At 45.0% G+C, this 45,290-nt stretch carries 39 protein-coding genes (1 of these 39 only partly in view); 17 read left to right on the forward strand and 22 right to left on the reverse strand.

The annotated features are described in order from the left end of the window. The 3 genes in view from CVU62_04135 to CVU62_04145 are tightly spaced (at most 20 nt apart) and all read left to right on the forward strand, a layout consistent with a single transcriptional unit that may run on beyond the window. Positions 1-1,201: the 3' portion of a thymidylate synthase (FAD) gene (locus tag CVU62_04135; protein PKN39389.1), read on the forward strand. 263 nt of this gene lie to the left of the window's left edge; 1,201 of the gene's 1,464 nt are visible here — the last part of the coding sequence; the start codon falls outside the window, past its left edge; the stop codon is at positions 1,199-1,201. A gap of 20 nt (positions 1,202-1,221) precedes the next feature. Then, on the forward strand, positions 1,222-2,616 hold the full coding sequence (locus tag CVU62_04140; GenBank protein ID PKN39390.1) for an MFS transporter: 1,395 nt from the start codon (positions 1,222-1,224) through the stop codon (positions 2,614-2,616). Then, positions 2,597-3,355 (forward strand): permease, encoded by a 759-nt coding sequence (locus CVU62_04145; GenBank protein ID PKN39391.1) that lies wholly within the window; start codon positions 2,597-2,599, stop codon positions 3,353-3,355. Before CVU62_04140 ends, CVU62_04145 begins: the two co-directional genes overlap by 20 nt. Before the next feature lie 26 nt (positions 3,356-3,381). On the opposite strand, the gene CVU62_04150 is transcribed toward CVU62_04145, so the two are convergent. From CVU62_04150 to CVU62_04165, 4 genes are all read right to left on the reverse strand, one after another. Beyond that, entirely contained in the window at positions 3,382-4,386 is a 1,005-nt protein-coding gene (locus tag CVU62_04150; GenBank protein PKN39392.1) for an electron transfer flavoprotein subunit alpha/FixB family protein, read from the reverse strand. Then, complete coding sequence (locus CVU62_04155) at positions 4,370-5,209, reverse strand: hypothetical protein (protein ID PKN39393.1); 840 nt, start codon at positions 5,207-5,209, stop codon at positions 4,370-4,372. The genes CVU62_04150 and CVU62_04155 overlap by 17 nt, the downstream gene beginning before the upstream one ends. Before the next feature lie 4 nt (positions 5,210-5,213). Beyond that, entirely contained in the window at positions 5,214-6,365 is a 1,152-nt protein-coding gene (locus CVU62_04160) for an acyl-CoA dehydrogenase (protein PKN39394.1), read from the reverse strand. A gap of 272 nt (positions 6,366-6,637) precedes the next feature. Then, entirely contained in the window at positions 6,638-7,186 is a 549-nt protein-coding gene (locus CVU62_04165) for a hypothetical protein (GenBank protein PKN39395.1), read from the reverse strand. A 215-nt stretch (positions 7,187-7,401) separates the two neighbouring features. Here CVU62_04165 and CVU62_04170 point away from each other — a divergent pair, with 215 nt between their 5' ends. The 6 genes from CVU62_04170 to CVU62_04195 all read left to right on the forward strand — a co-directional run bounded on the left by CVU62_04170 (position 7,402) and on the right by CVU62_04195 (position 12,445). Beyond that, on the forward strand, positions 7,402-7,884 hold the full coding sequence (locus CVU62_04170) for a Cys-tRNA(Pro) deacylase (protein ID PKN39469.1): 483 nt from the start codon (positions 7,402-7,404) through the stop codon (positions 7,882-7,884). A gap of 50 nt (positions 7,885-7,934) precedes the next feature. After that, complete coding sequence (locus CVU62_04175; GenBank protein PKN39396.1) at positions 7,935-8,492, forward strand: thiol reductase thioredoxin; 558 nt, start codon at positions 7,935-7,937, stop codon at positions 8,490-8,492. Positions 8,493-8,508: 16 nt separating this feature from the next. Then, positions 8,509-9,045: an ADP-ribose pyrophosphatase gene (locus CVU62_04180; protein PKN39397.1), complete on the forward strand. Its 537-nt coding sequence runs from the start codon at positions 8,509-8,511 to the stop codon at positions 9,043-9,045. A 223-nt stretch (positions 9,046-9,268) separates the two neighbouring features. Further along, positions 9,269-10,567: a phenylacetate--CoA ligase gene (locus CVU62_04185; GenBank protein ID PKN39398.1), complete on the forward strand. Its 1,299-nt coding sequence runs from the start codon at positions 9,269-9,271 to the stop codon at positions 10,565-10,567. Between the two features lie 107 nt (positions 10,568-10,674). Beyond that, positions 10,675-11,106, forward strand: a complete 432-nt coding sequence (locus CVU62_04190) for an amino acid-binding protein (GenBank protein ID PKN39399.1) — start codon at positions 10,675-10,677, stop codon at positions 11,104-11,106. A 283-nt stretch (positions 11,107-11,389) separates the two neighbouring features. Further along, positions 11,390-12,445 (forward strand): hypothetical protein, encoded by a 1,056-nt coding sequence (locus tag CVU62_04195; GenBank protein PKN39400.1) that lies wholly within the window; start codon positions 11,390-11,392, stop codon positions 12,443-12,445. A gap of 183 nt (positions 12,446-12,628) precedes the next feature. On the opposite strand, the gene CVU62_04200 is transcribed toward CVU62_04195, so the two are convergent. From CVU62_04200 to rsmG, 13 genes are all read right to left on the reverse strand, one after another. Further along, a complete protein-coding gene (locus CVU62_04200; protein ID PKN39401.1) occupies positions 12,629-13,975 on the reverse strand; it encodes a hypothetical protein in 1,347 nt (448 codons plus the stop codon). Positions 13,976-14,007: 32 nt separating this feature from the next. Next, complete coding sequence (locus CVU62_04205; GenBank protein PKN39402.1) at positions 14,008-14,892, reverse strand: hypothetical protein; 885 nt, start codon at positions 14,890-14,892, stop codon at positions 14,008-14,010. Positions 14,893-14,905: 13 nt separating this feature from the next. Beyond that, entirely contained in the window at positions 14,906-15,211 is a 306-nt protein-coding gene (locus tag CVU62_04210) for a hypothetical protein (GenBank protein ID PKN39403.1), read from the reverse strand. Positions 15,212-15,557: 346 nt separating this feature from the next. Beyond that, positions 15,558-17,000 (reverse strand): RNA-splicing ligase RtcB, encoded by a 1,443-nt coding sequence (locus CVU62_04215; GenBank protein PKN39404.1) that lies wholly within the window; start codon positions 16,998-17,000, stop codon positions 15,558-15,560. A 225-nt stretch (positions 17,001-17,225) separates the two neighbouring features. After that, positions 17,226-17,648, reverse strand: coding sequence for a hypothetical protein (locus CVU62_04220; GenBank protein PKN39405.1), 423 nt, complete (start codon positions 17,646-17,648; stop codon positions 17,226-17,228). 151 nt (positions 17,649-17,799) lie between these two features. After that, positions 17,800-20,505 carry a carbonate dehydratase gene (locus tag CVU62_04225; protein PKN39406.1) on the reverse strand — a complete coding sequence of 902 codons (2,706 nt, stop codon included), beginning with the start codon at positions 20,503-20,505 and terminating at the stop codon, positions 17,800-17,802. A 241-nt stretch (positions 20,506-20,746) separates the two neighbouring features. Then, positions 20,747-23,260: a DNA gyrase subunit A gene (locus CVU62_04230; GenBank protein PKN39407.1), complete on the reverse strand. Its 2,514-nt coding sequence runs from the start codon at positions 23,258-23,260 to the stop codon at positions 20,747-20,749. Between the two features lie 146 nt (positions 23,261-23,406). Beyond that, positions 23,407-25,812: a DNA topoisomerase (ATP-hydrolyzing) subunit B gene (gene gyrB, locus CVU62_04235; protein ID PKN39408.1), complete on the reverse strand. Its 2,406-nt coding sequence runs from the start codon at positions 25,810-25,812 to the stop codon at positions 23,407-23,409. A gap of 25 nt (positions 25,813-25,837) precedes the next feature. Beyond that, on the reverse strand, positions 25,838-26,947 hold the full coding sequence (gene dnaN / locus CVU62_04240) for a DNA polymerase III subunit beta (protein PKN39409.1): 1,110 nt from the start codon (positions 26,945-26,947) through the stop codon (positions 25,838-25,840). Positions 26,948-27,106: 159 nt separating this feature from the next. After that, positions 27,107-28,519, reverse strand: a complete 1,413-nt coding sequence (locus CVU62_04245; protein PKN39410.1) for a chromosomal replication initiator protein DnaA — start codon at positions 28,517-28,519, stop codon at positions 27,107-27,109. Then, positions 28,519-29,376 (reverse strand): chromosome partitioning protein ParB, encoded by an 858-nt coding sequence (locus CVU62_04250; GenBank protein PKN39411.1) that lies wholly within the window; start codon positions 29,374-29,376, stop codon positions 28,519-28,521. Before CVU62_04250 ends, CVU62_04245 begins: the two co-directional genes overlap by 1 nt. After that, positions 29,377-30,144: a chromosome partitioning protein ParA gene (locus CVU62_04255; GenBank protein ID PKN39412.1), complete on the reverse strand. Its 768-nt coding sequence runs from the start codon at positions 30,142-30,144 to the stop codon at positions 29,377-29,379. A gap of 72 nt (positions 30,145-30,216) precedes the next feature. Continuing rightward, a complete protein-coding gene (rsmG, locus tag CVU62_04260; protein ID PKN39413.1) occupies positions 30,217-30,990 on the reverse strand; it encodes a 16S rRNA (guanine(527)-N(7))-methyltransferase RsmG in 774 nt (257 codons plus the stop codon). A 110-nt stretch (positions 30,991-31,100) separates the two neighbouring features. Between rsmG and CVU62_04265 the strand changes: the two genes are divergently transcribed. The 7 genes from CVU62_04265 (at position 31,101) to CVU62_04295 (ending at position 39,533) form a co-directional block, all read left to right on the forward strand. Further along, positions 31,101-31,544: a hypothetical protein gene (locus CVU62_04265; protein ID PKN39414.1), complete on the forward strand. Its 444-nt coding sequence runs from the start codon at positions 31,101-31,103 to the stop codon at positions 31,542-31,544. Between the two features lie 118 nt (positions 31,545-31,662). Then, entirely contained in the window at positions 31,663-32,460 is a 798-nt protein-coding gene (locus tag CVU62_04270) for a hypothetical protein (GenBank protein PKN39415.1), read from the forward strand. Between the two features lie 146 nt (positions 32,461-32,606). Then, positions 32,607-33,884, forward strand: coding sequence for an MFS transporter (locus CVU62_04275; protein PKN39470.1), 1,278 nt, complete (start codon positions 32,607-32,609; stop codon positions 33,882-33,884). Between the two features lie 39 nt (positions 33,885-33,923). Further along, positions 33,924-35,399, forward strand: a complete 1,476-nt coding sequence (locus CVU62_04280; protein ID PKN39416.1) for an FAD-binding oxidoreductase — start codon at positions 33,924-33,926, stop codon at positions 35,397-35,399. Between the two features lie 194 nt (positions 35,400-35,593). Further along, positions 35,594-36,043, forward strand: a complete 450-nt coding sequence (locus tag CVU62_04285) for a hypothetical protein (GenBank protein ID PKN39417.1) — start codon at positions 35,594-35,596, stop codon at positions 36,041-36,043. Between the two features lie 61 nt (positions 36,044-36,104). Then, positions 36,105-37,853, forward strand: a complete 1,749-nt coding sequence (locus CVU62_04290) for a hypothetical protein (GenBank protein ID PKN39418.1) — start codon at positions 36,105-36,107, stop codon at positions 37,851-37,853. A 264-nt stretch (positions 37,854-38,117) separates the two neighbouring features. Further along, complete coding sequence (locus CVU62_04295; protein ID PKN39471.1) at positions 38,118-39,533, forward strand: amidase; 1,416 nt, start codon at positions 38,118-38,120, stop codon at positions 39,531-39,533. A 607-nt stretch (positions 39,534-40,140) separates the two neighbouring features. Here CVU62_04295 and CVU62_04300 read toward each other — a convergent pair. From CVU62_04300 to CVU62_04310, 3 genes are all read right to left on the reverse strand, one after another. Then, on the reverse strand, positions 40,141-41,052 hold the full coding sequence (locus CVU62_04300) for a hypothetical protein (protein ID PKN39419.1): 912 nt from the start codon (positions 41,050-41,052) through the stop codon (positions 40,141-40,143). A 31-nt stretch (positions 41,053-41,083) separates the two neighbouring features. Further along, positions 41,084-41,992: a D-alanyl-D-alanine endopeptidase gene (locus tag CVU62_04305; GenBank protein ID PKN39420.1), complete on the reverse strand. Its 909-nt coding sequence runs from the start codon at positions 41,990-41,992 to the stop codon at positions 41,084-41,086. A gap of 132 nt (positions 41,993-42,124) precedes the next feature. After that, positions 42,125-42,844 carry a glycosyltransferase gene (locus CVU62_04310; GenBank protein ID PKN39421.1) on the reverse strand — a complete coding sequence of 240 codons (720 nt, stop codon included), beginning with the start codon at positions 42,842-42,844 and terminating at the stop codon, positions 42,125-42,127. Here CVU62_04310 and CVU62_04315 point away from each other — a divergent pair. Beyond that, positions 42,839-43,303 carry a hypothetical protein gene (locus tag CVU62_04315; protein PKN39422.1) on the forward strand — a complete coding sequence of 155 codons (465 nt, stop codon included), beginning with the start codon at positions 42,839-42,841 and terminating at the stop codon, positions 43,301-43,303. The two genes, CVU62_04310 and CVU62_04315, sit on opposite strands and share 6 nt — an antisense overlap. Positions 43,304-43,443: 140 nt before the next feature. Here the strand turns inward: CVU62_04315 and CVU62_04320 are convergent, their stop codons facing one another. Both CVU62_04320 and CVU62_04325 read right to left on the reverse strand, forming a co-directional pair. Further along, positions 43,444-44,619 (reverse strand): 4Fe-4S ferredoxin, encoded by a 1,176-nt coding sequence (locus tag CVU62_04320; protein ID PKN39423.1) that lies wholly within the window; start codon positions 44,617-44,619, stop codon positions 43,444-43,446. A gap of 454 nt (positions 44,620-45,073) precedes the next feature. Continuing rightward, positions 45,074-45,289, reverse strand: coding sequence for a hypothetical protein (locus CVU62_04325; protein PKN39424.1), 216 nt, complete (start codon positions 45,287-45,289; stop codon positions 45,074-45,076). Between the last annotated feature and the right edge of the window lies 1 nt (position 45,290).

A 45,290-nucleotide genomic window follows, 5' to 3' on the forward strand; every position in this document is an offset into this window, starting at 1 on the left:
CGGCGTATCCCGCCTGCTTGTCGAAGAAATTGAAAAGTTTCGTTTGTGTTCTTTTACGGAAAAATCACAACGTTACGTTCTTTTTAACAAAGATTTTGTCATCCCCGAGGAAATCAAACAGGCCAACCTGACCGACTTGTTCACCGATACCGTCCAGACGCAAAACGATTATTATCACTCTCTTTATGAAAAATTGAGACCGTACATCTTTGACAAACATAAACCACTGGCGGAGGACCCGGCCAATAAATCGCTGCTGGAGGGCTGGGCCAAGGAAGACGCCCGCTATGCAATATCAATGGCCACTCAAACTCAACTGGGAATGACCATCAACGCGCGCAATCTGGAGCTGATGCTCAGACGTCTGGCTGCTCACCCACTCGCCGAAGCAAAAGAATACAGCGAAAAACTGTATATAGCTACAAAAGAAATCGCGCCGTCTCTTATCCGCTACACGAAAGCCACGGATTACGACAAATTTACCAGACAAAATCTGCGCAGCCAATCTTCTAATTTATTACAAAAATACTCTTCCGACTCTAAAAAATTATCTGAAGTGCAATTGATATCTTTTTCTCCCGCTGCCGATAACCGGCTTGCCGCTGCATTACTTTTTTCTTCATCTGACATAAATTATTCAAAATGCCTGAAAATTGCAGGAAAAATGACTCCTCGAGAAAAAAGAGGTTTTTTCAAAACGGCTTTCGCTAATTTACAGTCGCATGATGCTGTACTTCGGGAATTAGAAAATGTTGATCTGCAATTTGAACTCATCTTGAGCTCCAGTTGTTTTGCTCAGCTAAAGCGACACCGTATGTCCACGATTATCGCGCAGGATTACAATCCGCAATTGGGCGTAACGATGCCTCCTTCCATTAAAGCCATCGGCCAGCAAAAAGCTTTTATGGACATTATGCGCTATACGCAAAACGCTTATGAGCAAATCCGGAATAAAGCGCCTCTGGCTGCCGCTTATGTGTTAACCAACGCTCACCGCAAAAGGGTTTTGATGAAATTCAGCGCTCGTGAAATGTACCATCTGGCACGTCTGCGCGCCGACGCACATGCTCAGTGGGATATCCGCGATCTGACGAAAAAAATGCTTACACAAGCCAAAAAGATCATGCCTTTGACCCTCATGATGGCCTGCGGCAAAGATAACTTTTCAGAACTGTTTAAGAAAACTTTTCGCCGTACATAATTGGTTGTCAATAAATTTCAATGAAGATAACTCACAATAAACAACAAACATACATTCTTCTGGTTACAACTCTCAGTTCCTTTCTGACACCGTTTATGGGTTCTGCAGTCAATGTCGCCCTGCCCGCTATAGCCCAAGAACTTTCCATGACAGCCCTATCGCTAAGTTGGGTGGCAACATCTTTTATTCTGGCCGCCACCATGACTCTTATTCCTTTAGGCCGGCTGGCCGACATTTATGGCCGAAGACGATTTTATGTTTATGGAGCATTGATTTTTACTGTAGCCTCTTCTTTTTGCATATGGTCTCCTTCGCAATTTTTCCTGATAGCGGCTCGCACCGTTCAGGGAGTCGGTGGAGCAATGATCTTCAGCACCGGCACGGCTATGCTGGTATCGGCTTATCCCCTCGAAGAACGTGGTAAAATAATAGGCATCAACGTAGCGGCTGTTTATATCGGACTAACCATCGGCCCATTTGTCGGCGGATTGCTGACGGAGCATTTTGGATGGAGATTCATTTTTCTTTTTACGGCAGCATTAGGTTTAATCATTACCTTAATTGCCACGGCAACAATCAAAGAAGAATGGTCCGGAATCAATGGTAAACGTTTTGACTTTGCCGGTTCTCTGCTTTATGCAATTGCTCTTTTTTCCATCATATATGGACTTTCTCAGTTACCATCGTTAAATGCAGTATTTTTAATTGGCACAGGTCTTCTTTGTCTGGCCTTATTTATATTTCATCAGCTGCAACATCCGTTCCCTTTGTTGGATGTACACTTATTTTTGAACAATAAGGTTTTCGCTTTTTCCAATTTAGCCGCCCTGATTAATTATTGCGCAACATTTGCAGTTACATTTTTACTCAGCCTTTATTTGCAACACATTAAAATGCTGTCTCCATCGCAAACAGGTTCTATTCTTGTTGCTGCACCTGTTGTGCAGGCGCTTCTTTCGCCTGTCGCGGGAAGACTGTCCGACCGTTTTGAACCGCAAATTATTTCATCAATAGGCATGGTTCTCACTGTCATAGGCCTTGTTCCGTTAATTTTTCTTAGCAATCAGACAAGCATTGAATATATTTTATTCTGTCTTATCTTACTGGGTGTTGGTTTCGCGCTTTTTTCTTCACCGAACGTTAATGCAATCATGAGTGCCGTAGAAAAAAAATCCTTCGGCGTTGCTTCGGCTACGGTGGGCACCATGAGACTTACCGGTCAAATGTTCAGTATGGGAATTACCATGCTGGTTTTTGCCGTCATTTTAGGGAACTATCCTATTTCTGCAGCTAATAATTATCTCCTCCTAAAAAGTGCCAAATTTATTTTCGCCATATTGGCCGTTATCTGTTGTTTAGGAATTTTTGCATCGCTGGCGCGGGGAAAGATGCACAATGGCAACAATAATCATTAGTTTTGTAATCGGACTTATAACCGGAACTTTTGGAGGCCTGATCGGCATCGGCGGCGGACTGATTATGATTCCGCTGATGGTCGAAGTGCTGAAGCTTAGTCAACACAAGGCTCACGGTACCAGTTTGGTTGCTTTGGTTTTTACGGGACTTGGCGGAGCCATTACCTATGCCTTAAATGGAACAATTGATATTCAAGCCGCAATACTTTTAGCTTTAACAGCCATGTGCACCGCTCCCCTGGGCGCACGTTACACGCATGCTCTGCCAGGATGGAAACTGAAAAAGTATTTCGGAATATTTTTGATTTTTTGTTCTACCGTTTTACTCTTAAAACCATACCTGTCCGAAATAATCCCTCCGGCATCTGGTTATACAAAAATATTCATATTCTTAATAACGGGTGCTTTTACCGGATTTCTTTCCGGAATGATGGGCGTTGGCGGCGGAACAATAATGGTTCCAGTTATGGTTATTCTGACCGGCTTCACTCAGCATGTAGCACAGGGAACATCACTTTTAGTCATGGTTCCCACGGGAAGCATTGGCGCCTTCACTCATTGGAAGATGGGAAACGTTGCAACAGAAATTCTTGTCGGTCTTATTCCCGGAATTATTTTAGGAACATATTTGGGTGGTAATTTTGCTTATTTGTTTTCCGATAATGTATTGCGCTCAATATTCATGGTTGTAATACTCTGGATGGGAATTCGCTATATAATAGCTCCTATACCTGAATAATTCCTGCTTTGCTTTTATATAATGGGTTATTCTCGGATTCGTTTCTTGAGTTCTTTAATCAAATTGTGGAGAACGTCACTGGCATCGGCAGCAATAGCGACATCGGCCATTTTCATCATCGTCGCCTGCGGATTTTTATTTATCGCGACAATAAAATTCGCTTCACCCAAACCGGCGGTGTGCTGAATGGCACCGCTGATGCCGAAGGAAAAAAGAATCTTCGGTTTGATATGTTTGCCTGCCTGTCCTACCAGAGCACTATGGTCAGCCCAACCGGCGTAAACCACCGGTCTGGTGGCGCCCACATTGCCTCCTAAAAGTTTGGCCAGTTCCTGCAATCTTTTGAATTTTTCCTTATTGCCCATGCCGCGACCGCCGCAGACGATAACAGAGGCGTTCTCAATGGTATGTTCTTTTTCCACGGAACGTTCATACTCGATAAGACGAACGCGAGATTTGGGCAGATTTTTCATCAACGGCAGACGTTCGACCAGAGCTTTTCTTTCATAATTGTGCGGTATTTCCTTAAATGTTCCCGGTCTTACTGTGGCCATTTGGGGACGGTGGCGCTCCGTAATAATTTCCGCCAGCATGTTGCCGCCAAAAGATGGAGCCATTTGCAGTAAAAGCCCATCTTCAGTTATATCAAGACCCACGCAATCGGCCGACAAACCCGTTTTCAATCGCTTGGCCAACCGCGGTGCGAATTCACGGCCAAAATCTGTCGCACCGATTAGAATAATTTCCGGATCTCTTTCTTTAGCCAGAGCCTCAATGATTGCCAGATATCTTTCTGTGCTGTAACTTTTTAAAGCGGGATCATCTATCGCCAGAATCCTGTCGGCCCCATGAGCGGTATATTCCATAATCCATTCGTCAATCTCATGACCGAAAATCAACGCGCACACTTCCGCTTTGATTATTTTAGCCAGATCAACCGCTTTGGAAAGTAACTGCAGGGTTACGCGGTTCTGGTAATAATTGCGGTAATCGCCGAATACCCATATGTTTTTTTTACTGCCCTTTTTCATCGAGCTTCTTTTCCTCTATAGATTTACCTATTGCTGTGCTTATGGTTCGCTGATATTTATCGAGAAATTCCGTAACCGCCAAAGAAGCCGTTCCCTGGATGAGTACATTTTCTTTCTGCGCTTTTTTCAAGAAGACTTTACGTACCTTGGTGCGAGAGCCTTTCTGTTCCATTGACGATGCTTTTATGCCCAGAGTTGCCGCATCCAGCACGACGACTCCGTTGCCGCAAAAAGCATTTTCCAAACCGGCCAGCTTCGTGAAGCGTGGCTTGTAATTTTCCATCGAAATCGTCACCAGCGCCGGAAATTCCATCTCCAGTGTTTCACGGAAATTATCCACCAGACGGCGCACGCGTAATGTCCGGCCGGAAATTTCCAGTTTCTCCACGTATGCTGCAGCAGGCAAGTCCAGTTCCTCAGCCAATTGCGGACCTACTTGTGCTGTTTCGCTGTCTGCTGTATATGCGCCGCAAAGGATAAGATCAAATTTGGGGCATTTCTTTTTTATCGCTTCTTTCAAAACCAGAGAAGTGGCAAAAGTATCCGACCCGGCCAGCAACCGGTCACAAATCAAAATTGCTTCATCGGCACCCAAAGCCATGGCTTCACGTAACACTTCTTCGGCGGCAGGCGGTCCCATTGTAATCACGGTTATTTTAGCGGAATACTTTTCCTTGATTTGCAGGGCGGCTTCCAGTGCGTGTTTGCAGGCAGGATTCATCATGCCCGCAGCCAGATCGCGTCTTAGTGTGCCGGTCTTTTCATCCCACGGCAGTTCGGTAACCATGGGAACTTGTTTTAAACAAACTACCAGATTCAACATATTTTTATAATATTAATTGAGAAAGAATTGAGCGCGCGATTACCAGGCGCTGAATTTCACTGGTGCCTTCATAAATTTCCGTAACTTTAGCATCACGGAAATACCTTTCCACATCGTATTCCTTGCTGTATCCATAACCACCATGAATCTGCACGGCCAAAGAAGTAACCTTAGAGGCAACAGAACTGCAGTATAGTTTCGCCATCGATGCCTCACAGCCGAAAGGTACTCCTTCATCTTTTAAAGAACAGGCACGATACAAGAGCAGACGTGCGGCTGTAATTTCTGTAGCCATATCGGCAATGTAATTCTGAATCGTTTGCAGTGAAGCGATAGGTTTTTTGAATTGCTGCCTTTCCTTCGCATATTTCACCGCGGCCTCAAATGCTCCCTGGGCGATTCCCAATGCCTGTGCGGCAATACCAATTCGGCCTGTATCCAATGTGGACAGGCCTATTTTCATTCCATCGCCGATTTTTCCCAGCAGATTTTTTCCCGGAACACAACAATCTTCCAGAAACAAAGATGAAACCGGATTGGCCCGCATGCCGCAAAGATCTTCCAGTTCGCCGCGTAAAAAACCGGCATAATTACTCTCGACAATAAAAACACTGCTTTGCGGACGACCCGGTTCAAAACCGGTCAGGGCAAAAATTAAGGCCAAATCACAAACGCCGCCGTTGGTAACAAATATTTTTGTACCGTTTAAAACATATCCTTCTTTTTTCTTGATTGCTGTTGTTTCCACACTGGCAGAATCAGACCCGGCATTGGCTTCGGTCAGGCTGAAAGCACCGATAAATTCCCCGCTGGCGAGTTTTGGCAGATAGCGCTTCTTTTGTTCAGAGTTAGCAAACTGCAAAAAAGGATAGATGGCAACTCCGTTATGCACTGCAATGCACAACCCTACCGCGGCACAAATACGGGAGATTTCTTCAACAACTATTGAAGCGCTGACTGAATCCATGGCCACACCACCGAATTCCTTCGGCACTTGCAGGCCAAAGTAATTGAGTTTCCCCATCTTTTTAATGACATCAAGGGGAAAGACGGCATTGCGGTCTATTTCAGCTGCAATAGGAGCAAGTTCAGTTTCCGCGAAATCGCGAACGGAATCGCGGATAAGTTTATGCTTCATGCAAGGATTAATCTGCACCCCAATTTTCCCCCCGATAGAATTTTGTGCACAAATAACTTAAAACAAACGTAAAATCAAGAGGATGTTGTTAAAGTTTTTTCTCTTTCTTTACTTCACCTATAAAGAAACATCTTTTAAATGAATTGATATTGATTTGTAATAGTTGAAAAGTTGTATGCTCGTGATAAATTTTAAGCACTCACTTACAGGAGGTAGGCAATTGTCATTTACACTCAACGTCAGGTCAAGCTCTGTTCACTAAAAATCATTATGAAATCTTACTAAATTAATTAAGGATCTTTTGTTCCATAAGGTAAAAAAGTTCCATCCAATTCATCAGCTACCGATTTTTTACATGCCCGGCAATGTTGTGCTCCTCTGAAAAGTGGTTTGCCGCATGATGAACAGTGATAGCGTTCACATTCTGCGCGCGCCCATTCTATGCTGCCTTTTTCATCGCCAAACTCGGCCACCTTTGCCCGCCATATTGGAATTGTCCTTTTCATTACTCTTACGCCGGTGGCAAAGCCGAAATTTTCTATTAAACTGCACGGCCATGTTTTACATTGATGACAGGAATAATACCCTTTAGATATAACACACTCTCTTATTGGACACGTCTCGCAATAAGCATACCGTTTCTTCTTAGGATCCGATTGCATACACCCGCCAAAGCATTCTGTTTCTTCCGGTTTTGTTCCATAAAGATTACCGATAATGGTCTTGAATTTTTCATTTCCGTCTCTTGTTGCAAGATAAATTGCGCATGTACCGCAATATATGCCGCATGGCGCCATAAGATCCTTGTTTCTAATCTCTTCTTCGCTCCATCCTTCCATTTTAATCACCTCTTTATTAAAAGTTAATTAAATGATTAACATTTGTAATCTACCATAAATTTATAACTTTGAGAAACGAGAACTACAAGAAACAGGAGTTACCACTGATCTTGATGCCTACCACAAAACAGACCTTCACCCATGCCATTTCTAATACCGTTGATGATTTTCAGGCACATGTTGCTTTTTCGTCTTTTGTTGTTATTATATGCCTGATGAGTAAAGAGAAAATACCGACAACTCCTGCTATTTTAGCCTTGAAGGCGCAAAAGGCTGATTTTACTCTGCATACTTATCCTTACGAGGAAAGGGGTGGAACAAAGGTATCGGCACAAAAATTGAGGGTTGATGAACACCGTGTTATTAAAACGCTGATAATGGATGATGAAACAGGCAAGCCACTGATTATTCTGATGCACGGAGATAAAGAGGTTTCTACAAAATCGTTGGCCCGAATCATCGGCGTAAAATCGGTCTCGCCGTGCAATCCGGCAGTGGCGGAAAGACATACCGGATACAAAGTAGGCGGCACATCGCCATTCGGCACAAGAAAAACCATGCCGGTGTATATGGAAAAAACAATAGTTGACTTGCCGGAAATATTTATCAATGCGGGAAGTCGTGGTTTGCTGGCAAAAATTCCCACGACGGAACTTGTTCGAATACTTAAACCCATTGCTGTGAACGTTGCTATATAATTTGCCTTTTGCCGGCAAAAAAGAGATAATGACAACAGGGGCCCATTGATATGACTGACAACATAATCATCCGCTGTCTCAATTGCGGAACGAAAAATAGAATACCAAAACCAAAACTGCAGGGACGTTCTTTCTGTGGCAAATGCGGCGCGTCGCTGGAGGAATTGATTATTCGGTGCCTCAAATGCGGCACAAAAAACAGAATGCCTGAAGATCGCTTACATCAAAAACCATTATGCGGCAAATGCCGCGAGCCGTTAATTATTCCCCAACAAAAAATTGTGCCCTTTGATGTAACGGACCAAACTTTTGCCCGTGAAGTGCTGACTTCCGAGACATCAGTTCTCGTGGATTGCTGGGCGCCATGGTGCGGTCCCTGCCGGACATTGTCTCCCATAATTGATGAGTTGGCTTCCGATTACGCTAACGGTGTCAAGGTGGTGAAACTAAATGTTGATGAAAATCCGCTTACCGCTTCTCAGTATGGAATTCGCAGTATTCCGACTATGCTTTTCTTTAAGGAAGGCAAAATGGTGCAACGAGTTACCGGAGCTCTGCCCAAGGAAGAAATCGAACGGCATTTGCTATCCATAATCAAGACTAATTGAAATAAACGATGAATTGATGAAAAAAAACAAAGCAACCCTGGCCTACCAATGTAAAATTTTCGATGTTTGGGAAGAAGAATTCGATTTGCCTAACGGTAAAAAAGCCCGGCAGAGTTGGATAAACCACACTCCCACCGTTACTATTGTTGCTATCAACGATAAAAACGAACTGATTTTAATAAAACAGTACCGCAACGCGGTTAAAAAGAATCTTCTGGAAATTCCCGCCGGTTCACTGGATGGTTCGGAAGAATCTCCTGCTGTCTGCGCTCAACGAGAGTTGGCCGAAGAAACAGGCTTTAAAGCAAACAACCTTGTTAAACTTTTTGAAGGCTACCTGCTGCCGGGATACTGCAATGAATACATGTATTTTTTTCTGGCCAAAGATTTAATCCATGCGCCGCTGACTCCCGACGAAGACGAATTTATCGAAACAATACCTGTCAGTTTTTCCCATGCACGCGAACTAATAGACAATGGTGAGATAATCGATGCTAAAACCGTATTAGGGATTATGCTGGGCGAAAAATTTTTAAAGCAAAATCAATCATAATATCTTCTTTTTAACAGAAAGCTTCTTGCCAGCAGTAAAAAGTTTTGTTAGACTTCTTTTAAATTCCGCGCCATACCAGTTGCATTCAAAAGATAACGAGGCGGCAAGGAGGAGGCTCCGCAGGCGTATTACTAATACGTTGAGGAAGCCGATCCCGATTAATCGGGACCAACAAAGTTAGCTGAAGAATGCGGCTGGTATTATATACAGAGGAGGCAATACCATGATCTACAACGAAGAGTTTGAAACCATGCCCCGTGAAGTTATCAAGTCCCTGCAGGTTAAAAGACTACAGCAGGTTCTGGAAAAAGTTTACCATTCGGTGGGCTTTTATAAAAAATCTTTTGATGCCGCCAAAATAAAACCTGACGATATCAAATCTATCGCCGACATGAAAAAGCTTCCTTTCACCACCAGAAAAGATTTACGTGATAATTATCCTTTTGGATTGTTTGCCGTGCCTATGAGCAGTGTCGTTCGCCTGCACGCCTCTTCCGGCACCAGCGGAAAGTCGGCTGTTTTCGGCTACACCAAACGAGATATTGAAACATGGTCTGATCTGATTGCTCGCTGTCTGGTTGCCGCAGGCATTACCAAAAACGATATTATTCATAATGCTTTCGGCTACGGCCTGTTCACCGGCGGTCTGGGACTGCACTACGGTGCGGAAAAAATCGGCGCCAGTGTCATTCCCATGTCCGGAGGAGACGCCAAAAGACAATTAATGATTTTACAGGATTTCGGGCCTACCGTAATCTGTTCGACTCCTTCCTACGCTTTGCATCTGGCCGAAGAAGGAAAAGCTCTTGGCATAGATATGAAATCCCTGAAACTGCGCGTGGGCATTTTCGGAGCGGAACCCTGGAACAACGCGATTCGTGATGAAATTGAAAAAGTGTTCGGAATAACCGCGCTGGACTTATTCGGTTTATCGGAAGTTATCGGCCCGGGCATGGCGATGGAATGCTTGGAAGGCCGCAACGGAATGCATGTTTTTGAAGACCATTTTATTGTCGAAACAATCGATCCGAAAACCGGCGAAGTTTTACCCGAAGGCTCCGAGGGCGAACTGGTTTTCACCACCCTGACCAAAGAAGCCAATCCGCTCATCCGTTACCGTACCGGTGACATATCGCGCCTGATTACCGAGCCCTGCCGCTGCGGCCGTAGTCATGTCAAAATGGAAAGGGTTTTGAGAAGAAGCGACGACATGCTGATTATCCGCGGCGTCAATGTTTTCCCCTCACAGATAGAAGCTATTCTGGTGAATATCGAGGGACTGGAGCCAAATTATCAAGTCATCATTGATAGAGTGGGCGCACTGGACACATTGGATTTGCAGGTGGAAGTCAACGATAAGATATGCAGTGATTCCGGAAGCGTCAAAGAACTGCAGAAAATTGAACAAAGAATCGCCAAGGACATGAAGGATTATCTGGGCATCGCCGCGCGCGTCAAACTTGTTCAGCCCAACACTCTTAAAAAAGCTGATGCCAAAATTATTGATAAACGCCGCATTTAAATTAATGTTTGTCATTCCCGCGCAGGCGGGAATCCAGTATTAAAAACACTATAGCGCTCAACATAACAATTCTATTATGAGACCGTTAATACAAAGGGGGATATACAATGAAAGTAGAACAAATATCCGTTTTTCTGGAAAATAAACCCGGCACTCTCGAGCACGCCACGCGCGTCCTGAAAGATAACAACATCAATATCCGCACTCTGTCGTTGGCGGAAACAGTCGATTTCGGTATTTTGCGTTTGATTGTCAATGATGTCGAAAAAGCAAACAAGGTACTCAAAGACAGCGGCTTCCGCGTCAGCAAAACCCCCGTTGTCGCCGTGGAAGTTCCCGACAAACCGGGCGGATTGCACAGCATCATGGAAGTCGTTTCCAAAGAAGGAATCAATGTCGAATATCTTTACGCTTTCGTCGAAAAAAGCGGCCAGAACGCCGTCATTATCTTCCGCTTCGATGCACCCGAAAAAGCCATTGAAGCTCTGCTGAAAAATAAGTTTACGGTTATTCCGGGGGAAAATCTGTACAAGTTCTGATAACGCCGTAAAGCACCCATATGCGGCGTTACGCTTCACCCCTCGTCGGTTGTGACGTACGCAAAAAGTACGCCTCACTCTTCTGGCTTCGCGCGCCTTGCCTCTGGGCGTTTTACAGCTATTAACCTTTTCACCATTCACTCTTCACGTTTCCCTTAATATTTTCTTGAGTTTTAGCTTTATGCGCCTATAATAAGTCCATTGCAAAAGACGGATAAAAATTTTCTTCTTTACTTATAACTTGTAGCCATTAAACAATTAAATACAGGCAGGAGGGAACGATATGTTTACTTTCAGTACAGACGTTAGTTCCGTTTTGGTGTGGCTTGTTTGGATTGCGGCATTTGTCGCCTTGTTTGTATCTAATGAGGTCGGCCGTAGATTCAAATGGGCAGGGTTCGCCCTGTTTGTTGTATTGCCTACTGTTCTTACAGTTTTGTGGCTTACAGTTTTGAGTGATACCGCCTACATGGACTGGTTCCATCTGGCAAAGGTGTACTCCTCAACAGCCGGCTGTATCGGTTTCTGGTGCATCAGACATCTTCGCGGCACAGGCAAAGACGGAAAAGTTTGGAAATTAAGTGATAAGAAATGGGCATTGTGCTTTCCGCCGCTGATTCTGGCCATCAACATTATTGAAGCTGTTGTTCGTGATTTTCAAGTAGGTGCAATGTATTCAGTTCCCACGATTGAGTTTTTGCACAATCAGATTCAATACTACATCGGCGGTTCATGGAATTATATGAACGGAATTGCCGGTATCCTGAACACTATTACCATCACGGGATGGTTCGGAATCTGCATCCGTAAGAAGACAGCAAGTGACGGGAGCATGGATATGTTGTGGCCGGATATGCTCTGGTTCTGGATTATTGCTTATGACCTTTGGAACTTCGCCTATACGTACAACTGTCTGCCCGGCCACTCCTGGTACGCCGGATTAGCATTGTTGGGCGCCCCCACTCTTTGTGCCTTCACCGTAGGCAAAGGTGCCTGGCTGCAACATCGCGCCCAGACACTTGCTTTGTGGTGCATGTTCGCTCAGACATTCCCTGCTTTCATCGACAAGGGACCATTTTTTGTGAACTCAACTGCCAGCGCGGCAATCGCAGCAGCAGCAAAAGACATTCCATTGACTCAAGAAGGTTTATACCCGGTCGTCTCCGCGACACCCGATACAACAGCATTGTTTGTTGTAAGCTTGCTGGCGTTACTTTCGAACATTGCCGTATTCGGTTACATGATATACAAAATTGCCAAAACTAAGCGCAATCCTTACACGGGCGAACTCTTCACTGACCTTAATCAATACAAAGGAATTAAAGCCCTGGCAGAATAAAAACATTGTTTTAATGACACAAATAAAAAGCCATCGATTGAATCGATGGCTTTTTTCATTTCTATGAAAATCCAAAATGGAAGACGTGTTGGGGAATTCTGGAGACGCAACACTTAATTATTAAATATTCTTACATTAACGTTTTCACTATTTACTATTCACTTTTTACACTTTTTTTTAACTTTATTCAGCACAAATCCTGTCTCTGCCCTCCTTTTTGGCTTGGTACATAAGCTGTTCTACCCGCCGAAAAAATTCTTTTGTATCTTCCCCGGGTTTGTTCTGGGCAAGACCAATGCTCACTGTTACGTGGGCATCTTTACCAGAAGATGTGGTAAAAATTTCTTTTCTTATTTCCGTCTGTATTTTTTGCGCAATTATCATTCCTTCTTTACCTGCGGTCATCGGCAGGATTAGCGTATATGCCTCACCGCCGTAAAGGTAGAAAAAATCGGTCTTACGCAGGCATCGTTTGATTACGTCATAAATACGCCATATCGCCTTGTCTCCCTCAATATGGCCGCATGCCTCGTTGAATGCCTTGAATCTATCGAGATCCAGCAGCAGAATTGTCAAAGGCTGATTATCACGGTTTGCACGCTCTACTTCTTTTTTAAACTGAGCGTTAAATTCTCTGGATTGGTAAAACAGCGGATCATGTGGTTTGGTTTTCCAACGCTGGTGAAACCAGAACCACTGCTCGGGATATTCACGAACAATTTCTTCAATAACTTTGGTAAAACGTTGTGTATTGGTCAGTATGTCCGCTTCATAATCACCTGTGTTGACGGCTTCAATGGCCGGTGTCAAGATGGCTTTGTATTTGCCCGACTTTTGCCTGGCCGGAAAAAGTGCGATGACCGGCGCGCCGGAACGCATCGCCATAACCGCCAGTCCCTTACCGGTGCAGGCGGGACGTCCGAAAAAATCAACAAAAACGCCCTCCTGCAGACCAACATTCTGGTCGCTGAGCATGCCAACAATTTGATTCTCTTTTAGTAATTCCAGGATTCTTTTTCCCGATCCCCCTTTAGGAATCAATGTGTTTCCCATCATGGTTCGTACGTATTCAACCATATTATCAATAACCGGATTATCCAGGGGCCGGTAGACTATATTAATCGTTTTGGCATAGATGGGAACACCGAAGGGCAATATTTCCCAGTTGCCGAAATGAGCAACGATGGAAAGTATGCCTTTCCCTTTGGCGATGGCTGCCTTATAATTTTCTAATCCTTCCACCTCTGCCCATTTGTGAATATTCTCTTTTGTAATATAAGGCATATCGAAAAATTCAGCGGCTACAGTGGCAAAATGACGGTAAACTCCTTTGGCAATTCCGATTATTTGTTTTATGTCTTTTTCCGGAAAAGAGCGCATCAGATTATGCAGAGTTATCAACCTGTTTTTGGTTCCCAGATGATAAAAAAGCATAAATAAGCTTATCAATAACCCCTTGCGCACGAATAGGGGAATCCAGTGGCCAACAAACAGCATTATTTTTGTTGTTTTGGTTGGTTGAACAGTCATAAGTTTTTATCTCTTGGTACCCAATATGAGTGCTATTCTTTTTGGTACTGTTTTGTTTTCCAGCGTTGATGGAACCAGAACCACTGGTCGGGATATTCACGAACAATGTCTTCCACTGCTTTTGTGAAACGCTGAGTATTTACCCGCAAATCTTCTTCATAATTGTCTGTACAATCAACTTCAACGGCTGATTTCAGGATAAGCTTGTATTTACCGGATTTTTGCCTGGCCATGAAAGCCGGAATCACTGGCGCGCCGGAACGCATGGCCATAACCGAAAGCCCGACACCGGTGCAGGCGGGACGTCCGAAAAAATCAACAAAAACTCCTTCGTAGGCGGCAACGTTCTGGTCACTGAGAATGCCTATTATTTGATTCTCTTTTAATAACTCCATAATTCGTTTTCCCGATCCCCCTTTGGGAATCAAGTCGTTCCCCTGCATAGTCCGCACGTACTCCACCATATTATCAATGATCGGACTATCCAATGGCCGGTAAACGATTTGCATTGGCTTGATATAAATTGGAATGGCTATGGTCATTAGTTCCCAATTACCAAAATGAGCAACAACAGAAAGAACCCCTTTGCCCTTGGCAATGGCCATCTGATAATTTTCCAGACCTTCCAAATCAACCCATTGGTGAATATTTTCTTCGGTAATAGAAGGTAGACTGAAAAACTCAGCAGCCACAATAGCCAAATGACGGTAGACTCCTTTGGCAATACCGATCAATTCCTTCATGGATTTTTCCGGAAAGGAACGCTGGAGATTATGCATTACTATCAAACGGTTTTTGGAGCCCAGAAGGTAAAAAAGCCAAAAGACGGTTTTAAATAATCCTTTACGCACTTTTAGCGGAATACACCGGAAAACAAATAGCAAGACACTGGTTGTTCTGGTTTTTTCTATAGTCATAATTTATTGATAGTTATAGCGGTTTACCGCATTCGCGGCATTTACCATCGGAGCCGATGACACCTATGCATGCTTCATCGCTGCATAATATTCTTTGATCCCAATCGTCTGGTGCCGCATCCATTGCAACTTGTTGTGTTTCTTCTGCCACAACTGCCCGAATATCGTCGGCGACTTTCTCTGCGGATAGCGTGCCTTCATAAGATTTGCCGCATTCTTTACATTTACCATCCGCATCTATTGTCCCGATGCAACTTTCATCACTACATAATATTCGTTTTTCCCAGTCTTCATTTTTATCAAAAATGATTTCTGTCACTATGTGCTCCCGAAAAGATTTTCCACTCCTCTTACACCAATGCCTGTTTTTTTTCCACAAAACAGTGATGTCCCCCGCTGGCGGGGGCAGGGGGTGGATTTTTCAATGTACCCATATAATCATCTAAATTATTTCTCCACCTCCGTCCCGATGATTCATCGGGACACCTCCGCCAAATGAAGACCGTCTTTGCCCTAAGCCTTGGATAACTTCGCAAAATGTCCAGGGACAAGGCGTGCGAAGCCAGAGGAGTGAGGCGTACTTTTAGCGTACTCCGCAACGACAACGACGATGGCTGAAGCACAATCCCGATTTTATCGGGACATATGGGCTTTTTACGGAGTTATCATCCTTTGATGCAGGCGATGGACTTTAGCTTCGCCACTTTCTTTGCAATCCCCGCCTCATGCATCACCTGCACAACGTCCTGCACATTTTTATAAGCTTCGGGCATTTCTTCGCTGAGCGTACCTTTCGAGCCCGCCATCACCAAAACACCCTTATCGGCCAGTTCGCGAGCAATGGAACGTCCCCGGCTGGATTTGATGGCCTGCGTCCTGCTCATCACCCTGCCCGCTCCGTGACAGGCGCTGCCGAATGTCTCGGTCATCGCCTTTTCCTGACCGACCAGCACATACGAACCGCTGCCCATATCGCCGGGAATCAGCACCGGCTGACCGACCTTTCTATAACGTTCCGGAACCGCTTCGTGTCCGGCGGGAAAAGCGCGTGTCGCGCCTTTGCGGTGAACGCAAAGTTTCTTCATGATTCCGCCGATGTTGAATTCTTCTATCTTAGCAATGTTATGACAGACGTCATAAACCAATCGCATATTCACTTCCCGCGGCGACATGCGCAGAGTCTTTTCAAATACTTCCCGTGTGCGATGCATCAGAATCTGCCGGTTGGCCCAGGCGTAATTTGCGCCGCAGGCCATGGCCGCCAGATAATTTTTCGCCCGGCCCGACTCAAGATAAGCGCAGGCCAGTTGTCTGTCCGGAAGCTCTATGCCAGTCTCGTTAGCGTGCTTCACCATCAACGCCAGATAATCATCGCAGATCTGATAACCCAGGCCGCGCGAACCGGTATGAATCATGACGGCAATCTGCCCTTTGCGCAAACCAAAGGCTTGGGCCGCTTCTTCATCGAAGATTTCCTGAACAACTTCAATTTCCAGAAAATGATTGCCGGAACCCAGCGTTCCCAACTGCTGTTTGCCGCGCTCCAGCGCCCGTGCCGATACCTGCTCCGGATCGGCTCCAATGATGGCGCCGCCGTCTTCCGTTGTTTCCAAATCTTCATTTAAACCAAAGCCGGTTTTGATCGCCCAGGCTGCGCCTTCCTCCAGTACCTTCTTCTGATCCCTGCCCGATAATTTTACCGAACCGGTCGAACCGACTCCTGATGGTATATGCTGATACAAGGCGGTGGTTAAATCGCTGAGTCTTTCTTTGATATCACCCAGAGTTAAATTTGTTGTCATCAGACGGCAGCCGCAGTTGATATCGTAGCCGACGCCGCCCGGCGAAATGATGCCGCCATCCAGATCAAAGGCCGCCACGCCGCCGATGGGAAAACCATAACCCCAGTGCACATCGGGCATCGCCAGAGAATAATTTACGATGCCCGGCAGGTGCGCAACATTGGCCACCTGCTTCGCGCTTTCGTCGCCCTTTAAAAGCTGATAGATTTTTTCATTGGCATAGATAATCCCCGGCACGCGCATAGAGCCCGTTTGCGGCAACAGCCAGCGGTTGTCGTCCAGTTTTTCTAAAATAATCCCAGACATAATAAATTCTTTTCAAATCGTCATACCGGCGAAGGCCGGTATCCAGGTTTCGTTCCATAAAACTTTACAGGTCATTCCCGTTTTAATATGTCATATCGACCAGCGGGAGATATCTTTTCTTGTATTTATTAAGATTTCTCGCTTCGCTTCGAAATGACATGATGTATAACTACACACTAGTGACTGGATGCCAGCCTTCGCCGGCATGACATCTATACAAGGTTTTTAAACGTCGAATATGATTTTTGCCACCCACCCCGCTTTTACTTTTTCCACTTTCAAGCCGGAATAGGTTACCGCCTTAATCTCCGTTTTAATCAAATGCTTTTTGTTGTTAAATGATTCTCCTGTCAACTGTGCCTGTAATTCTTTAGAGGTGAACTTAATCATTTCGCAACTGCCTGTTATGAACTTTTCGCCATTGAACTGATAAAGAATCTCCCGCAAAAAATTAATCAGTAAATCGGCAACATCGGTACCTTCAACTTTTAATTTCCTGTGCTGTTTTGCCATTCCAGAGCCCATTTTATTTTCAATCATCACATCAAACACAGCCTGAGCGGCATTCACAAACAGCTCTTTTCTGGTCCGGCCTGTAACTTCAACGCCGATATCCGCCGTATGGTCAAATAATTTGTAGTGCGACATTAACAAATTATAGCCCTATTATGCGGGATGAGCAAGTTGGCATATTCTATCTTTTCTCCATTTCACATTTTAAAAAAACTTATCCTATACAATCACTTCCGCCTTGATAGAGTTCCGCCATAAGAAATATCTCCTTTTGCCTTGCCCCCCATTAGCTCTTGATTTTTGTATTCTTTCTGCGAACAAACCATTTCTCAATACCCACGACCACCATGATCAAAGAAGCTGCCGCCACAATGCGCAGCCAGGCATCAAGACCGATGGGGCTGCTGTGCAGGGCGGTGTTCATGACCGGCACGTAGGTGAAGAGCAGCTGTAGCACAAACATTATGCCCGCTCCGCCGAACACCCAGAGATTGGAGAAAAATCCGACTTCAAAAACGGATTTCGTGAGCGATCGGCAATTAAAGAGATAGAAGAGTTCGCCCATGACAAACACATTGACCGCCACTGTTCTGGCCGCTGCGATACCGGCTCCGGTTAAGAGTTCATAGTTGAAGAGGCCGAATGCGCCCAGCAGCAGCATAAACCCCACGATGGCAATCCGCCACATGAGCGTACGGGTGAGGATGGGCTCCTTGGGATCGCGCGGCATCCTTTCCATGATTCCGGGCTCCTTGGGCTCGAACACCAGCATAAGTCCCAGCAGGACCGCCGTCGTCATGTTAATCCAGAGGATCTGCACCGGCAGGATGGGAAGCGTCACGCCAGCGAAAATGGCCGCCAGGATTACCAGGCCTTCACCGATGTTCGTGGGAAGCGTCCAGACGATGAACTTGGTGAGGTTATCAAAAGTTCCCCTGCCTTCCTCAACGGCCGCCTCTATGGAAGCGAAGTTGTCATCCGTGAGCACCATGTCTGAAGCTTCCTTGGCCACGTCCGTTCCCGTGATACCCATGGCCACGCCGATGTTTGCCCTCTTCAGGGCTGGCGCGTCGTTCACTCCGTCGCCGGTCATGGCAACGACGTTTCCCTTTGTCTGGAGGGCTTCCACCAGGCGGAGTTTCTGCTCCGGGGCCACACGGGCATAAACCGATATTTCTTCCACAATGTCGATGATTTCCTGGTCGCTCATGGCCGCCAGTTCCCTGCCGGTAACGACCTTCGTCGCATTGCGCAGGCCTATCCTTCCCGCGATGGCTGACGCGGTAAGCGCATGATCGCCGGTGATCATCTTAACCTTGATGCCGGCGCTGTGGCAGTTGTGCACTGCCTCGATGGCCTCGTTCCGGGGCGGGTCGATCATGCCCTGCAGGCCCAGAAAGATAAGCCCTGTTTTGATGTCCTTATGGTCGATCTTCTGTGTGCCGCTCTCCAAAGCTTTTTGTGCAAAGGCAAGGACCCGAAGGCCTTTCGCCGCCATGGCTTCCACAACCGCATGAATTGCCGATGCATCCAGAGCGATAGAGGATCCCTGCGAATCAAGGGCCGAGGTGCAGCGCTCTATGATCGCCTCAACCGATCCTTTCGCATAGACCAAAGTGTCTCCTCCATGAGGTTCAGTATGCAGGGTGGCCATGTACTGATAGTGCGATTCGAAAGGTATGGTATCGAGGCGCTTGAACCGCGTCTGTTCCTTATCCATAAAAAGGCTTGCCTTGGCCGCGGCCGTAATCAGAGCGCCTTCCGTGGGATCACCCTGAACGGTGAGTCGCCCTTCTTTCTCGACGAGCAGACTGTCATTGCAGAGCAGGCCGCTCCGCAGGGTCTGCATGAGACCATCGGACAGAGCGCCTTCCGGTTTGGCATCCGTACGTTCTATTTTGCCGTCCAATGCATAGCCGGTTCCGCTGACCGAATATGTCTGCCCGCCGGTTGCGATCTCCTGGACCGTCATCTGATTTTCGGTAAGCGTACCGGTCTTGTCCGAGCAGATCACAGTGGTACTGCCCAGAGTCTCCACCGCAGGAAGCTTGCGGATGATGGCCCGCCGTTTGGCCATTCTTGCTACGCCTATGGCGAGCGTGATAGTCATCGCTGCCGGCAGTCCTTCGGGAATGGCACCCACCGCCAGCGCCACGGCGGCCATGAACATATCGAAAGCGCTCTCGCCTCTCAGCAGACCGACCCCGAAGGTTGCCAGGGCAAGTCCCAGAATCAAGTAGAGCAGAATCGAGCTGAATTCCCCGATCTTTTTCAAAAGCGGTGTCTGCAGCTCCTCAGTGGAGGAGATGAGTTCCGAGATGCGGCCTACCTCCGTGTTGTCGCCTATGGCCACCACCACGCCGGAGGCCTGTCCGTAAGTCACCAGCGCGGAACCATAAACCATGTTTTCCCGGTCGGCCAAAATGGTATCGTGGGGAAGTTGCATGGAGTCCTTCGGAACGGCCACGGACTCTCCGGTGAGCGCCGACTCGTCAATCTGCAGGTCGCGGGAGGATATCAGGCGCATATCTGCGGGAACTTTATCTCCCGACTGAAGTAGAACAATATCGCCGGGAACCACATCTGCAGAAGATATCTTAATCTTCTTGCCCGAACGCATGACCGTGGCTTCCGTGATCATTGTTTTCGCCAGCGCTTCCATGGCCTTGACCGCTTTGGATTCCTGTATGAATCCTATAACGGCATTCACGATGACCACCCCGAAAATGACTCCGGCATCCACCCATTCCTGGAACATGGCCGTAACGATTCCGGCCGTCAGCAGGATATAAATTAACGGCTGATGAAACTGCAGGAGAAATCTCATCAAGGGACCTTTGCTTTTTTTGGCAGTCAGAACATTTGCGCCGAATCGCTCTTTGCGGTGACTTATTTCCAGCAGATCAAGACCCTTGTCCGGATCCGTCTCCAAAAGGTCAATGACCTCTTCATGAGGCATATGATGCCAGTGCTTTCCCAACAATTTTTCCATGCACAATTATCCTTTCGAGGAAAAGTTTTTATAAAGCGTTAGCCGCGGCATTCACAAACAGCCCTGGGGGGGGTCCGGCCTGTAACTTCAATACCGATATCGGCCGTATGGTCAAAGAATTTATACCAGTCCATGAACGAAGTATAAACGAATATGGAATATTCAACAAGTTTCTGCCATTAATAAAAAAAGACGCTGTAAAGCGCCCTTTTTTATGCTTTTATTTTAATAGGAATTTTTATTATTCTTCCGATGTGTCGTTTTCTTCCGTCGTCACATCAGCTTCATCATCACCGTTGCCGTTGGTCTCGTCATCTTTGCCTTCGGCTTCCGAAGTTGTACGTGCTACGCCAACGAGTTTTTCTTCGGGTTCAAGTTCAATAAGTTTCACGCCCTGCGTGACGCGATGATTGACCGGTATTTCCTGTACCTTCAGACGGATGACCTTACCGGCATTGCTGATGAGCATGACGTTATCTTCACTGATAACCTGCAGAACGCCGGAAACATTGCCCACCTTTTCCACCGTTTTGAGATTGATCGTACCTTTGCCGCCGCGGGTTTGTACACGGTATTCGTCAATCGGCGTGCACTTGCCGAATCCGTTTTCGGAAACCGTAAGCATGAAAGTGTTCTGGGCGGGAATATCCATACCGATCACGTCATCGCCTTCATCCAGATTAATGCCGCGCACGCCGCGGGCTGTTCTGCCCATATCGCGTACGTCGTCTTCCTTGAAGCGGATGGCCATGCCCAGCCTTGATGCTATGAAGACATCCTGGTTGCCCATGGTCAACTGTACATCCACCAGTTCATCACCTTCATCAATAGAAATGGCGATGATGCCTCCGGAACGCGGATTGGCGTATGCGGCCAGCTCCGTTTTTTTGATGATGCCTTTTTTCGTGACCATCACAATAAATTTATCTTCAACAAATTCCTTGACCGGTAATGTCGCCCGGACACTTTCACCCGGCGCCAGATTAACCAGATTGATCATGGCCTTACCTTTGGCCGCGCGGCCCGCCTGAGGGATCTGATAAACCTTTAACCAATGCACCTTGCCGGCGCTGGTGAAGACCAGCAGGTAATGGTGCGTGGAGGCGATAAAGATTTTTTCTACAAAATCTTCTTCTTTCGTGCCCATACCCATCTTGCCTCGGCCGCCGCGGTGCTGGCTCTTGTAAAGGCTCACCGCGTTGCGCTTGATATAGCCGGCATGTGATATCGTCACGACCACATCTTCTTCCACGATCATATCTTCGATGTTGATATCTTCGGAGCTCGCGACAATTTCCGTGCGGCGTTCATCGCCGTAACGTTCCTTGATTTCATTGAGTTCCTCAATAATAACCTGAAGCACTTTTTGCGGATCATCCAAAATTGCCTGAAGATGGGCAATAAGTTTGGTTACTTCGGCGTATTCTTCGTCGATCTTCGCCCGTTCCAGTCCGGTCAGGCGCTGGAGTCTCATCTCCAGAATCGCTTTGGCCTGTATCTCCGACAAACCGAATTTAGCGCATAACTGCACTGCCGCTTCCGGAGGTGTCTTCGACGCTTTAATGACTTTAATTATCGCGTCGATATTGTTTAAGGCAATAATGTAGCCTTCTAAAATATGCGCTCTCTCTTTGGCACGCGCCAGATCAAATTTTGTACGGCGAATGACAACGTCTCGACGGAAACTGATGAATTTTTCGAGCACTTCCTTGAGGTTGAAAACCTGCGGCCTGTTTTCGGAGATCGCCAGCATAATGACGCCCAGGGAGACTTCCATTTGCGTGAATTTATAGAGCTGGTTGAGGATAATGGCCGAATTTTCATCCCGCTTGAGTTCGATGACCACACGGATGCCGTCCCGGTCTGATTCATCCCGCAAATCGGAAATGCCGGATATCTTTTTATCGCGCACCAATTCGGCTATTTTTTCGATCAGCATAGCCTTGTTGACCTGATAAGGCAGTTCTGTGACGACAATGGTTTCTTTATCATTCCGGGAATTCTTTTCAATCAGCGCCCGCGCCCGGATGCGAATGATGCCGCGTCCTGTTTTATAGGCGGACAGAATTCCTTCCCGGCCATTGATGAAACCGGCAGTGGGAAAATCAGGACCCGGAATATGTCGCATCAGTTGTTCGATGGTAATATCCGGATTTTTAATGCAGGCGATGGTGCCGTTGATGATTTCCTTCAGATTATGGGGCGGAATATTAGTCGCCATACCGACAGCGATGCCGGATGTGCCGTTGAGCAGCAAAAGTGGAATGCGTGTTGCCAGCAGCGACGGCTCCTGCAGAGATTCGTCATAGTTGGGCACATAATCAACCGTTTCTTTTTCCAGATCGGCCAGCACTTCATCGGAAATGCGCGCCAGGCGGCTTTCCGTATAACGCATGGCCGCGGGAGGATCACCGTCAATCGAACCGAAGTTGCCCTGTCCGTCCACCAGCATGTAGCGCAGAGAAAACTCCTGGGCCATACGCACCATGGTGTCGTAAATGGCCGCGTCACCGTGCGGATGATATTTACCCATGATCTCGCCGACGATACGGGCGGATTTTTTGTAGGGTTTGTTATAGCGGTTGCCCATTTCATACATGGCATATAAAATCCGGCGGTGTACCGGTTTGAGGCCGTCGCGCACATCGGGAATTGCCCGGCCGATAATGACGCTCATAGCGTAATCCATGTAGGATTTTTTCATTTCATCTTCTATATTCACCAGTGTTTGCTTGTGGTGGATATCACGTTCCATTTTAATCCTTCCTCTCTTATTGTTACACAAATAGTCTACAATCGTTCTGCTGTATCGTCATTCCGGACAAGCGAAGCGCGATCCGGAATCCAGGAAGTCTTTATAGATACTGGATTCCCGCCTGCACGGGAATGACAAAATAGTTACTATATATCCAGATTGGAAACATACAGGGCATTTTGATATATAAAATCACGCCTTGGTTCGACCTGATCACCCATCAGTGTTGTAAATATTTCATCAGCCAGAACCGCGTCTTCGACAGTCACCTGCAGCAGTGTGCGTTTTTCCGGATTCATAGTCGTTTCCCACAGTTGTTCGGGGTTCATTTCACCCAAGCCTTTGTAGCGCTGGACGCCCAGTCCTTTCTTGCCCAAGCTGACAATATGATCCACAAGCGCCTTGGCGCTTTCCAGCAGGACAGGGGTTGAAGATTCTTCGCCCTGATCGCTATAAGGAGCCTCGCCCATAATGGAAACCTGATCCAGCAAGGTCCGGATGTCCGCGAACTGCGGCGTGCGGAAGACTTCCCGGGTTATACATGATGGAATTACTTGCCCGTTCTTTGTCAGATTAAAAACTATTTTGAATCCGCCGTGATCTTCGTCCGGTTCAATGTTAAAATCAGCAAAACTATCGCCCAGGGCAATACCCGTTCTTTTCGCGATGGACGAAAGCGCTTTTTCACTTTTAAAACTCTCGTCAGTCAGGGTGGGATCACCGGCCAATATGCGGATCAGATTTCTGTCGCGCCCTTCCTTTTCAAAACGGTCGAGCAGGTCCTCAATACGCATAACCTTTTTAATCAAAAGCAATAATTTATTACCGGTCACCGGAAAAGGAGAGCCGTCGCCCATGACCAGTTGTACTTTTTCCACACCGTTTTCCAGAATGTAGTTTTTCATCTGCTCCTCATTCTGGATATAGAATTCTTTTTTCTTCTCCACAACTTTAAACAGCGGCGGCTGAGCGATAAACAAATATCCCCTTTCAATCAACTCCCGCATCTGCCGGAAGAAGAAGGTCAAAAGCAGGGTGCGTATATGAGCACCATCCACATCCGCATCCGTCATGATAATGACTTTATGATATCGCAGCTTGCTGACGTCATAATCTTCGGCTCCAATGCCCGCTCCAAAGGCCGTAACCATTGTTTTGATTTCTTCATTTTGCAGCATTTTATCAAAACGGGCTTTTTCCACGTTTAATACTTTACCGCGCAGCGGCAGGATGGCTTGATTTTTCCGATCACGTCCCTGTTTGGCCGAACCGCCGGCGGAATCTCCTTCCACCAGATATATTTCGCTCAATGCCGGATCTTTTTCCTGACAATCAGCCAGTTTTCCCGGCAGCGCTCCTACTTCCAGAGCGCTCTTGCGGCGGGTTAATTCCTTGGCGCGTCTGGCCGCTTCCCTGGCACGCGCTGCTTCCATGCATTTATTAAGAATCTGTTTAGCTACAGACGGATTTTCCTCAAGGTAACTTCCGATCTTTTCGTAAACGATGCCTTCCACCAGACCGCGTACCTCAGAGTTCCCCAGTTTGGTTTTGGTCTGGCCTTCAAACTGCGGATTTTTGACTTTGACGCTGATGACGCACGCCAATCCTTCCCTTAAGTCTTCACCACGCAGGGATTCCTTGCCGTCTTTGATTAGTTTATTGTTGGTGGCGTAATTATTAAAAACACGGGTGAGGGCTGAGCGGAAGCCGATCATATGAGTCCCGCCTTCCGTGGTATTGATACTGTTGGCAAAGGCAAAAATGTTTTCCAGGTAGGTTTCATTGTATTGCAGGGCAACTTCTACCGAACAATCTTCCTTGGCGCCGGAAACAAAAATTGGATTTTTATGTAAAACTTTTTTATTGCGGTTAATATATTCAACAAAGGAAACTATTCCGCCTTTATAAAAAAATTCATTTTGTTTGCCGGTACGTTCGTCGATTAAATTAATCTTAACACCGGAATTTAAAAACGCCAGTTCGCGCAAACGATTGGCGATAATATCAAAACTGAATTCACTCTCTTCAAATATTTCATCATCTGGTAAAAATGTGACTTTCGTTCCTTTGCCCCTTGTTTTACCAACCATTTCCAGCGGCCCATCAGGAACACCGCGTGTGTAAAATTGCGTGTAAACATTGCCATCACGTCTTACTTCCAGCTCACAGGATTTAGAAAGGGCATTCACAACAGAAACTCCGACACCATGCAGACCGCCGGATATTTTGTAGGAGTCGTTGGAAAACTTCCCACCGGCATGCAATTTTGTCATAACAACTTCCGCTGCAGATACACCTTCTGTTTTATGCATGTCGACCGGAATACCGCGGCCGTTGTCATCAACAACAATACTGTTATCCACTCTTATTTTTACTGTGATGGTGTCGCAATAACCACCTGCCGCTTCGTCAATACTATTATCAACAACTTCATAAACCAGATGATGAAGTCCGTCCTTCCCTGTGGAACCGATATACATAGCAGGCCTTTTGCGCACTGCCTCCAGACCTTCCAAAACTTTAATACTATCCGCATCATACTTATGAGTCATTCTTTTTTAAACTTCCTCTCTGGCGCTATATTTTTAACGGCATAATTATACATAAATAACTATCCTCTTCAGGCTGTGTGATCATTGAAGGTTTCAACCCCAACCCCACTTCAAAAACAATCTGCTCTTTACTAATCACAGATATTGCATCAATCAAATAATTCACATTAAATCCGCTATCAACGACTTCCCCCTTATAATCTATATCTATTTCTTCTGTGGCTTCACCCACATCTAAATTGGTTGAATTAAGAGTTAATTTTCCTTCCGAAAAAGAGAGAATCACTCCTCCGTACCGTTCTGAAGAAACAACGCTCATTCGTTTTAAGGCATGAAGAAACGATTCTCGTTCCAGAGTCACACTAAATCCCTTTTCAGTAGGAATAACTTTTTTATAATCAGGATAATCCGCATCAACCAAACCAACCTTCAAAAGAGTATTTTCTGTTTTCACCACAAATGTATTTTTATGCAGACCAATATAAATATCTTCATTCTCATCAATTATTTTTTTAACTTCCATCAATCCTTTACGTGGAATAATAATTCCCTTTCCGATCTTTAAAGAAGGCTCACTGGTAAAACCTTTAGCCAGTGCTAAACGATGACCGTCAGTAGCCACCATACGCAGTAAATGATTAGATCCATCCATGCCTGCTTCCAATAAAACACCATTTAAGTTCTTTCTGGTTTCATCAGTGGCCATGGCAAATGCCGTTTTATTAATTAACTCTTTAATGATACTCCCTTTAATTTTATCAAGCTGAATATCGTGATCATCGGCAATACTGGGAAAATCTTCTGCCGGCAATCCTGGAATTTTATAAAAAGCCCTTTGGCATGAAATTTTTACAACATTATTTTTTTGAGTAAATAAAACTACTTCACCTTGAATTTCTCTAACCATCTCATATATTTTCTTTGCAGAAATAGTGATTTCACCCTTTTCCATAACTTCTGCATCGTAATCCGAAATCAAACTTATTTCTCTATCTGTAGCAATTATTTTCAGTTTATTATTATCTGCTTTAAAAAGAACGTTATTGAGAATGGGTATTACTGTCTTTTTTTCAACAATGCCTAAAGTTTTTTGAATACCATCCAGAAGAGTACTTCTATTGATTTTAAATTCCATAAATCCTCCGTGTCTTTAGTTCTTTTATTATTTTTCTTTATATTTAAATAAATAGTATTAGTAGTAACGGTTGTTGATATGTTGATTATAAAAAAATAAAACAATAATAATGCAAATGTTTAACAGATAAATCCTGTTTATCAAACAATAAAAAAAAGTTTATGCTTTGTGCATTAAAATATCCTCAATTTCCTGAACTAGAATTTTTAATTTCTGATCCACTTTAATACTATTTAATATTTTATTATTGGCATAAATTACCGTGGAATGATCACGTCCTCCAACTTTTTGACCAATATCGGGGAAGGAGTAATTTGTTAATTTTCTAGCTAAATACATTGCGATTTGCCGGGCAAAAACAACATTCTTGTTTTTATTATGAGCCTTAATATCTGATATTTTTATATTTAATTTACCAGCTATGACTTTAATTATTTCTTCAATACTTACTTCACCTTTTTTATTATGTTTCACTAGGCTGCTCAATACTTCTTTCACTAAATCCAAATCAATATCTCGGCCGGTAAGAGAAGAATAAGCGCCGATTCTGACTAGAAAACCTTCCAGTTCGCGAATATTGGATTCCACATGAGATGCTATATAATGAACAACATTATTAGGTAGCTCTATATGATTTTCCTGTACTTTCTTTTCGATAATGGCTATTTTAGTTTCTATTTCAGGAGGTTGGATATCGGCAATTAGTCCCCATTCGAAACGGGAGCGGAGCCGACTTTCCAGATTGGGAATATCTTTGGGAAACTTATCGCTGGTGACTACTATCTGTTTTCCGGAATCATGTAACGTATTGAACGTGTGAAAAAATTCCTCTTGAGTTCTATCCTTTCCCGCTAAAAAGTGAATATCATCAATTAATAAACAACTTATATTCCGATATTTCTCTCTAAATTTGGGCATTCGGTCATAACGAATGGAATTAATCATTTCATTCATAAATTCTTCGGCGGAAACATACATGATGTTTAGCGACGGATGAATAGAATATGCAAGCAGGCCTATTGCATTGAGTAAATGTGTTTTTCCCAGGCCGGATCCGCCATAAATAAAAAGAGGGTTATAATTTTTAGCCGGTTGTTTGGCTACGGCGATAGAAGCGGCGTGAGCAAATTGATTGCAGGAACCGACAACGAACCTGTCAAAATTATAGTTATCATTAAGAAACGAAAGGTTTTTCCCTCGGTTTATGATCGCTGTAGATGTATTTTTAGTTTGCGTTGCATACTTTACCGCAGGTGCAAGATCTTTTTCTTCATTCTTGGATAAGATAAAATCAATATCAACGTCAATACCGGCGGCATGTTTCAATGATTGTTTAATGGTCGACGCATAATTGTCTAAAAGCCAATCTTTAAAAAACTTATTGGGGACGGCTAATTGGACGCATTTATCTTCCATAGCAACCATTTTTATAGGTTTGATCCATGTATCAAAATTTTGCTTACTTACTTTTTCCTGAATAATTTTACTTGTTTTGTCCCAAAATGCATCCATTATAATAACCTTATCAACATATTTATCAACAGATGTTGATAAATATGAAGCACATTTCATTATTTCAAATCATCAAGAATTACGCCTGATAATCGGTTTAACTCATCCATGGTCGTGTATCGGATTTCTATAAAGCCCTTATTCGCTGAGCCTTTAATTTGAACTTTCGCCATAACTTTTGCCGCCAATGCTTTTTCGAGATCGTGCAAAAAGCGGTCTTTTGTAACGGTTTGTTTTTTATTCAGGGGCAACACTTTTGCTTTTTGGATTAAGCGTTCCGTTTCCCGGACGTTTAAATCTTTTTTTAAGATGAAATTAAGTGCCTCAATTTGTTCTTCTATAGAGTTGCAGGCCAACAAACAGCGGGCATGGCCGGCGGAAATTTTCTTTGCTATCAAAGCCTCTTTTACTTTGGCCGGCAGTTTCAACAGGCGAATAGTGTTGGCGACAGTTGAACGATCCTTACCGGTACGGGAGGCAATTTCTTCCTGGGAGAGCTTGAACGTTTCTATTAAAGTTACATAGGCGTTTGCTTCTTCCAGAGAATTTAAATCTTCCCGCAAAATATTTTCGATCAGCGATATTGCCGCCGATTCCATATCTGTAGCTTCGCGAATGACGATAGGAACTTCTTTAAGGCCTGCGGCCTGAGCCGCCCGCCAGCGCCGTTCACCGGCTATAATTTCGTAGCCTTTATCAGCCTTGCGGACAACGATTGGCTGAATAATACCGCTTTGCTTGACGGAAGCAATCAGTTTCTTCTGATCGTCGTCGTTGAAATTTTTACGGGGCTGATAACGATTCGGAGATAATTCTTCAATGCCGCAGGATAAAGCCGTTTTTTTCTTGTCCAAGTCATTGATTAAGTCCGGGAAAATAGCGCCGAGACCTTTTCCCAGTACATTTTTTTGCGCCATTTATATTCCCCCTCGAATTATTTCCTGCGCCATTTCCATATAAGCCAGAGCGCCGCGCGATTTAATATCATACAGAATAATGGGCAAACCGTGGCTGGGGCTTTCCGAAAGCCGCACATTACGCGGAATGACCGTTTTAAAGACCTTGTCACCAAAATGTTTCCGTACGTCATCGGTGACCCGACGCGATAGTAAATTGCGCTGATCAAACATAGTCAGTAATATACCACCTAAAACGAGTTGAGGATTTAATTGTGCTTTCACCAGCTTTACAGTATTGAGCAAATATCCCAAACCCTCCATAGCGAAATACTCACACTGCAAAGGAACAATCAAAAAATCGGAAGCGACAAGAGCATTGACAGTCATCACACCCAGTGATGGTGGACAATCAATTACTATAAAATCATACTGCCTGTCCAGAGAGTTTAATAAAGTTTTTAATCTCTTTTCTTTGTCTTCCAGACCGACAAATTCAACCTCAATTCCAATCAGATCCTGGTTAGAAGGCGCTATATCGAGATTAGGTATAACCGTGTTGATAATTACTTTTTCCAACGGCACTTGGCCGATCATAGCATGGTACAAATTATTTGTTTGAAAAGAACTTCTGTCTGTGCCCATCCCACTGGTTGAATTACCCTGGGAATCACCATCGATTAGTAAAGTTTTTTTTTCCGCAGCGGCCAGAGAGGCTGACAAATTTATTGCGGTGGTGGTTTTACCGACACCACCTTTTTGATTTGCTATACATATAATTTTCTTCATTATTTTATGGGGTGTAAAAAAATAAATTCTTTTGCAAGAACTGGTGTAAGCACTAGCATAAAAAAGATATTTTTAGAAGGTTTTTTTGCTGAAATCTTCCTTTTTTCCGATAATAATTTTACGAGGTGCTTCTAAAAAAACCGCCTCTATATCATGTTGAATCAATTGAGATATTTTGTATGGATTTGACGCTAAAGAGCATTGCTTAAATTCTTGAGAGACATTGGGACCCTTCAAGGCGATCAGTCGACCTTCAGGAGCAAGAAAAAATTCGCTAAGCGCAAGTAGTTTGTCTAATTTAAAAGTGGCACGGGAAATTACAATATCAAATTTTTCGTTCCATGCATCGGTCTGGAGAATATTTTCGACACGGTCATGAAGAACATGTGCTGTGGAAATGTTTAAAAGACGAATCATATGTTTTAAAAACGAAACCTTTTTGCGGTTGGATTCCAGTAGATAAAGTTCTAAAGAGGGCAATGCGATTTTTAAAGGAATACCGGGAAAACCGGCACCGCAGCCGACATCAATAATTCGGGCGTTTGGTTTTTGAATAAATTGCCAGGCCGTAAGCGAATCAAGAAAGTGGCGAGTGATAATTTCCCCGGATGAGTTTTCGGAAATTAAATTTGTTTTGGCATTCCATTGTAAAAGCTCTTGTTTGTAAACATCAAATTGAGCCAATTGCTGATTGTTCATCTCAAGGCCTAAAAGCCGTGCATTTTTATTGAGGAATACAATGTCCTGGTTCATGGAAAAGAAATAACAAAAAATACCTGTCCCCGCAAACGATAAATTAACTGCATCACATAAATTTTTTTGAGTGCACCTGCCGAAATCAATCATAATTTCCGGTGTCTTAGGTTTAAATTTTCTTGACAAGCGAGAATATTGGCCGTTATACTGACACTATATTAATCAAAAACTTTTTTGAAATTAGGGGGAGGTATTGGGTTATGCAGAGAGTGAGCGATATTTTAAAGGGCCGGGCAAAACAGATATGGACGATTCGACCGGAGGCCTCTGTTTTTGATGCCCTGAAACTCATGGCAGAAAAAGAAATAGGAGCATTAATGGTCGTTGATAAAAAGGATAAAATTGTTGGTATCGTCACTGAACGAGATTATGCGAGAAAAATCATTCTGAAGGGTAGAACGTCTGTAAAAACTCCTGTAAAGGACATTATGACTCCTGCTGCCAAGATGTACAGGGTAAAACCTGATACTCTGGTAGATGATTGCATGGTACTGATGACGGGCAAACACATAAGACATTTACCCGTTTTCGACAAATCTAAATTTGTTGGTCTCATTTCCATTGGAGATGTTGTGAAGGCAACCATCTCCGCAAAAGATTCTTTGATAGATCACCTCAGTGATTATATTGGTGGTAAGTACTAAACAAAATATTATTGTTTTGGATTGTTATTTTTAAGGGCAGGACCATTATGATCCTGCCCTTTTTTATCGTTTGTGTTCCACTGCAAAAAAGTTTAAGCGATAGATAGAAGGAAAGCAAATGTTTGGTTGGTTTGCCAATCGTCGCCGGAAAAAACTCATACAAGAGCCCTTTCCTCCGGACTGGGAAGATATCATCAATCGTAATGTTGCCCATTTCTGCATGCTGGAAGATGCCGAACGTACACATTTGCGCAAGCTGATACAGGTGTTTATTGCCGAAAAGTATTGGGAAGGATGCGGAGGACTGGAGCTTACCGATGAAATCCGCGTTACAATTTCCGCTCAGGCCTGTATTCTGCTTCTTGGCCTGCCTCATAATTACTATCAGAATGTCGAAACGATTATCGTCTATCCCTCCACTGTGGTTCCGCCACAGCGAAAACTTGGTTTTTTTGAAACCGCTCTTGCGCCCGTGGAAGAACCCCATCCCATTATCGGCCAGGCCTTTCAGCAGGGGCCAGTCATTATCATCTGGGATGCGGCGCTTCATGGCGGCCGCCATCCCGAATCGGGCCATAACGTTGTCTATCATGAATTTGCGCATAAGCTCGATATGCTTGACGGAGCCGCTGACGGCACTCCCCCGTTGCGGGACAGGGCTGAATACCGTGACTGGGTGCAGACATGTTCCCGTGAATATCTGCGCCTCAAGCATGACGCCGAACATGGCCGGGAATCTTTCCTCAATGCTTACGGTGCCACCAACGAAGCGGAGTTTTTCGCTGTGGCCACGGAGCAGTTCTTCGATCAGCCGTTATTAATGATAAAAAACTCTCCTGATCTTTATCGTGTTCTGAAAGAATACTACCGCCAGGATCCTGCCCCGCGAGTGGAGAAAAAGTTCTGTGCTGCTTAAGCTGGGCAAACCGTTTGACAGGCAAATGCGCGAGACTTTCTGGTGTGAATACGATATATATATTTTGCAATGAATTATCTTAAAAAATTCCATTGGCCGGACAGTTTATGGATGTTCAGGATATCGATGCACAGGGAAATTTAAAGATGATCGAAATGAAAACAGAAGACAGAAAAATTGTTCATAAAGTTTTCCGGCGACTGATGCCGCTTTTGTGTCTTTTGTATATCTTTGCTTTTCTGGATCGGGTCAATATCGGTTATGCCGCATTATCCATGAACAGTGCTTTGGGTTTCAGCAATGCTGTCTACGGTTTCGGGGCGGGAATATTTTTTATCGGGTATTTCATCATGGAAATACCTGGCAATCTTATCATGGCCAAAGTAGGCGCACGGTTGTGGCTCGCCAGGATTCTGATCACATGGGGCATCATTTCCGGTTTAACCGCCTGGGTTTCCACACCGACCCAATTTTATGCCGTGCGATTCTTTCTTGGGGTAGCCGAAGCCAGCTTTTTCCCGTGCATTATTTACTATCTGAGCACCTGGTTCCGTTTGAAGGATGTAGCTAAAGCCGTCGCCATTTTTATGATGTCTCTACCGGTCTGCAACATCATTGCCGCGCCTGTGTCCACCTATCTGTTAGGTGTCACGTGGCTGGGTTGGGCCGGATGGCAATGGCTATTCATTCTGGAAGCGATTCCCGCTATCCTTCTCGGTTTTATGACGCCCTTTTATCTGACGAATAAACCCGCCGAGGCCAAGTGGCTGAACGATGACGAACGAAATTGGCTTGTAAATACTCTGGCATCCGAACACGCGGCAAAAATCGAGCGAAAAAAATATTCCGTACTGCAGGCCTTTGCTGATCGGGACGTAATCATCCTGTCGGCGATATATTTTATGTGGGTGTGCGGTTTTTACGGGATAACGATGTTTCTGCCGATATTGGTTAAGGCTCTATCGGCTGCAATCAGCATCCAAATGGTTGGTTTGCTCGTTATGATACCGTACATCTTCGCGTTCTTCGCTATGTATTTCATCGGGCATCACTCGGATGCGACCGGTGAACGCCGTTGGCATACAATCCTCGGCATGATTACAACGGCAATCGGGCTTGCCGGCAGCGCACTTCTGACAGATATAAGTGTTTTTGTCTCGATGGTGTTCTACACTATAGCGGTTATGGGCGTGTACGGCTCCTTCGGGCCATTCTGGGCTATACCGTCTTCTTTTTTAACGGCGACAGCCGCAGCAGGTGCGATTGCCCTGATCAATAGCATCGGCAATCTAGGCGGATTTGTGGGTCCTTACGTGATGGGCTTTATTCGGGATGCGACCGGATCTTTTACAGGAGGTATTATGTTTCTGGCGGCATGCCTTCTGACAGCGGCGGTGTTGCTGATGACATTACGTAAAACTTAAGCATTAAGAATCGGAACAAAAGCGAGAACTGAAAACAAAGTGATTATTAAAAAAAAACTGGACGAATTTCAGAATTATCTTTCTGATGCCTCTAATTATCAGGGTACGGCCGAAGCAGTTTATGTGCCCCAGAGCGAGGAAGAGATAATCGAATTAGTAACAAGATGCACCGCTGAAAAACTCAGAATAACAGTTTCCGGCAACGGGACGGGACTGACCGGTGCACGTGTGCCCGAAGGTGGAGTTGTGATTTCCACTGAAAAGATGAACAAAGTAATTGAAATCAATGAAGTTGAAAAATATTTACGCGTGCAACCTGGAATGATTTTGAAAGATCTTCAGGATTATGTTGAAGAGAACAATTTATTCTACCCGCCCGATCCGACGGAGAGGAACTGCTTTATCGGCGCCACTGTGGCGACCAATTCCTCAGGTGCCAGGAGTTTTAAGTACGGACCAACTCGCGATTATGTAATCGGGATGAAAGTGGTGTTGCCGTCTGGTGACACACTCTCTCTTGAGCGGGGGAAAATCCTGGCGTCAGCTTACTATTTTTCTTTTTCAACGGATCAGGGAACAAAATATAATTTTTCGATTCCTCAATTTAAAATGCCGAAAGTAAAAAATGCCGCCGGCTATTATTGCAAGGCAAATATGGACTTAATTGATTTGTTTATCGGCAGTGAAGGAACGCTGGGCATCATTACCGAATTAAAACTTAAACTGCTTGCTTTGGAAGAAAAGATTCTTTCCTGCTTTGTGTTTTTCAAAAGCGAAGAAGACGCTTTTAATTTTATTGATGAGGCCCGCACAATAACAAAGTCTGACTATTCCAGCGAAGAAATTAAAATTTCAGCCCGTGGACTGGAATTCTTTAATAAGCTTACGCTGAACTTTCTGCGCCCGGATTATCCGGCCATTTCTGAAAATAAATGTTCTGTCTGGTTTGAACAGGAACTGACGGCCCAAGAAGAAGAATTAACAGAATCCTGGCTTAAGTTAATGAAGAAGCATCATGCCGATGTAAAGACGTCCTGGATAGCGGTTAATAAAAAAGAACAGGAAGAGTTCAAAGCTTTCCGCCACGCCATTGGTTCACGAGTTAATGAATTTGTCGCCCGTCGCGGATTGCGAAAAGTGGGGACCGACGTTGCTGTGCCTGCCGAATCGTTCTTTACTTTCTATAAATGGATGCTTGACCTTGTGGAGCGCAATAACTTGGAGTATGTGGTTTACGGACACTTTGGCAACTGTCATACACATCTGAACATGCTGCCCAGAGATCAGGCTGATTTTATCCAAGCAAAAAAAATATACTCTGAAATCTGTTGTGAAGCCGTTCGTTTAAAAGGAACCGTTTCTGCGGAACACGGCATCGGAAAAATGAAACGGGACTATCTACTGCTGATGTATGGCGAAGAGGTCATAAGTCAAATGGCGAAATTAAAGTTGGTTTTCGATCCGAATAGAATTTTAAACATCGGGAATATATTTGAAGAAAAATATCTTCAATAGTATGCGGAAGTTTTCATTCATCATATACTTCCCTCGACAACAAGTAAATTCATGTCAAATTCTACCAGATAATGTTCAATAGTGTAACATTGCAAAATAAAAATAATTCTATATAATAAAAATAAGAAAGGTAGTCTTTCCGGGCAAAACACAGAATATTAACCTGTCTTGGTTTGTTACAGGCGGCTGATTTTATGAAAGATTTATCAACGTTCGCATCGCTGGGAAGTATTGGTTTTGCCAGTGTGATAATGGTGCTGATATGTCTCGTGTTGTTTTTTTCATGCGACCTGGCGGCAGTATCTTCAGCCCGGACGAAGGTCGGTGGCACCTGCATATATAAGCAATACAGTGGCGAAGCGGAAATTATTTCGGTTGCCCCAAGAAAGGGAGCTTCCGCAGAATATGAAGTCAGGTTTTCCTTTCACACGAATGAAACCATTCAGGAGGAATTCGCTCTGGATGAAGGAAAGCAATGGCTGATTGTTCAAAAAGATTTTTCTTATCCCCATGAAAATTTTTTGACACAATACGATATCACAACAGGAAAACGTTTACCCTGTTACATGAAAGTGATTACAAAGGGAACCTGTACCCCCGTTCTTTTTGATTTTCCCACTATCCGTAATGGTAGGTCTCAATAGAATCATTTGCACTGTTTTGAAGGACAGCGCATGCAAAGTATAAGCAAATTGGAGGTCATTTATGAGAAAAATGTTCCTACGGCAATTCGTAGTTATTTTTTTAATGTTTACGTTTGTTCTTTTGCCGTTGTCCAGCCAGGCGGGAAGCGGTGCGTATGAACGAGAGGAATATGTTCTTGATTCGAGTACTCCATCCAAAACATTTCCCATTATGCGTCCGGATGATTTAACCATCAGAAAGTGGCAGGACCGATATGAAAGGGCGCCCCGCGCGCGTATCGACGAAAGATATCATCACCGTGTCCATCCCAGGGTTGCGGCGCAAACAGATAATGCCGGCAATGTATCGTCGACCAATCTTCTGGATCTTCTGACTTATTCTCCTTCTGAGTCTCAGGGATCCTGCGGCGACTGTTGGGCGTGGGCCGGAACGCGTGTCATGGGAGTTGATTTGAATACCCAACAGGCAAAAGCCGTCAACCTCTCCGTTCAATTTACAAATTCCTGTTACGGAGAAAATTCCTGTTGCGGCGGCTGGCTTTCTGACATTGTAGATTTCTATAACAGCACATTGATGACCATTCCCACGTCCAATACCAATGCCGCCTTCCAGGACGGCACGTTTTCGTGCAGTGCTAGCACAATATCCAGCGTGTCTTGCAGCAGCATTTCCACTTCAACCAACTATCCCATTGCATCCATGGCTGCGGAAACAGTCACTACTACGGGCGTTGCACAGGCTATGGCCATCTCCAACATCAAGAATATTCTAAATCAGGGCAAAGCCATTTGGTTTGCTTTTTACCTTCCCAACAAAACGGCATGGAACAATTTCTATAACTTTTGGAACAATCAGTCGGAAAGCGCTCTCTGGAATCCGGACACTTACTGTGGTCAATCTTGGAGTTCCTCCTCCGGCGGCGGTCACGCCGTGACTCTGGTTGGATATGATGATTCGGACGCAGACACGGCCAACCATTACTGGATTTTAGTAAACAGTTGGGGGACAACCGCCACCAGGCCCAATGGCGTCTTCCGCGTGAGGATGTATGTCAACTATGGCTGCACCTTCTCCCGTTTGTCCGCCTATGCGCTTGGATTTCAAACTCTGAATATTGCATGGGAAGGTAGCGCTTCTGGAGACACTACCGCTCCCACGGTTACGGCCTTTACCCTTCCCTCTTCTTCGACGTCTCTCACTGTTAGTATCAACTCCTTTACGGCGATGGATGACGTGGATGTGACAGGCTACATGGTTACCAATTCATCGACAAAGCCAACTGCATCGGCATCGGGATGGTCCGCCAGCGCCCCAACAAGTTATACTTTTTCTTCTTCGACGACTTCGGGCACAAAAACGCTTTATGCCTGGGCTAAAGATGCCGCAGGCAATGTTTCAGTTTACAAGAGCGCCTCTGTGATCATCAGCATTGCCGGGACAACCGATCTTATCATCTCGGCTGTGAGCAACAAGGCTAAGACCATTACGGCAGCCTCACGTAGTTTTTCGATTACCGAGACTACAAAAAACCAGGGAACCGCATCTGCGCCCGCATCCACAACAAAATACTATCTGTCCACGACCAACTCAAAGACAAGCAGTGCTATACTGCTCAGCGGCACACGGTCCGTGGCGGCACTTGTGGCGGGAGGAACTTCATCAGGCTCCGTAAACGTCCAAGTCCCCGGCGGAATAACCAGAACGACCTACTATGCCATAGCCTGCGCGGATGACAATGCCGCCGTGATCGAAAGCAACGAGTCCAACAACTGTAAAGCATCGTCAAGCAGAATTACTGTCAGACAGTAACAACACTACAAAACGGCCGGGCGCGCATTCAGGCGTCCGGCCGTTCATTTTCTTATACTGTTATTAATGATGAAAATTGCCCACTAATTTTTTGTGTTTTCTTCAAGAATACTACCGTCATGATTCTGTTCTGTGCATGATGCTAAATTTGCTGCGCTGTGGGAATTAATAAAAACAACTTATAATCGAAAATAGTATTTGATATGCTATAAAGAAATATTTTGCTAATCTAAAATGGATTATAGAGATAATGATGAATTTATTATGAATGAAGATAAGAAAAGAATCAGTGCCTTTTGCAATGACGCGCTGGGCACACTCGATGCGGTAGGAGTTGCTCAAAAAATTTCCCGTGGAGAAATCAGTGCCATTGAGGCGGTGGAAGCCTCTATTGCGCGGGCAAGGTCAGTGAATCCGGCACTTAACGCAATAGTCACAGAAACTTTTGACCTGGCTCGTAAGCAGGTTAAAAATATTATTCCAGGCTCTTTTGCCGGAGTTCCCTCCTTTATTAAAGACACTGATGATGTTGAAGGTGTGCCGACATTATGGGGTTCCCGGGCTGTGCCCAATAAAACAAACAGAAAATCGAAAAAATTCGTTAAACAATTTTTTTCGCTCGGTCTTATCTGTTTGGGAAAAAGCGCGCTGCCGGAATTCGGCTTAACGGCAACAACCGAACCGCTGTCATCCGGCATCACGCGCAATCCATGGAATACGGATTATTCTACCGGAGGATCTTCCGGTGGCTCGGCGGCGCTGGTGGCTGCCGGTGTTGTTCCTATTGCGCAAGGCAATGACGGCGGAGGTTCCATCAGAATTCCTGCGGCCTGCTGTGGGCTTGTGGGGCTCAAACCGTCACGCGGCAGGCTGGAAAGAGTTGAAGGTTCGAATTTGATGCCCGTAAACATTCTTCATCAGGGCGTGCTGACACGCACGGTGCGCGATACAGCCACGTTTTATGCCGGTGCGGAAAAATATTGCCGTGCTCCTAAGATGCCCGAAGTCGGACTGGTGCAAGGTCCGGGGAAAAAACGCCTGCGCATTGTTATGTTTACCGATACGCCCTTCGGCACACCCTGCCATGCCGAGTCAGCCGATCAGGTTCGCCGTGCCGGAATGCTCTGCGAAGAACTTGGTCATTCCGTCAAAGAAATTCCCTGCCCCTGCACTGCCGAAATGGCTGACGATTTCATTCTCTATTGGGGGCTGATGGCCTTTTCCATCAGATTTTTTGGACCGGTTATAATCGCTCCCGGCTTCGACAGAAGCAAGCTGGAAGACTGGACGATAAATCTCAGCAATCACTTCCGGAAAAATTGCTTAAAAACACTGTCCACTATAAAACGTTTATTCAGATTCGCCAAAACATATAATGATATTTTCAGCACCTGTGACATACTGCTTTGCCCGACATTGTCTCACCCCACACCCGAGATCGGTTATATCGGTCCGGATGTGCCGTTTGAGGAAGCCTTTGAGCGGGTCAGACAATATGTTTCTTTCACACCTCTGCAAAACGTCAGCGGTGCTCCGGCCATATCTTTGCCTCTGGGATTCAGCTCCAATGGCTTGCCTCTGGGTCTCCAGTTCGGCGCCGCCTTCGGTCATGAAAAGGAACTGCTCGAGCTGGCTTTCGAGCTCGAAGAAACAAGACCATGGCCTCGTATAGATCAGTGATACCATTGCTTTCCTCGGCTAACTTTGTTGGCACAATCTGCCCCGGCGCAGGCCGGGGTCGTCGGCTTCCTCAACGTATTTTAATATACGCCGGATGCCTTCCCCGCGCATGCGGGGGAGCCTCCTCCATGCCGCCGCGTTATCCTTTGAAAGCGAAAAGGTATCACGCATTTTTTAAGGTCTTCAAAAAAGGTCAGCGTTTCAAACGCGCAATGAGATCTGCCATTAAAACCTCGCGATCTTTCAGTTGTTTGCGAAATTCTTTGCTGTCCGTATTCGCTATTTCACTTTTGATGTCCGGCAAGTATCTTTCGAGGATCAATAAAAGTTCGTCTTCTTCTTGCGAAGTTAAATGAAGTTTTTCCATGAGATCTTCTCCTTTTGCTTACATGTAATACCAATTTTATAGTAAGTTAACATTTTGCAGACGGTAATTGGCGATCGGATACACATGGTGAGTCAGACAACATGATTTTCAGAAAGAGATTAATACATCATCAATATGAAGCTACAAAGAACACGATTAATCTCTGCAAGTATAAGCTTTTTTTCATGCTTTATGTAATTATAATATATGCAACTAAGCTTATTTGTCAAGAATGACTATTTATTTTCCCGAAATTTTGCGGGTGGTTGATGGAGCGGTTTTGCCATAGGAATTTCCAGCCGGTTCTTTGTCACGTCCTCTTTGTGCGATAACAAGTTTGGAACCGGGACGTTCTTTCCGGGCATATCGGATAAGGGTGTGAATCAAACCCTTATGAAATCTGCCTTTTTCCGATTCATCAAGCAAGAGATCAATGGCGGCCCTGAGCGAAAAAGGGCTTTTTCTATATGGTCGCTCTGATATCAGCGCATCCAGAGTATCAACTATGCCTATCAGATGAGAATATTTATTAAGCCTCTTTATTCCCAGCGGATAACCCGACCCGTCAAGCCTCTCATGGTGTTGGAACGAAGAGAATGCAACAGCTTTATAGTCCTTGCCGAAATAATAATGCAAAAGAACGTATCCTATCAATGGATGTGTTTTTAATATGCGGCGTTCATCTATTGTAATAGGTGAACGTTTATTCAGAATACTCAGAGGTATGCGCGATTTCCCCAGATCGTGAAATAGGCTCATGCGCAGGGCCACGTCCGGGGCATACGTGTTTTTTTTAGAATGGTCTAAGGCTATTTTGGCAGCCAGCACGGCAATAGTCAGAATATGGTTATACGTATATGGCGACACCTCTTTCATATACGCGAGTTCGGACAATATCTTTTCAGGCATTTTTACGCGGCGTATATAACTTATTATTTTCAGATTAATTTCATGCGGATATAATATATCTGAATAACGTTTATCTTTGAAGGTATGAATCAAGTCCGTGAAGATCGGGGAGTTTTTTATCGGGACATAGCGTATTTTTCCGGATGAACCGGCAATATTCTTGAGGGTTTTGCTGTTGATGATAGTTCCGGCTTTAACAAGCAGTTTTTTATCAATGCTATATAGATTTTTTTCAAGATGCATGAAGGCCGTCCGGAGAGAATGAAATTTTTACTCAACCTCTATTTTTTTGGCGCGGGGATTTTGAACCTTCCATCCATTGTTTGATGCGGTTGGCATCACCGTAACGGGTCAATTTCCCCTGAGCGTCAAGAAGCACGATCAACACAGAACGTTTGGCCACCTGAGATTGCATAACAAGGCATCGACCGGCCTCGTCTATGAAGCCTGTCTTAGAAAGGCCTATTTGCCATCGGGGATTTCCGACCAGACGATTGGTATTATGGAATTGAAGTATGCGTCGGCCTACACGAATGGAGGTTTCTTTACGGGTGGTGTATTCCCGGATAATGCTATATTGATACGCAGCATCAACCATCCGCGCCAAATCTTTGGCGGAAGAGACGTTGCCGCAGTGAATACCGGCGGGATCTATGAAGCGTGTATCATTGAGCCCCAGCGATTTGGCTTTGGCATTCATTGCAGAAGTGAAAGCGTGGAGACCGCCCGGATATGTCCGTCCCAAAGCATGAGCCGCACGGTTTTCAGAAGACATTAACGCCAGCAGCAGGGCATCTCCTCGTGTTATGCTTGTATTAACAGACAGGCGAGAGTGGCTGTGGCGAATGGTGTCTACGTCTTCATGTTCAATAGTGATTAATTCCTGAAGATCCATTTTGGCATCCAGTACTACCATAGCTGTCATAAGTTTGGTGATGGAGGCAATGGGCATTATTGCTTCTGCTTGTTTCTGCACAAAACATTCCCCCGTAATCTGATCCTCCACCAGTGCGGAGGCGGAGTGCAAAACGAGATTACGGGAAGACTGAAAAGCCTTAACTTGCGAATATTTTGAATGGCTAGCGGGGATTTTCGATGCATCTGAAAATCCTACTATTCCCGGAAACAACAGTATCGCGCTACTTAAAAAGATTACTATTCTTAAAAAATACCTATATTCCATGCTCTTTTTTTAAACCATTTTATTTTTTCTAATATCACCAGTATCCGCTACTTTTATCACATATCTAGCTATAGTTCATCTATTTTTTTAGTGTTGGTTTTAGTCGCTGTCCAGAAAGTTTATGTGACAGATTTATCGGGAGCAGAACAAACATAAAAGGGATAAAATAATCAATATATGTATAGTAATGACACCAAATTTATGACGCTGATAGAATTCGTTTGCCTTTTGAATCCGCTCCAGTCCGCCGCACAATCGCCGGAAGCGTTCGAGGCCTTTGTATTTTTTATCGTTGTCCGAAGTAAAATCGTTTTGAAAAGCAAACATGGGATAAACAGCGTAGATGTCATCTTGCAGCGGACGAAAAATAGTATCAATAACAATTCCCTGCCAGGGCTGGTAAGCAAGCGTTTCCGCGTAATGTCTGTTTAAAGCATAGGCGTGCGCGAGGCTTTGGTATCTGACTTTTTGGATGAATGGATTATTGGTTTTACGGCTGGAGCGGATTAACGCTCCCAAAAGCAGAACTTTCCAATCGGGATGTTCCGCTAGAAATTGCGTGCATTGATTGAAGTGTTCTGCCTCAAAGCGGTCAAAAATAACGTCGTCTTCAAAAACGATGATGCTCTCTGCGCCAGCCTCCAATCCTTTTTGCAGACAGGTCATGTGCGATTCATACATGCCTTGTTCGATATTCAACGGATGCGGTTTAACAAGGACAAATTCAACTTTCCCTGTCAGTCCTACTTTGGCAAACGAAGTCGCAGCGGCTTGACGCCGGTCGGCGCGCTCTTCCAGAGTGATGCAGTAGATACGATCAAAAAAATCCCAGCCAGTGGCTTCTTTTTGCACGGTATCCTCAATCAATCGCATTTTACTTTACAGGATGTTTTTATAATATTAGTATCGAGGCCGTGTCAAGAAAATGAAAAATCAAAACGAATCTATTTTAAAGGATTTTTTGTGCGGAAGAAAATAGCCCAATACCTTGCCGGAAAGAAATTCATTCAAAAGATAATGGAGACCCCGGCGGATCTCAGTGAATTCCAAGAACGTCCTACACCGCGGTTGATTACCGGATTGGTATTGATGGTTTTTAGTTTTATCATGGGTTGGCCGGCGGTGGCCGCTCTGAGCGTTCTGGCCGTCTGGTTTCAGGAACCGCTGATCGCTGTCATCGGCTGTCCAACGACCTACGCTCTTTCCTATGTTGTCTTTATTATCGGTGCATGGCTTTCACAAGCACCACACTACATGGGGGTTCTGGCGAGATACACCTTACAATCTTTTCTCAGAAAATTACTCTCCTGAACATTACCTTTGCGGAACAATTCACCACGGCGGAAATATGCAGGAGATTACTTTTTACCGCTGTGCATGATACCGCCGCGCCTGAACCGACAGGGCTTCAAGGACTCTGTACCCTGATCAAATATGCGGTGACATGATCTTCAAACCTCGCGTCCAATCATCGCTTTGAGCATCATTGCGTATTTACCCATGGTGCTTTTCTTGTGCCGATCGATAACCGTGTATAAATCTTCAATATCCTTGGGTGGAACAAACTCTTTATTCTTGCGCACCATGGAAAGGGAATTTGCTTTGCATGTGGGCACGCACAGACCGCAACCGATGCATTTGCGCTCATCAATAGCCACCGCCTTATCGTCATCAAAACGGATGGCCTGCATCTGACAGCGTTTTTTGCATCTACCACAACCGGTACAGGTTTCCGGTTTCAAAATAGCCCGGTAATTGCTTTCAACAAAATCAACCGAGCGTGGCATAGCGTTCACCATTTCGAGGATTCCGCAACAGCAGGCACAGCATGAGCAAACGAATTGAGGAGCCTGCAATGATGTCGGCATGAGTATCAAGCCGTCTTTTTCGTTCTGATCCAATATTTCAAAGGCCTCTTTCTTAGTAATGGAACGTCCCCAACCATTGCGTTTATATATGTCGTGATAATCCCGGAACCCCATGCATACTTCCCGCCGGTTCGTTACCCGGCAGGGCTTGCCGACATGGTCCTTGCCCACTTTACATATACAGTCGGTAATTCCGATGCGATCCTGGGCTTTATCCACAAGTTGCCGTATATCGTCGTAAGCGGCTATGGAGAGTTGAGGGGTAACGCTGGTCTGGATCGGTACAACCCGCATCTGCCGAACCTTGGTACTTAAATACTCGGTTGTAAATCTCTCAATTGCGTAATCCCGTATATCGAGATACATGCCTGGTGTCAGACGCCGCAACTGCATTTCATACATGCCAATGTATAGCGGCTGCCAGGCATAACGCATTTGACCGTTCTCTATAGTTGAGAAAATACAACCATTGGCGTCCATGGAATCGATCAATTTCCGGAACTTTTCCTCGGTGTATCCTTTCTGCCGGGCACGATGAAATATCTTCTCAAATGTTTCCAGCCGCCATCCGATATTTAGTGCCGCCTGGGCCTCTTCGGTCGTAAACATGTGTTGCAACAGGCGCATATCTGCTCCTGTAATGGCTGCCGGATAACCGATGGGCATAGTGTTAAAATGTTTTTGAAGTGCCCGATATATTTTCCGGGCATCCGATTTGACACGTAACCCTTTTTTCATGTTGTCGATTAAAGTGCTCATGCTTTTCTCCTTTATGCTGAGCTAAACGTTCTCAAATCATCGGCCCGTTGCAGGAATGGCCTGACAGTGTTTTTGAGGTCCTTGCTACCACGGGTCTTCGACCCTCCACTTTGCGGGATGATTCGACCGCAAGCTTCAGTCGTAGATGACCTTCCGGTTATTCACTTTATTTCTGAAGCTTGGGTCTCATTAATACTGCAATCGCCGCAAAACTGGCGGCATACAATCCCGTATTTATGACTTACAACTTATTGTTCTGTGATTCTTAAACCTGGGAAGACATTACTTCCGGGATTTCGAAATATAACACATTTAATTTGCATATCACGAAATACGTAATGTCCGAAACAAAAATAAACGTACGACTGAAAGATATCAATATCTCGAAAGACGGATATTGATCACCGCACCTCCTGATATGGAAACCTTGAGCAAACTGGTTTATTATCACAAGTTAATCTGTTGCCAATCCCTCGATGCCAGCCGACTTGCCCCAGGGAGCTTCACCCAAACCGACCTTCTGTTTAACAGCGCCGGTCAGTTCATCTACGGCCAGCCACGCCTGGCAGTTGGGACACTGCCGTAAGGTCATCGATGAATCGATCCGGGCATTGTACAGGTAACGGAATTTATCCTGAGGACCATCGAAATTACATTCTACGCATTTCATA

The organism is Deltaproteobacteria bacterium HGW-Deltaproteobacteria-2 (assembly GCA_002840505.1).
Lineage (GTDB): Bacteria > Desulfobacterota > Syntrophia > Syntrophales > Smithellaceae > Smithella.

Coding starts and splice junctions, on each gene's coding strand:
- CVU62_04140 (PKN39390.1), top strand. CDS start 1,222: ATGAAGATAACTCACAATAAACAACAAACATACATTCTTCTGGTTACA.
- CVU62_04145 (PKN39391.1), top strand. CDS start 2,597: ATGGCAACAATAATCATTAGTTTTGTAATCGGACTTATAACCGGAACT.
- CVU62_04150 (PKN39392.1), bottom strand. CDS start 4,386: ATGAAAAAGGGCAGTAAAAAAAACATATGGGTATTCGGCGATTACCGC.
- CVU62_04155 (PKN39393.1), bottom strand. CDS start 5,209: ATGTTGAATCTGGTAGTTTGTTTAAAACAAGTTCCCATGGTTACCGAA.
- CVU62_04165 (PKN39395.1), bottom strand. CDS start 7,186: ATGGAAGGATGGAGCGAAGAAGAGATTAGAAACAAGGATCTTATGGCG.
- CVU62_04170 (PKN39469.1), top strand. CDS start 7,402: ATGAGTAAAGAGAAAATACCGACAACTCCTGCTATTTTAGCCTTGAAG.
- CVU62_04175 (PKN39396.1), top strand. CDS start 7,935: ATGACTGACAACATAATCATCCGCTGTCTCAATTGCGGAACGAAAAAT.
- CVU62_04180 (PKN39397.1), top strand. CDS start 8,509: ATGAAAAAAAACAAAGCAACCCTGGCCTACCAATGTAAAATTTTCGAT.
- CVU62_04185 (PKN39398.1), top strand. CDS start 9,269: ATGATCTACAACGAAGAGTTTGAAACCATGCCCCGTGAAGTTATCAAG.
- CVU62_04190 (PKN39399.1), top strand. CDS start 10,675: ATGAAAGTAGAACAAATATCCGTTTTTCTGGAAAATAAACCCGGCACT.
- CVU62_04195 (PKN39400.1), top strand. CDS start 11,390: ATGTTTACTTTCAGTACAGACGTTAGTTCCGTTTTGGTGTGGCTTGTT.
- CVU62_04200 (PKN39401.1), bottom strand. CDS start 13,975: ATGACTGTTCAACCAACCAAAACAACAAAAATAATGCTGTTTGTTGGC.
- CVU62_04205 (PKN39402.1), bottom strand. CDS start 14,892: ATGACTATAGAAAAAACCAGAACAACCAGTGTCTTGCTATTTGTTTTC.
- CVU62_04215 (PKN39404.1), bottom strand. CDS start 17,000: ATGTCTGGGATTATTTTAGAAAAACTGGACGACAACCGCTGGCTGTTG.
- CVU62_04220 (PKN39405.1), bottom strand. CDS start 17,648: ATGTCGCACTACAAATTATTTGACCATACGGCGGATATCGGCGTTGAA.
- CVU62_04225 (PKN39406.1), bottom strand. CDS start 20,505: ATGGAAAAATTGTTGGGAAAGCACTGGCATCATATGCCTCATGAAGAG.
- CVU62_04230 (PKN39407.1), bottom strand. CDS start 23,260: ATGGAACGTGATATCCACCACAAGCAAACACTGGTGAATATAGAAGAT.
- gyrB (PKN39408.1), bottom strand. CDS start 25,812: ATGACTCATAAGTATGATGCGGATAGTATTAAAGTTTTGGAAGGTCTG.
- dnaN (PKN39409.1), bottom strand. CDS start 26,947: ATGGAATTTAAAATCAATAGAAGTACTCTTCTGGATGGTATTCAAAAA.
- CVU62_04245 (PKN39410.1), bottom strand. CDS start 28,519: ATGAAATGTGCTTCATATTTATCAACATCTGTTGATAAATATGTTGAT.
- CVU62_04250 (PKN39411.1), bottom strand. CDS start 29,376: ATGGCGCAAAAAAATGTACTGGGAAAAGGTCTCGGCGCTATTTTCCCG.
- CVU62_04255 (PKN39412.1), bottom strand. CDS start 30,144: ATGAAGAAAATTATATGTATAGCAAATCAAAAAGGTGGTGTCGGTAAA.
- rsmG (PKN39413.1), bottom strand. CDS start 30,990: ATGATTGATTTCGGCAGGTGCACTCAAAAAAATTTATGTGATGCAGTT.
- CVU62_04265 (PKN39414.1), top strand. CDS start 31,101: ATGCAGAGAGTGAGCGATATTTTAAAGGGCCGGGCAAAACAGATATGG.
- CVU62_04270 (PKN39415.1), top strand. CDS start 31,663: ATGTTTGGTTGGTTTGCCAATCGTCGCCGGAAAAAACTCATACAAGAG.
- CVU62_04275 (PKN39470.1), top strand. CDS start 32,607: ATGATCGAAATGAAAACAGAAGACAGAAAAATTGTTCATAAAGTTTTC.
- CVU62_04285 (PKN39417.1), top strand. CDS start 35,594: ATGAAAGATTTATCAACGTTCGCATCGCTGGGAAGTATTGGTTTTGCC.
- CVU62_04290 (PKN39418.1), top strand. CDS start 36,105: ATGAGAAAAATGTTCCTACGGCAATTCGTAGTTATTTTTTTAATGTTT.
- CVU62_04295 (PKN39471.1), top strand. CDS start 38,118: ATGAATGAAGATAAGAAAAGAATCAGTGCCTTTTGCAATGACGCGCTG.
- CVU62_04300 (PKN39419.1), bottom strand. CDS start 41,052: ATGCATCTTGAAAAAAATCTATATAGCATTGATAAAAAACTGCTTGTT.
- CVU62_04305 (PKN39420.1), bottom strand. CDS start 41,992: ATGGAATATAGGTATTTTTTAAGAATAGTAATCTTTTTAAGTAGCGCG.
- CVU62_04320 (PKN39423.1), bottom strand. CDS start 44,619: ATGAGCACTTTAATCGACAACATGAAAAAAGGGTTACGTGTCAAATCG.
- CVU62_04325 (PKN39424.1), bottom strand. CDS start 45,289: ATGAAATGCGTAGAATGTAATTTCGATGGTCCTCAGGATAAATTCCGT.